At 73.7% G+C, this 57671-nt stretch carries 43 protein-coding genes and 1 pseudogene (1 of these 44 running past the window's edge); 29 read left to right on the top strand and 15 right to left on the bottom strand.

Annotated features, from left to right (window positions below):
• Both ACWEPF_RS28370 and ACWEPF_RS28365 read left to right on the top strand, forming a co-directional pair.
• Positions 1-319, top strand: partial view of an ammonium transporter gene (locus ACWEPF_RS28370; protein WP_452174765.1) — the 3' portion only. It extends 1004 nt beyond the left edge of the window; only the last 319 of its 1323 coding nucleotides appear in the window; its start codon lies beyond the left edge, outside the window; the stop codon is at positions 317-319.
• Positions 316-654, top strand: a complete 339-nt coding sequence (locus tag ACWEPF_RS28365; protein ID WP_345285908.1) for a P-II family nitrogen regulator — start codon at positions 316-318, stop codon at positions 652-654. Before ACWEPF_RS28370 ends, ACWEPF_RS28365 begins: the two co-directional genes overlap by 4 nt.
• 7 nt (positions 655-661) lie before the next feature.
• On the opposite strand, the gene ACWEPF_RS28360 is transcribed toward ACWEPF_RS28365, so the two are convergent.
• The 3 genes from ACWEPF_RS28360 to ACWEPF_RS28350 form a co-directional block, all read right to left on the bottom strand.
• Positions 662-1501, bottom strand: a complete 840-nt coding sequence (locus tag ACWEPF_RS28360; protein WP_452174764.1) for a hypothetical protein — start codon at positions 1499-1501, stop codon at positions 662-664.
• Between the two features lie 11 nt (positions 1502-1512).
• Entirely contained in the window at positions 1513-2010 is a 498-nt protein-coding gene (locus tag ACWEPF_RS28355; RefSeq protein WP_345285904.1) for a SigE family RNA polymerase sigma factor, read from the bottom strand.
• Positions 2011-2113: 103 nt separating this feature from the next.
• The gene (locus ACWEPF_RS28350) at positions 2114-2764 is read right to left on the bottom strand and encodes a TNT domain-containing protein (RefSeq protein ID WP_452174763.1); all 651 of its coding nucleotides are present in this window, start codon (positions 2762-2764) and stop codon (positions 2114-2116) included.
• Positions 2765-3035: 271 nt separating this feature from the next.
• Here ACWEPF_RS28350 and ACWEPF_RS28345 point away from each other — a divergent pair, with 271 nt between their 5' ends.
• Positions 3036-4802: a carbohydrate-binding module family 20 domain-containing protein gene (locus ACWEPF_RS28345; RefSeq protein WP_452174762.1), complete on the top strand. Its 1767-nt coding sequence runs from the start codon at positions 3036-3038 to the stop codon at positions 4800-4802.
• 77 nt (positions 4803-4879) lie between these two features.
• Here the strand turns inward: ACWEPF_RS28345 and ACWEPF_RS28340 are convergent, their stop codons facing one another.
• On the bottom strand, positions 4880-5623 hold the full coding sequence (locus ACWEPF_RS28340) for an SDR family oxidoreductase (RefSeq protein ID WP_345285902.1): 744 nt from the start codon (positions 5621-5623) through the stop codon (positions 4880-4882).
• Between the two features lie 208 nt (positions 5624-5831).
• Between ACWEPF_RS28340 and ACWEPF_RS28335 the strand changes: the two genes are divergently transcribed.
• From ACWEPF_RS28335 to ACWEPF_RS28320, 4 genes are all read left to right on the top strand, one after another.
• Positions 5832-7124, top strand: a complete 1293-nt coding sequence (locus ACWEPF_RS28335) for an ROK family protein (RefSeq protein WP_452174761.1) — start codon at positions 5832-5834, stop codon at positions 7122-7124.
• Positions 7125-7504: 380 nt separating this feature from the next.
• Entirely contained in the window at positions 7505-8530 is a 1026-nt protein-coding gene (locus ACWEPF_RS28330; protein ID WP_452174760.1) for an alpha/beta hydrolase, read from the top strand.
• Positions 8531-8702: 172 nt separating this feature from the next.
• Positions 8703-9431 (top strand): hemerythrin domain-containing protein, encoded by a 729-nt coding sequence (locus tag ACWEPF_RS28325; protein ID WP_345285896.1) that lies wholly within the window; start codon positions 8703-8705, stop codon positions 9429-9431.
• A gap of 285 nt (positions 9432-9716) precedes the next feature.
• On the top strand, positions 9717-10673 hold the full coding sequence (locus ACWEPF_RS28320; RefSeq protein ID WP_452174759.1) for a DUF1152 domain-containing protein: 957 nt from the start codon (positions 9717-9719) through the stop codon (positions 10671-10673).
• Between the two features lie 10 nt (positions 10674-10683).
• On the opposite strand, the gene ACWEPF_RS28315 is transcribed toward ACWEPF_RS28320, so the two are convergent.
• Positions 10684-11388 (bottom strand): SDR family oxidoreductase, encoded by a 705-nt coding sequence (locus tag ACWEPF_RS28315; RefSeq protein WP_452174758.1) that lies wholly within the window; start codon positions 11386-11388, stop codon positions 10684-10686.
• Between the two features lie 69 nt (positions 11389-11457).
• Here ACWEPF_RS28315 and ACWEPF_RS28310 point away from each other — a divergent pair, with 69 nt between their 5' ends.
• Positions 11458-12270, top strand: a complete 813-nt coding sequence (locus ACWEPF_RS28310; RefSeq protein WP_452174757.1) for a LysR family transcriptional regulator — start codon at positions 11458-11460, stop codon at positions 12268-12270.
• Here ACWEPF_RS28310 and ACWEPF_RS28305 read toward each other — a convergent pair.
• On the bottom strand, positions 12261-12815 hold the full coding sequence (locus tag ACWEPF_RS28305) for a DUF1697 domain-containing protein (protein WP_452174756.1): 555 nt from the start codon (positions 12813-12815) through the stop codon (positions 12261-12263). The two genes, ACWEPF_RS28310 and ACWEPF_RS28305, sit on opposite strands and share 10 nt — an antisense overlap.
• Positions 12816-12868: 53 nt before the next feature.
• Between ACWEPF_RS28305 and ACWEPF_RS28300 the strand changes: the two genes are divergently transcribed.
• The gene (locus tag ACWEPF_RS28300) at positions 12869-13339 is read left to right on the top strand and encodes a pyridoxamine 5'-phosphate oxidase family protein (RefSeq protein WP_449796854.1); all 471 of its coding nucleotides are present in this window, start codon (positions 12869-12871) and stop codon (positions 13337-13339) included.
• A gap of 149 nt (positions 13340-13488) precedes the next feature.
• Here the strand turns inward: ACWEPF_RS28300 and ACWEPF_RS28295 are convergent, their stop codons facing one another.
• On the bottom strand, positions 13489-13851 hold the full coding sequence (locus ACWEPF_RS28295; RefSeq protein ID WP_452174755.1) for an arsenate reductase family protein: 363 nt from the start codon (positions 13849-13851) through the stop codon (positions 13489-13491).
• 97 nt (positions 13852-13948) lie between these two features.
• On the opposite strand from ACWEPF_RS28295, the gene ACWEPF_RS28290 reads away from it, so the two are divergent.
• From ACWEPF_RS28290 to ACWEPF_RS28270, 5 genes are all read left to right on the top strand, one after another.
• The gene (locus ACWEPF_RS28290; RefSeq protein WP_345285882.1) at positions 13949-15166 is read left to right on the top strand and encodes a cytochrome P450; all 1218 of its coding nucleotides are present in this window, start codon (positions 13949-13951) and stop codon (positions 15164-15166) included.
• A gap of 79 nt (positions 15167-15245) precedes the next feature.
• The gene (locus ACWEPF_RS28285; protein ID WP_452174754.1) at positions 15246-16154 is read left to right on the top strand and encodes a MurR/RpiR family transcriptional regulator; all 909 of its coding nucleotides are present in this window, start codon (positions 15246-15248) and stop codon (positions 16152-16154) included.
• The gene (gene murQ / locus ACWEPF_RS28280; RefSeq protein WP_345285880.1) at positions 16154-17116 is read left to right on the top strand and encodes an N-acetylmuramic acid 6-phosphate etherase; all 963 of its coding nucleotides are present in this window, start codon (positions 16154-16156) and stop codon (positions 17114-17116) included. Before ACWEPF_RS28285 ends, murQ begins: the two co-directional genes overlap by 1 nt.
• A gap of 44 nt (positions 17117-17160) precedes the next feature.
• Positions 17161-18669, top strand: a complete 1509-nt coding sequence (locus ACWEPF_RS28275; protein WP_452174753.1) for a PTS transporter subunit EIIC — start codon at positions 17161-17163, stop codon at positions 18667-18669.
• 609 nt (positions 18670-19278) lie between these two features.
• Complete coding sequence (locus ACWEPF_RS28270; protein ID WP_452174752.1) at positions 19279-21723, top strand: tetratricopeptide repeat protein; 2445 nt, start codon at positions 19279-19281, stop codon at positions 21721-21723.
• Between the two features lie 7 nt (positions 21724-21730).
• Here the strand turns inward: ACWEPF_RS28270 and ACWEPF_RS28265 are convergent, their stop codons facing one another.
• Positions 21731-22600, bottom strand: a complete 870-nt coding sequence (locus ACWEPF_RS28265) for a serine/threonine-protein kinase (RefSeq protein WP_452174751.1) — start codon at positions 22598-22600, stop codon at positions 21731-21733.
• A gap of 224 nt (positions 22601-22824) precedes the next feature.
• On the opposite strand from ACWEPF_RS28265, the gene ACWEPF_RS28260 reads away from it, so the two are divergent.
• The 5 genes from ACWEPF_RS28260 (at position 22825) to ACWEPF_RS28240 (ending at position 31954) form a co-directional block, all read left to right on the top strand.
• On the top strand, positions 22825-24174 hold the full coding sequence (locus ACWEPF_RS28260; protein WP_452174750.1) for a PD-(D/E)XK nuclease family protein: 1350 nt from the start codon (positions 22825-22827) through the stop codon (positions 24172-24174).
• Positions 24171-25247, top strand: coding sequence for a pPIWI_RE_Y domain-containing protein (locus tag ACWEPF_RS28255; RefSeq protein WP_452174749.1), 1077 nt, complete (start codon positions 24171-24173; stop codon positions 25245-25247). Before ACWEPF_RS28260 ends, ACWEPF_RS28255 begins: the two co-directional genes overlap by 4 nt.
• The gene (locus ACWEPF_RS28250) at positions 25240-28836 is read left to right on the top strand and encodes a pPIWI_RE_Z domain-containing protein (protein ID WP_452174748.1); all 3597 of its coding nucleotides are present in this window, start codon (positions 25240-25242) and stop codon (positions 28834-28836) included. Before ACWEPF_RS28255 ends, ACWEPF_RS28250 begins: the two co-directional genes overlap by 8 nt.
• Positions 28833-31472 (top strand): pPIWI_RE module domain-containing protein, encoded by a 2640-nt coding sequence (locus ACWEPF_RS28245; RefSeq protein ID WP_452174747.1) that lies wholly within the window; start codon positions 28833-28835, stop codon positions 31470-31472. The genes ACWEPF_RS28250 and ACWEPF_RS28245 overlap by 4 nt, the downstream gene beginning before the upstream one ends.
• A 284-nt stretch (positions 31473-31756) precedes the next feature.
• Positions 31757-31954: a DUF6011 domain-containing protein gene (locus tag ACWEPF_RS28240; RefSeq protein ID WP_345285876.1), complete on the top strand. Its 198-nt coding sequence runs from the start codon at positions 31757-31759 to the stop codon at positions 31952-31954.
• A 15-nt stretch (positions 31955-31969) separates the two neighbouring features.
• Here ACWEPF_RS28240 and ACWEPF_RS28235 read toward each other — a convergent pair whose 3' ends face one another.
• The gene (locus tag ACWEPF_RS28235) at positions 31970-32620 is read right to left on the bottom strand and encodes an HAD family hydrolase (RefSeq protein ID WP_452174746.1); all 651 of its coding nucleotides are present in this window, start codon (positions 32618-32620) and stop codon (positions 31970-31972) included.
• 110 nt (positions 32621-32730) lie between these two features.
• Between ACWEPF_RS28235 and ACWEPF_RS28230 the strand changes: the two genes are divergently transcribed.
• Positions 32731-33006 (top strand): hypothetical protein, encoded by a 276-nt coding sequence (locus tag ACWEPF_RS28230; protein ID WP_452174745.1) that lies wholly within the window; start codon positions 32731-32733, stop codon positions 33004-33006.
• Here the strand turns inward: ACWEPF_RS28230 and ACWEPF_RS28225 are convergent.
• Positions 33003-34181, bottom strand: a complete 1179-nt coding sequence (locus tag ACWEPF_RS28225) for a low temperature requirement protein A (RefSeq protein ID WP_452174744.1) — start codon at positions 34179-34181, stop codon at positions 33003-33005. The genes ACWEPF_RS28230 and ACWEPF_RS28225 overlap by 4 nt on opposite strands.
• Before the next feature lie 158 nt (positions 34182-34339).
• On the opposite strand from ACWEPF_RS28225, the gene ACWEPF_RS28220 reads away from it, so the two are divergent.
• From ACWEPF_RS28220 to ACWEPF_RS28180, 9 genes are all read left to right on the top strand, one after another.
• Positions 34340-34837: a pyridoxamine 5'-phosphate oxidase family protein gene (locus ACWEPF_RS28220; protein ID WP_452174743.1), complete on the top strand. Its 498-nt coding sequence runs from the start codon at positions 34340-34342 to the stop codon at positions 34835-34837.
• A 271-nt stretch (positions 34838-35108) separates the two neighbouring features.
• Entirely contained in the window at positions 35109-35903 is a 795-nt protein-coding gene (locus ACWEPF_RS28215; RefSeq protein WP_452174742.1) for a hypothetical protein, read from the top strand.
• Positions 35904-36106: 203 nt separating this feature from the next.
• A complete protein-coding gene (locus ACWEPF_RS28210) occupies positions 36107-36760 on the top strand; it encodes a sigma-70 family RNA polymerase sigma factor (protein ID WP_452174741.1) in 654 nt (217 codons plus the stop codon).
• A 133-nt stretch (positions 36761-36893) separates the two neighbouring features.
• A complete protein-coding gene (locus tag ACWEPF_RS28205) occupies positions 36894-37124 on the top strand; it encodes a heavy-metal-associated domain-containing protein (RefSeq protein ID WP_345285864.1) in 231 nt (76 codons plus the stop codon).
• A 92-nt stretch (positions 37125-37216) separates the two neighbouring features.
• The gene (locus tag ACWEPF_RS28200; RefSeq protein WP_345285862.1) at positions 37217-37477 is read left to right on the top strand and encodes a hypothetical protein; all 261 of its coding nucleotides are present in this window, start codon (positions 37217-37219) and stop codon (positions 37475-37477) included.
• A gap of 137 nt (positions 37478-37614) precedes the next feature.
• Positions 37615-39876, top strand: coding sequence for a heavy metal translocating P-type ATPase (locus ACWEPF_RS28195; protein WP_452174766.1), 2262 nt, complete (start codon positions 37615-37617; stop codon positions 39874-39876).
• Between the two features lie 53 nt (positions 39877-39929).
• Positions 39930-41003: an ABC transporter substrate-binding protein gene (locus tag ACWEPF_RS28190; protein WP_452174740.1), complete on the top strand. Its 1074-nt coding sequence runs from the start codon at positions 39930-39932 to the stop codon at positions 41001-41003.
• Positions 41004-42068, top strand: a complete 1065-nt coding sequence (locus ACWEPF_RS28185) for a FecCD family ABC transporter permease (protein ID WP_449796841.1) — start codon at positions 41004-41006, stop codon at positions 42066-42068.
• On the top strand, positions 42065-42853 hold the full coding sequence (locus tag ACWEPF_RS28180; protein WP_452174739.1) for an ABC transporter ATP-binding protein: 789 nt from the start codon (positions 42065-42067) through the stop codon (positions 42851-42853). Before ACWEPF_RS28185 ends, ACWEPF_RS28180 begins: the two co-directional genes overlap by 4 nt.
• Positions 42854-42921: 68 nt before the next feature.
• Here the strand turns inward: ACWEPF_RS28180 and ACWEPF_RS28175 are convergent, their stop codons facing one another.
• The 5 genes and pseudogenes from ACWEPF_RS28175 to ACWEPF_RS28155 all read right to left on the bottom strand — a co-directional run.
• Positions 42922-43827: an L-tyrosine/L-tryptophan isonitrile synthase family protein gene (locus ACWEPF_RS28175; protein ID WP_452174738.1), complete on the bottom strand. Its 906-nt coding sequence runs from the start codon at positions 43825-43827 to the stop codon at positions 42922-42924.
• 32 nt (positions 43828-43859) lie between these two features.
• Complete coding sequence (locus ACWEPF_RS28170) at positions 43860-45077, bottom strand: cytochrome P450 family protein (RefSeq protein ID WP_452174737.1); 1218 nt, start codon at positions 45075-45077, stop codon at positions 43860-43862.
• A gap of 153 nt (positions 45078-45230) precedes the next feature.
• Positions 45231-55802: a WXG100-like domain-containing protein gene (locus tag ACWEPF_RS28165; RefSeq protein ID WP_452174736.1), complete on the bottom strand. Its 10572-nt coding sequence runs from the start codon at positions 55800-55802 to the stop codon at positions 45231-45233.
• Positions 55803-55808: 6 nt separating this feature from the next.
• Positions 55809-56729 (bottom strand): hypothetical protein, encoded by a 921-nt coding sequence (locus tag ACWEPF_RS28160; RefSeq protein ID WP_452174735.1) that lies wholly within the window; start codon positions 56727-56729, stop codon positions 55809-55811.
• 8 nt (positions 56730-56737) lie between these two features.
• Positions 56738-57671 (bottom strand): annotated as a pseudogene (locus ACWEPF_RS28155) (hypothetical protein); the annotation flags it as partial.

The raw sequence follows: 57671 nt of genomic DNA, 5'->3' as shown, positions 1-57671 counted from the left end.
GCTGATCGGCGTCTTCGCCTCCGCGGTGATGACCGGCGGCCCGACGGGCCTGCTGCACGGCGGCTTCGGGCAGCTGGGCAAGCAGCTGCTGGCCGTGCTGGTGGTCGGCGGCTACGCCTTCGCGGTGACGTACGGGATCGGCAAGGCGATCGACCGCGCCATCGGCTTCCGGGCCAGCGCCGAGCACGAACTCACCGGCCTGGACCTCGCCGTGCACGCCGAGACCGCGTACGATCACGGCGTCCTGGGCCACGGCAGCGCGACCGCCGCGACCCGGCCGGCCGCCACCCCCTCCGTCCTGAAGGCCCCTCAGTCATGAAGCTGATCACCGCCGTCGTCAAGCCCTTCAAGCTGGACGAGGTGAAGACCGCCCTGCAGTCGCACGGCGTGCACGGACTGACCGTCACCGAGGCCAGCGGCTACGGCCGCCAGCACGGTCACACCGAGGTCTACCGCGGCGCCGAGTACCGGATCGACCTGGTGCCCAAGGTGCGGATCGAGGTCGTGGTGGAGGACGAGGAGGCCGACCTGGTGGTGGACGCCATCGTCTCCGCCGCCCGCACCGGCAAGATCGGCGACGGCAAGGTCTGGGTCGTCCCGGTGGACGGCATCGTCCGCGTCCGGACCGGCGAGCGCGGCCCGGACGCGGTCTGAGGGTCCGTCAGCGGCGGCCGCTCGCTTCGGTGAGCCGCCGGGGCACCAGCTCCTGCCACTCCTGCGCGCCGGTCCAGGCCCAGAGCAGCTCGGTGGAGAACGGCACCGTGGACCGCGAGCCGACCGGGATGCCGTCGGAGCCCATGACGGCATTGCCGGTCACGATGGTGACGGCCATCCCGTCCAGCCGTTCGCGGCGGACGGTGAGCAGCCGGAGGCCGTCGTGGTAGTCGGCGTCCTCCACCAACTTCCGCTCCCCGGTGGGGAGCACCAGGCTGGTGCAGTCGGAGCCCCGGGCGCAGTCGAAGCGTTCGGCGGACGGCCGGGAGAGCGCGACCCGGACGTCGGCCCGGCCGCGGGTGTCCTGGTAGCGGACGCTGATCTCGTAGTAGCCGTCCACCGGGCGCCAGTTGGCCTTGGCCGGCCCGGTGCCCGGGGCGGACTCCGGCAGCAGGACGGCCGTCCCGGTGCTCGGCAGCATCCGGGACAGCACGGTGAACATCGCCTCCCGGGTGACCGGCACGGTCGACTCGGGGTCGGCCGCGGTCGGTGTCGGTGTCGGCGACGCTGACGCCGTCGCCGTCGGCTCCGTCAGGGGGCTGGCGGCCACGGTGGCCCGGGCGCCGCCCTCGTCGGGCCGCCAGAGGTTCGGGGTGGCCACCGTGACCAGGGCGGCCACGGCGAGCGCCGTGCCGGCGATCCGCAGCCGGCGGCGGCGCCGGAGCCTGATCCCGAGGCGTCGGCCCTCGGCCACCATGGTGGCGACCGGGGCGTCGATGAGGTGGACCGCGTCGAAGAGTTCGTCGAGTCCGGGGTCGTGCGGCATGTCGTCCGTGCTCCTGGTCATGAAGTGCTCCGTCACAGACTCAGCAGGAGTTCGCGGTCCGCCCCGAGGATGCCCCGGAGCTTGGCCAGCGAGCGGGTGGTGAGGGTCTTGACGGCGCCGGGCGAGCACCCGAGCAGCTCGGACACCGACTCCACGCTGTGGTCCTCCAGGTACCGGAGCACCACCACCGCCCGGTTGCGGGGCGGCAGTTGGGCCAGCGCGGCGACCAGGGTGACCCGCAGGTCGGACTCCTCGTTCCCGAGTGTCAGCTGCTCCGGCAGCTCGGCCGAGACCACCTCGGTGGAGCGCCGCAGGCGCCGCTGCGAGAGGTACATCCGCAGCAGCACCTTGCGTGCGTACGCGTCCAGCCCGGGCTCGTCCCGGCCGCGCCGCAGCCGCCCCCAGACGGTGAACATCTTGGCCAGGGTGATCTGCACCAGGTCCTGCGCCTGGTGCCAGTCCCCGCACATCAGGTACGCGATCTGGAACAGGCGCCTGCTCCTGGTACTCGCGAACTCCTCGAACTCCATGCCCCCGCCCGACCGTGGTTCCCGCTGACGTCATGGAACCTGACGCTTCGGAAGGGACAGAGGTATCACACGATGTTTCGCACGGGCTTTCGCGAGGCTTGCGTCAGGCGCGGGCGAGGTAGCCGTTGTCGATCAGCCAGAGCACGGTGAGCCGGGCGGGGGAGCCGGGCACGTGGCGGGACTCGAGCTGGAACTGCCAGCCGAGGCCGGGCTGGCCGAACCACGGGGCGATCGGACCGGCGTCCACCGTGAAGGACTTGGCGACCTTGTAGACGTGGTAGTTGCAGGGCTCGGCCGGGTTGCTGTCCAGCGACTGCGGGGGCAGGGCGCGGCTGGCGTACGAGAGGCCCTCGGGCGCCAGGTAGGAGCCGTACTCGCTGCCGTAGCGGTCGATCCGCTGGCCGGGGAGGAGGGTCTGCTGGACCTCCAGCGGGGTGCCGTCCGGGAGGGTGACGTAGCCGTCGGCGGGCGGGTACCGCCAGGAGCCGGCGCCGCCGTCGTAGTAGGTGTCCAGGAACTGCTGCTCGCCGAGGCCGCCGGTGCGCTGGTAGCCCCGGAGTTGGCGGCCGACCGCGCCGGTGGTGGGAAGCCGCTCCGGGCCGAGGCGCCGGTCGCCGTGGAAGTCCTCGGTGGAGCAGACGGAGGACGGGGCGGCGGTGACCGCGGTGACCGCGGTGGTGGCGGCGGCCGTGGCGGTGGCGGTGAACAGGGTCACGGTCATGCCGATGGCCAGCAGGGTCTGACGGATCCTCATGGGCGGGACGCCCTCCCTCGGGTGACGGAGCGGATGCGGACGGTGATCATCGAAGCGGCGGCCGGGGTTCCGCGTCAATGGGAGCGGGGAGATCTGGCCGAGACCCGATCGGGTGACCGATCCGTGTCCTCCGGGAGTCTTGACGCTCCTGGGCGGCGGCCATAAGTTCAGCGCGTTGCAAGTTTCCAGCAAGTTTCAACGAGCTTGCGCAAGAGGCTTCCCAGGCCTCCGAATCCCCCCAGGCTGCCCCACCCAGCCCCCTGGAGACACCGTGGTCACCACCTCCCCCCGCCGCGCCGTCGGCGCCCTCGGCGCGTCCGCCGCCCTGGTGCTCTCGCTCGGCACCGGACTCTCGCTCGCCCCCACCGCCCAGGCCACCCCGCCGGGCACCAAGGACGTCACCGCCACCCTCTTCGAGTGGCGCTTCGACTCCGTCGCCAAGGCCTGCACCGACACGCTCGGCCCCAAGGGCTACGGCTACGTCGAGGTCTCGCCGCCCCAGGAGCACATCCAGGGCGCGCAGTGGTGGACCTCCTACCAGCCGGTCAGCTACAAGATCGCCGGACGGCTGGGCGACCGCGCCCAGTTCCAGTCCATGGTGAACACCTGTCACGCCGCGGGCGTCAAGGTGATCGCCGACTCCGTGGTCAACCACATGTCGGCCGGCTCCGGCACCGGCACCGGCGGCACCACCTACACCAAGTACAACTACCCCGGTTTCTACCAGGACTGGGACTTCCACTCCTGCCGCACCGCGATCGGCAACAACTACGCCGACCGCTCCAACGTGCAGAACTGCGAGCTGGTCAACCTCTCCGACCTCAACACCGGCTCCGCGTACGTCCAGCAGACCATCGCCACCTACCTCAGCGACCTGCTCTCGCTCGGCGTGGACGGGTTCCGGATCGACGCCGCCAAGCACATCGCCGCCGCCGACCTGGCCGGCATCAAGGCGAAGATGAGCAACCCGAACGCCTACTGGGTGAGCGAGGTCATCTACGGCGCGGGTGAGGCCGTGCAGCCCGGCGAGTACACCGGCGTCGGCGACGTGGACGAGTTCCGCTCCGCGACCTGGCTGAAGAGCGCTTTCAACGGCGGCCGGATCTCCGACCTCTCCGGCTGGGGCAACGGCCTGCTGGCGAGCTCCCAGGCCCGCACCTTCGTCGACAACTGGGACACCGAGCGCAACGGCTCCACCCTCAACTACACCTACGGCTCCGCCTACACCCTGGCCAACGTCTTCCTGCTGGCCCACCCCTACGGCTCGCCGAACGTCTACTCCGGCTACGCCTTCACCGACCACGACGCCGGCCCGCCGAACGGCGGCACCGTCAACTCCTGCTACACCGACGGCTGGAACTGCACCCACGCCTGGCGGCAGGTGGCCAACATGGTCGGGTTCCGCAACGCGGTCGCGGGCACCGGCATCGTCAACTGGTGGTCCAACGGCAACAACGCCATCGGCTTCGGCCGCGGCGACAAGGGCTACGTCGCGATCAACCGCGAGGGCGGTGCGCTGACCCAGACCTTCCAGACCTCGCTCCCGGCCGGCACCTACTGCGACGTCCAGCACGGCGACTTCGCGTCCGGCAGCTGCTCCGGGACCAGCTACGCGGTCGGCTCCGACGGGAAGTTCACCGCCACCGTCGGCGCGGGCGACGCCGTCGCCCTGCACGTCGGCGCCCGGACCTCCGCCACCGCCACCCCGACCCCGACCGCCACCCCGACCCCTTCGCCCACGGCCGCCACCGCCGCCGCCTTCGCGGTGAACGCCACCACCGTCTACGGCCAGAACATCTACGTCGTCGGCAACGCCACCGCCCTCGGCGGCTGGGACACCTCCAAGGCCCTGCTGCTCTCCTCCGCCGCCTACCCGGTCTGGAAGCTCAACGTCCCGATGGCAGCGGGTACTTCCTTCGAGTACAAGTACATCCGCAAGGAGTCCAACGGCGCCGTCACCTGGGAGTCCGGCGCCAACCGCACCGCCACCGTCCCCACCAACGGCACCGTCACCCTGAACGACACCTGGCGCCCCTGACACCCTCCCCCGTACGGCCGGCCGCCCCACCCCCAGCGCACGGGGGAGGGGCGGCCGGTCCCGTTCCGGACGGTCCGTCAGCCGCGGCCGATGTAGGGCATGGTGGTGGCCATCACGGTGGCGAACTGGACGTTGGCCTCCAGGGGGAGGGCGGCCATGTGGCGGACGGTGCGGGCGACGTCGGCGACGGACATGGTGGGTTCGGGGGCGGTGCGGCCGTCCGCCTGGCGGACGCCGGTGGACATGGCGGCCGTCATGTCGGTGGCGGCGTTGCCGATGTCGATCTGGCCGCAGGCGATGCGGTGGGGGCGGCCCTCCAGGGAGAGGGACTTGGTGAGGCCGGTGACGGCGTGCTTCGTGGCGGTGTAGGCGACGGAGTACGGACGGGGGACGTGGGCGGAGATGGAGCCGTTGTTGATGATGCGTCCGCCCTGCGGGGTCTGGAGCTTCATCCGGCGGAAGGCGGCCTGGGCGCAGAGGAAGGCACCGGTGAGGTTGAGGTCGACCACCGCGCGCCAGTCGGCGACCGCGAGGTCCTCGACGGGGGTGGGGGTGCCGAAGCTGCCGGCGTTGTTGAAGAGCAGGTCGACCCGGCCGTACGCGGAGACGGCGGCGTCGAACAGCGCGTCCACCGCGGCCGGGTCGGTGACGTCGGTGGGCACGGCCAGCGCGGGGGAGGCGGCCTCGGCGGCGACGGCGTCGAGCGCGTCGGCCCGTCGTCCGGCGAGGACCAGCCGCCAGCCGTGGGCGGCGAGTTCGAGGGCCACCGCGCGGCCGACCCCGCTGCCCGCTCCGGTGACGACGGCGACCTGATGGTCCATGGCTGGGCTCCCGGGATCGGTGGGGTCGGTGAGTCGGTGAGGGGACTCGATGATCGCGTACGGAGGGCGGGCGAGTCACTGGTCGGAGCGTCCAGCGGCGCGCCGCAGGAGGGGGGCGGGGCTTGGCGGGACGTACGGGGAGGTGACGCGCGCCACAGGGGCCGCCGGGGGTGATCGCTAGAGTGTCCGGGAGGAGGCAGGGAGAACAGTGGAGAAGCAGGACGGCCGGCCCATGCCCGCGGGCCTGGTGACGTCGGGGCAGCGCGCCGAGTTGATGCGGCAGGGCAACGCCTCCTCGGTGCTGCGCGCGGTGCTGGCGTACGGGCCGGTCTCGCGGGCCGAGATCGCCCGGCACACCGGGATCTCCGCGCCGAGCGTGACCAAGCTGACCGCCGCCCTGATCGAGGCGCAGCTGCTCACCAAGCTGGCCCCGGTGGAGCCGACCCAGGGCCGCCCCCGGGTGCCGCTGGCGCTGGACGGCGACCACGTGGTGGCGCTCGGCCTGCACATCGGACTGCTGCGCACCACCTTCGGCCTGGTCGGCCCGGACGGCAGCGTGGTGGCCGAGCGCGAACTCCCGCACCACGAACTGCCGGACCTCTCCCCGGAGCGGATCGTCGGGCAGGCGGTCGCGGGCGTGGAGGCCTTCCTGAGGGACCGTCTCGGCGGCCGCCGCCTGGTCGGCACCGGCGTGACGGTCGGCGGCTGGGTGGACGGCGCGCGCGGCCTGGTGGTGGAGCACGGCCCGCTGGACTGGCACGGCGTCAGACTGCTGGAGCTGCTGGAGGGCCGGCTGCCCGGCCCGGTGGTGCTGGAGCAGACGGTGCGTGCGATCGCCCGGGCCGAGCTCTGGTTCGGCGCCGGCCGGGAGACCGACGACTTCGTGCTGGTGATGATCGGCAACGTGCTGGGCGCCGCGATCGTGGTGGACCGCACCGTGCACCGCGGTCCGGGCGCCGCGGCCGGGGCGATCGAGCACCTGCCCGCCACCGACGACCCGGACGCCCCGCGCTGCCCGGTCTGCGGGGCGAGCTGTCTGGTCGTCACCGCCTCGGACACCGCCCTGGTGGCCCGGGCCCGGGAGCTCGGGGTGCTGCCGAAGCGGCGGCGGGCGGACGGCCCGGACGGCGGCGATTCGCTGGCCCTGGAGCGGTTGATCGCACTGGCCCGCCCGGCCGGTTCGGGCAGCGGCGACGAGCGGGCGCAGGAGCTGCTGCGCACCCGGGCCCGCCGGGTGGGCCGCGCGGTGGCCGGGATCGTGGACCTGCTCAACCCGAGCAAGGTGGTGCTGGCGGGCGGCATCCTGGTGGCCGACGAGTACCTGGACGAGCTGCGCACCGAGGTCGGCCGCCGCAGCCACCGGGGCCTGGCGGTGGCCGACGACATCCTGCCGGCGGTGTTCGGCTCGCGGACGCTGGTGCGCTCCTCGGCGGTGCCGGTGCTGGAGCGGGTGATCACCGAGCCGTTCACCGCGCTCGGCCTGCTGCGCTCACAGCTCTGACCCGCCCCCGGGAGGGTGTGACCTTGCTCCCGCTTCCGCCGTGACCCCGGTCACGTCAACGCCGCCGACGGCGGGCCGAGTCGACGCCGCCACCGGGGCCGGGCCGTTCGAATGCGGTCGCATCCCCGCCGACCAGCGGGGGTGACCCCCGTCGAACGGCGGGAAGGCGGAGGTCGGGAGGGGAAGATCGCAACCGGTCCGCGCCGGGCCCGCGTCGTAGGATCACGGACGGCACACCTGCCCCGCCGGGAGCGGGTCGCCGACCAGGGTCGGCGTTCCGGGCACCTCCGCGGTGGCCGCAGGAGACGCCCGGCCCGGGCCCCGCACCGGGGACCTCGTCCGGAGACGCCCGGGCGATCGACCGCTCGGAGAAGAAGACCTTGTTCCTGAAGCCCGCCCGTTCCGTCCTGGCAGCCGTCGGCGTCCTCGGACTGTCCCTCGGCCTGGCCGCCTGCGGCAGCACCCCGGCGCCGTCCGCCCAGGACGGCAAGGCCGGTGGCAAGGGGGGTTCCTCGGGCAGTCCGAGCGCGGGTCAGAGCAGCACCCCGCCGCCGAAGCCGAGCAAGGTGCTGATGCCGACCGGTCCGGCGGCCGACCTGAAGAAGGTCCGGGACACCTCGGCCGGGCCGATCATGCTGACCACGCTGACCGGCGCCAAGTCCGGTGTCAGCGGCAAGGTCTGGGTCTGGCTGCCGCCGGAGTACCAGGACCCCAAGTTCGCCAAGACCGGCTTCCCGGTGCTCACCCTGTACGCCGGCGGGCAGAGCGCGGGCTACAACACCTGGACGGACAACCAGCTGCCGATCCAGGAGATCGGCGCGCAGCTCTCCAAGGAGGGCAAGGCGCACCCGTTCATCCTGGTGATGCCGGTGCAGAACCTCGACTCCAACGAGTCCAAGGCGCTGGAGTGCAGCGACATCCCGGGCCAGCCCAAGATGGGCACCTGGATGGCCCAGGACGTCCCCGACTTCGTGCGGGCCAACTTCCGCACCGTCAAGGGCCGGGACGGCTGGGGCCTGATGGGCGCCTCCACCGGCGCGTTCTGCAGCGCCAAGCTGGCGCTCCAGCACCCCGACGTGTTCAAGGCCGCCGTCCCGATCGACGGCTACTTCAACCCGGACTCCCCGCTCTGGAAGGGCCACGACACCGAGCGGCTGGCCAACAGCCCGGACCAGCTGGTCGCGGCCGGCAAGGCCGACGTGCGGCTGCTCGCCACGGCGGGCGGCGCCAACGCCTACGAGGTCAAGCTGGTGAAGAACTGGGTCGCCAAGGCGGCGGCGCCCGCCACCGTCGAGTACTACGAGCAGCCCGGCGGCAAGCACCTGACCTCGGATTTCAAGAAGATGATCCCGGTGACCCTGGAGTGGCTCTCCAAGAACCTTGCCGGGCCGCAGGGCGACGACTGAGCGCGGCGGGCGGGCCCGGGGGCGGCTGAGTCCCCGTCAGGTCGTTGACCTGCACGTCAATCAGACATTGATTCGACTCTGATGAGCTGTCATCACCCTGGAGACCATGCCGGGGCGCCGTCGAGTGCGGCGCCCGACCGGCCCGGTCTCAGCCAGTCGTGAAGAGAGTGCCATGCCCAGCCACCTGCTGCCCGTCGAATCCCCGAAGGTCCCCGCCCAGGCGGGCGGGCCGCGTGAGACGCAGCCCGCCGTCGAGGCGATCCCGTTCGCCGGGCTGCGCCTGGTGCACGCCGCTCTCCGCCGCGACCTGGCCCGGATCCCCAACGCCCTGCGGCTGCTGCAGCCCGACGACACCGCCACCGCCGAGGCGATCCAGCGGCACTGGGACTTCCTGACCGCCATGCTCACCTGCCACCACGAGCAGCAGGACACCCGGCTGTGGCCGCTGCTGCGCCGCTTCGCGCCCGAACTGCGGCTGCTGCTCAACTGGTTGGAGTCCGACCACCACAACCTCGACCACTCCTTCACCCGGGTCACCACCCTGGTGCGGATCGCCACCCGGGACCCCGCCAGCAGCTGGTCGGTGGCCTACGCGGTGGAGGAGCTGGCCGCCCGGCTGGAGACCCACCTGCGGATCGAGGAGCGGCAGCTGCTGCCTCGGATGGACGGGATCTTCCCGGCCGGCTCCCGGATGGGCACCCTGCCGGAACTGCTCGACCTGATCCGCGCCGCCGACGGCCCGGGCAGCTCGGACGCGCTGGCCTGGCTGCTGGAGGGCGTGGAGCCCGAGCAGGTGGACCGGCTGCTCGCCGACTGCGACGACACCACCGCCCGGCACTGGCCGCACTGGCGCGACACCTACGCCCGCTGCACCGACGAGCTGTGGGGCCCGCGCCCCTAGGGGGTGTCTCCTTGATGGGGCCGGGTCCGCGCCGCCGGGGCACGCGCCCTCCTTGCCCGCCAACGGGCAGGAGGGGCCCTTCGCCGGCTTCTCGTCGGTCGCCGATGCTCCGCATGGACTCTCCCCCAGCCTTCGGCCGGGAGGTGCCCCCTTCTCGGCGCCGCCGATGCACGCGCCCTCCTTGCCCGCCGACGGGCAGGAGGGGGCCTCCGACGACGCGGCCTGATCCGACCCCATCAAGGAGACACCCCCTAGTCCTGCGGCGCGGTGGCTTACGATGCGCGGATGTCGTTCGAGCCGTTGCTGATGAGCCGTCTGAAGGATGCCCGGCGGGTGCTGGTGGCCGGGGCCGGGGGTGGCTTCGACGTCTACGCCGGGCTGCCGCTCGCGCTGGAGCTGCGCGAGGCCGGGCACGAGGTGCACCTGGCGAGCCTCTCGTTCAGCCACCTCTACGGCCTGCCCGGCGAGGTCTGGCTGGCGCCCGAACTGGCCCGGATCACCCCGGACACCGCCTCGGCGGAACGGTACTTCCCCGAGCGCACGCTGGCCCGCTGGCTGCGGCTGCACGGACTCCCGGACACCGTCTGGGCCTTCGGCTCCGTCGGCGTCAAGCCGCTGCGCGCCGCGTACCGGGCCCTGGTGCGGCACCTGGAGATCGACGCGATCGTGCTGGTGGACGGCGGCACCGACATCCTGATGTGCGGCGACGAGGCCGGCCTCGGCACCCCCGAGGAGGACATGGCCAGCCTCGCCGCGGTGGCCGGGATGCCCGAGGTGGCGACCCGGCTGGTGGCCTGCCTGGGCTTCGGCGTCGACGCCTACCACGGCGTCAACCACTCCCTGGTGCTGGAGAACCTGGCCGCCCTGGACCGCGACGGCGGCTACCTCGGCGCCTTCTCCCTCACCCGGCAGAGCCGCTCCGGGCAGCTCTACCTGGACGCCGTCGAGCACGCCAGGGCCGCCTTCCCCGAGCACCCCAGCATCGTCCAGGGCTCGGTCGCGGCCGCCCTGCGCGGCGAGTTCGGCGACGTCCGCTTCACCGACCGCACCAACGGGACCGCGCTCTTCGTGAACCCGCTGATGTCGATGTACTTCACCGTCACGGTGGAGGCCCTGGCCGCCCGCAACCGCTACCTCGACCGGATCGAACGCACCGTGCTGATGCGTCAGATCAGCACCGTGATCGAGGAGTTCCGCGACGAGCTGCCCGCCCAGCGGCCGCCCCGGCAGTTCCCGCACTGAGGCCCGCGGCTCACCAGGGGACGGTCTCGCCCCGGTGGTCCACGAAGTGCAGCCCGGTGGCCGCGCGGTGGCGCTCGATCGTCCCCACCACGCCGGGCACGCTGTCGGCCACGCTCAGCGGGGCGTGCGGTCCGCCGAGCTCCGTGCGCACCCAGCCCGGGTCCATCAGCAGGAAGGTCCTGGAGTCCTCGGCGTTCCGGGCGGCGTGACAGCGCATCAACTGGTTGAGCGCGGACTTGGCGGCGCGGTAGAGGTCCTGCCCGCCCCGGGTGTTCAGCGAGACGCTGCCCTGGGAGGAGGACATCACGCCGATCGTCCCCTCCGGCCGGACCAGTGGGCCGAGGACGTCCACCACCCGCATCGGGCTCAGTGCGTTGACCACCATGACCTCGGTGAACATCTCCGTCGGCACCTCGCCGATCGGCAGGTCGCCGCGGGCGACGGCGGCGTTGACGAAGAGCAGGTCCAGGGAGCGGCCGGCCGCGGTCAGGCGGTCGCGCAGGGCGGCGAGTTGCCCCTGGTCGGTCATCTCCAGCTCCTCGATGGTGAGCCGCCCGCCGGCCGTCCCGGCGAGCTCGTGCAGGCCGGTGCGGTGCTCGCCGCGCACCGTGCCGATCACCTCCCAGCCGCGGCGGAGGTACTCGGCGGCGATCCCGAGGCCGATGGTGCGGGAGGCGCCGACGATCAGTGCGGTCTGCTGTGCTGTGTCGTTCATGGCCCCAGTCTCCGAACGGCCGGGGCGGTGCGTCCAATACCCTTTGGAGCCCGTTGATACCGTGCGGGTATGGATCTCGACCTGCGCAAGCTCCGGTACTTCCGTGCGGTCGTGGAGCACGGGGGGTTCGGCCGGGCGGCACGGGAGCTACACATCGCCCAGCCCGTGCTCAGCCGTCAGATCCGCGCGCTGGAGCATGAGTTGGGACAGCGACTGTTCGACCGGACCACCCGGAGCGTGGAACCGACCGCGGCCGGGCGGCAGTTGTACGAGGAGGCCCGGCGGATCGGTGCCACGGTGGACCGGGCCCTGCGCCGGGTCGCGGAGGCCGCCCGGGGGGAGCACCGGCTGGTGGTCGGCTTCTCGGCCGGCCTGCGGGTCTCGGAGGCGATCCGGGAGTTCACGGCGCGGTACCCGGAGGTGGCGGTCGACGTCCTGCCGCTGCCCTGGGCCGAACGCGACGCCCCGCTGCGCGACGGCCGCGCCCAGGTCGGCCACCTGCGCCGTCCGTTCGACGACACCGGTCTGCGGACCGTCCCGATCGGGGTGGAGAGCAAGGTCGCCTGCCTCCCCGCCGCGCACCGGCTGGCGGGCCGCCGGTCCCTCACCCTGGCCGACCTGGACGGTGAACCGGTGCTGGACGCGAAGGCCCGGCGGACCGCCTCGCTGGAGGAGAAGTTCGAACTCATCGCCTCGGGCCAGGGCGTCGCCCTGATCCCGGTCAGCGTCGCCGCCTCCTACGTCCGCCCCGAGCTGGTCGTCCTGCCGGTCACCGACCACCCGCCGGTCGAGACCTGCCTGGCCGCGCCGGCGGACGACCGCTCCGAGCTGGTGGCCGGCTTCCTGGAGATCGCCACCGCCGTCCTGCGCCGTCAGGCCTGATCCTTCCGGGCGGCCGCCAGGATCTTGACCGTGGTGTGGAAGAAGCGGGAAGTGCCCTGGCCTGCGTAGGACTTGGGGAAGGACTTGGCCGGATCTCCGGAAAGCCGCCCGTTCTTCAGGTGGAAGACGGTGAAGGCGGCACCCGGGGTGGCGGAGAGGATCTCCCAGCCGCCCTTGGGGTCCCGGACCGGGAACTCCAGGTCCGCCGGGAGCGGCTCGGAGAGGAAGACCACGCACAGCCGGACGTCCGGCGTCACCTCCACGGCGGCGAAGGGATCGGCCTCGACGACGGCCGCCACCTCGTCCACGGTGCGCAGCATCACCGGGACGGCGAAGCCCAGTTCGTCCTCCAGGTGCCGCTCGATCCGGCGGGTGAGGGCGGCGCGGTCGGTCCTCCCGGTGGTGAAGAAGACGTTCCCGCTCTGGATGTAGGTGCGGACGTCGGCCAGGCCCAGCTCGGCGAAGAGCGCGCGCAGCCGCTCCATCTTCACCGTCCGGCCGCCGACGTTGACCGCCCGGAGGAAGGCGACGTAGCTCTCTGTCATGCGGGCAGTGTCGCAGGCCGGAGCGTCCGCCGGGCGTTGGGACACTGTCGACCATGACGACCTGGCAGGATTTCGAGCAGGAGGCGCCCGACCTGGCGCCGGCGGTCCGGGCCCGCTTCGAGGCCAACCGGCACCACGTGCTGGCGACCCTCCGCAAGGACGGGGCGCCCCGGGTGAGCGGCACCGAAGTGCGGTTCGGCGGAGCCGATCTGACGATCGGTTCGATGTACGGCGCGGTGAAGGCCCTCGACCTCCAGCGGGACGGGCGCTTCGCCCTGCACAGCCACCCCGGCGACTCCAGCATGGCCGGCGGCGACGCCAAGGTCTCCGGCACCGCCCACGAGATCACCGACGAGGCCGAGCTCACCGCCTACCTCGCCGACCTCCCCGAGGCCGCCCCCGGCCCCTTCCACGCCTTCCGCCTCCACCCCACCTCCGTCGTCCTCACCGAGGTCGACGGCGACGAACTCCGCATCCGCATCTGGCAGCCGGGCAATCCCGTCCGGGAGATCCGCCGACGCTAGGCAGGCGGGCCGGCAGGGCAGCGACCCAGGGGCGCGAGGAACTGCGCGAGTCGGAAGGCGGCTCACCGGCAACTGAACCGCCGTCAGCCAGTTGCACGTGCTGCCGTTCCCCCGCGCGCAGTTCCTCGCGCCCCTGCGGGGCGCAACCGTCAGCCCTTGGGGACGACGGAGGCCAGGGTCTCCGGGGTGCGGGCGACCACCGCGTGGCCGTCGTCCGCGGTGATGATCGGCCGCTGGATCAGGATCGGGTGCTCCGCCATCGCCGCGATCCAGGCGGACCGGTCCGCCGGGGTGCGGCCCCACTGCTTCATGCCGAGCTCCTTGGCCACCGCCTCGTCGGTCCGGGTGATGTCCCACGGCTCCAGCGACAGCCGCTCCAGCACCTGCTCCAACTCGGCCGCGCTCGGCGGGTCCTCCAGGTACCGGCGGACGGTGTACTCCGCCCCGGCGGCGTCCAGCTCACTGATGGCGACGCGGCACTTGGTGCAGCGCGGGTTGATCCAGATCTCCATCCCCCCAACATACCGAGCGGCCCGCCGCGCCCCGGGAACTCGCCGACGCGGCCGCCGGTTGAGCCGTACAGACGGTCGAACCGGGGGAGGGACGTCCATGGACGGCGAACAGATCATCGGCGAACTGATGGGCCTGGAGGGGCGGGCCGATCCGTACCCGCTCTACCGGATGGCCCACGGCCTCGGGCCGGCCGCCGCCGCGGGCGAGAACGCGGTGCTGGTCTGCGGCCACCGCGAGGTCAACCAGGTGCTGCGCTCCACGGCCTTCCACGTGCCGGACGCGGTGCTGCGCGAGCGCTGGGAGGAGGGCTTCCTCGACCACAGCTCCAAGACCCTGTTCAGCCGCTCGATCCTGGAGACCAACGCCCCGCACCACAGCCGGATGCGCTCCCTGATCGCCTCGGTCTTCACGGCCCGCCGGGTGGCCGCCCTGGAGCCGGCCGTCCGGGCCGCGGTGACGGGGCTGCTGGACGAGCTGGCCGAGGCGGGGGCGGGCGGGGACCCGGTCGACTTCATGGACGCCTTCGCCTTCCGGCTGCCGGTGGGGGTGATCTGCGAGCTGCTGGGCGTGCCGGAGGAGGACCGCTACCGCTTCCGGCCGCTGGCCTCCGACCTGACGGCGGCACTGGAGCTGCTGGTCTCCGAGGAGGAGCTGACCGCCGCCGACCAGGCTGCGGACGAACTGTCCGGCTACTTCACCGAGTTGGCCGACCGTCGGGCCAAGGAGCCGACCGACGACCTGGTCAGCGCGCTGGTCCAGGTGGCCGCCGAGGACCCGGGCCGGATATCCGGGCGGGAGCTGCTGGCCAATCTGGTGCTGCTCCTGGTGGCCGGGTTCGAGACCACCACCAACCTGCTGGGCAACGGCCTGGCCCTGCTCTTCGACCACCCCGCCGAGCGCGAGGCGCTGCGCACCGGCGCCCTCGCCCCGGCATCCTTCGTGGACGAGGTGCTGCGCTTCGACTCGCCCGTGCAGCTCACCTCGCGGATCTCGCTCAGCGACGAGCTGACCGCTGGCGGCGTGCCCACCCCGTACGGGACGGCCCTCTTCCTGCTGATCGGCGCGGCCAACCGGGACCCGTCCCGCTACGCCGAGCCGGACCGCTTCGACCCGTACCGCACCGACAGCCAGCCGCTCAGCTTCGGCGCCGGCGCCCACTTCTGCCTCGGCGCCCAACTCGCCCGCCAGGAGGCCGCGCTGGCGATGCCCGAGCTGCTGCGCCGCTTCCCCCGGCTGGCCCCGGCCGGGCCGCGCACCCGCACCGACCGCCTGGTCCTGCGCGGCTACCGCACCCAGCCGGTCACCCTCGGCTGAGGCCCCGGGTCCAAGGTCCCGGGCGGGTTGGTGACCTTCGGACGGTGTGGGCGGGCGGGGATGAAAATATCCTTCAGGTGTGAGCGCATCGGAGAAGGAAACTTTCCCCCGCCCGCTGACGGCCCGGATCAGCGAGCGGCAGGCGGAGATGACCCCGGCCATGGGCCGGGTCGCCGCGGCCGTGGCGGCGGACCCGGCCGGGTGCGCCCGCCTCAGCGTCACCGAGCTGGCCGGCCGCACCGGCACCAGCGAGGCCACCGTGGTCCGCACCGCGCGCCTGCTCGGCTACCCCGGCTACCGCGACCTGCGGCTGGCGCTGGCCGAGGACGCGGCCCGGCGCCCGGCCGGCGGGCCGGCGGTGACCGGGGACATCACGGTGGACGACCCGCCCGCCGAGGTGATCGCCAAGCTGGCCCGCGACGGGCGCCGCACGCTGGCCGACACCGTGGAACTCCTCGATCCGGCGCGGCTGGAGCGGGCCGTGACGGCCGTGGCCGCCGCCCGCCGCACCGAGGTCTACGGCATCGGCGCCTCCGGTCTGGTGGCGCAGGACCTGATGCAGAAGCTCCAGCGGATCGGCCTGATCGCCCAGGCCCACCTGGACCCGCACCTCGCGCTCACCACCGCCGTGCAGCTGCGCCCGGGGGACGTGGCCATCGCCGTCTCCGACTCCGGCTCCACCCAGGACGTCGTGGAGCCGCTGCGCCGCGCCGCCGGGAACGGCGCCTTCACCATCGCGCTCACCGCCCGCCCCGACTCGCCGGTGGCCCTGGCCGCCGATCTGGTGCTGGCCACCAGCAGCGGCTACGAGACCTCGCTGCGGCCCGCCGCGATGGCCTCCCGGCTCAGCCAGCTCTTCGTCGTGGACTGCCTCTGCATCGGGGTCGTCCAGCGCACCTACGCCACCGCGGCCCCCGCCCTGGCCGCCACCTACCAGGCCCTGGCGCCCCGCCACGGCCACGCCTCCCCGAAGAAAGGCCGCCCCTGATGACCAGTCAGCCCGCCACCGCCGCCGGGACCGCCGCGACCCCTGCCCCGTACGCCGAACTCCGCGCCCAGCTGGAGACCTTGGCCACCGAGGCGTTCCGCCCCGAACTCGCCGAGATCGACCGGCTCTCCACCCTGGAGATCGTCACCCTGATGAACGGCGAGGACCGCACCGTCGCGGAGGCGGTGGCCCGCCGGCTTCCGGAGATCGCCGCGGCGATCGACGCCACCGCCGGACGGATGGCCCGGGGCGGCCGGCTGGTCTACGCGGGAGCCGGGACGGCCGGGCGGATGGGCGTCCTGGACGCCAGCGAGTGCCCGCCCACCTTCAACACCGGTCCCGGCCAGGTGGTCGGCCTGATCGCCGGCGGCCGCCAGGCCATGGTCACCGCCGTCGAGGGCGCCGAGGACAGCGTGGAGCTCGCCGAAGCCGACCTGGCCGCCCTGGAGTTGACCCCCGACGACGTGGTGGTCGGCATCTCGGCCTCCGGCCGCACCCCCTACGCGGTGGGCGCCGTCGCGTACGCCCGCCGCCTGGGCGCGCTCACCATCGGGCTCTCCTGCAACGCCGACTCCGCGCTCGGAGCGGCCGCCGAACACCCCGTCGAGGTGGAGGTCGGCCCCGAATTCCTCAGCGGCTCCACCCGGTTGAAGTCCGGTACGGCCCAGAAGCTGGTGCTCAACCTGCTCTCCACCGTGACCATGATCCGGCTCGGCAAGACCTACGGGAACCTGATGGTGGACGTGCGGGCCTCCAACGAGAAGCTCCGCGCCCGCTGCCGCCGGATCGTCGCCCAGGCCACCGGCGCCGACGACGCCACCGTCGAGGCCGCCCTGACCGCCACCGACGGCGAGGTCAAGAACGCCATCCTGGTGGTCCTCGCCGACGTCGACGGCCCCACCGCCGCCCGCCTCCTCGACGAACACCACGGCCACCTGCGCGCAGCGCTGCTCGCGGTCTGACCCCGACCCACCTCAACACCCCCTTTCAGCAAGGCAGAAGCACCATGACGGACGACAAGAACCGCGCCACCGCCGCCGCGATACTTCCGCTGGTCGGAGGCCCCGGCAACATCACCTCCATCGCCCACTGCATGACCCGACTGCGCCTGGGGCTGCGTGACCGCTCCCTGGTCCAGGAGGCCGAACTCAAGGCGCTCCCGGCCGTGATGGGTACCGTCGAGGACGACACCTACCAGATCGTGCTCGGCCCGGGCACCGTCGCCAAGGTCACCCCCGAGCTGCAGAAGCTCGTGGACGCCGCCCCCAAGGCGCAGAGCGCCGAGCAGCTCGCCGACCGGGGCGCCGAGATCAAGGCGGCGCAGAAGGCGAAGAACGCCACCCCGGTGAAGCTGATGCTCCGCCGGATCGCCAACATCTTCGTGCCGCTGATCCCCGCCCTGATCGGCTGCGGCATCGTGGCCGGCCTCAACGGCCTGTTGGCCAACCTCGGTTGGGCCCCGGCCCTGGTGCCCGCCCTGGGTGCGATCGCCTCCGGCTTCATGTCGCTGATCGCCGTCTTCGTCGGCTACAACACCGCCAAGGAGTTCGGCGGCACTCCGATCCTCGGCGGTGCGGTCGCCTCCGTCATCGTCTTCGCCGGCGTCGCCAAGGTCACCGTCTTCGGCGAGACGCTCTCGCCCGGCCAGGGCGGGGTGCTCGGGGCGCTGGGCGCGGCCCTGCTCGCCGTGTACATCGAGAAGTGGTGCCGCCGCTGGGTGCCCGAGGCACTGGACGTCCTGGTCACCCCGACCCTGACCGTGCTGCTCACCGGCCTGGTCACGCTCTACGGCCTGATGTTCCTGGCCGGTGAGGTCTCCACCGCCATCGGGTCGTTCGCCACCTGGCTGCTGGCCAGCGGCGGCGCCTTCGCCGGACTGGTCCTCGGCGGGCTCTTCCTCCCGCTGGTGATGCTCGGCCTGCACCAGGCGCTCATCCCGATCCACACCACCCTGATCGAGCAGCAGGGCTACACCGTGCTGCTCCCCATCCTGGCGATGGCCGGGGCGGGCCAGGTCGGCTGCGCGGTGGCGGTCTACCACCGCCTGCGCCGCAACCGCTCGATCCGCGCCACCATCAAGTCCGCCCTCCCGGCCGGCTTCCTGGGCGTCGGCGAGCCGCTGATCTACGGGGTCTCCCTCCCGCTCGGCCGCCCCTTCGTCACCGCCTGTGTCGGCGGCGCGGCCGGCGGCGCCTTCGTCGGACTCTTCAACCAGCTGGGCACCACGGTCGGTTCGACCGCCATCGGCCCCTCCGGCTGGGCGCTCTTCCCGCTCCTCCAGGGCGAGGGCAGCCTGGCCACCACCGTCGCCGTCTACGCCGGCGGGCTGCTCACCGGCTACCTGGTCGGCTTCCTCGCCACCTACTTCTTCGGCTTCACCCCGCAGATGCTCACCGAGCTCAACGCCGACCCCGAGGACACGGACGGCGAGCCGGACGCGGAGCCGGAGTCGGCGCCGGACGCGGTGCCCGCAGCGGCCGAGGCCCGGCCCGAATACACCCAGGGCACCGTCTGACCTCCGACTTCACTGGTCAGCAGCGGCGCGGCTCTGGCCGGGCCGCTGCTGACCTTTCAGGCGTTCGTGGTCGGGGCCTCCTCCTCGGTGGGGTGCGGCTGCGGGGCCGGCGCACCTGGCTTCGGGCGCTCGGTGCGGCGGCGCTTGCGGTGCGGAGGGTAGGTCATGGCGTGCTCCTCTTCCAGGCGTAATGACGATTCGCGGCCGATTGGTCAGGCCGACTGCGGTCAGTGTGGCAGCGCCGGCGGACATCGCGTCGACCGAAAACGTCAGGAGAACGTCAGGAGGCCCGAATTCGGAGATGGCATGATTCCTCTTGGGCGACCGGGGAAGTCGATAGGGCTCGGGTCAGGGGAGGTGTGCATTGTGGAGTTCCGTCTGTTGGGGCGCGTCGAGGTGAAGGACGGGGGAGTTCCGGTCGAACTGCCCCCGTTCGGAAGGGCGATTCTGGCTCTCGCTCTCCTCTCGGAAGGGTGCGAGGTCTCGCACGAGGCCATCGCGGATCATCTCTGGCCAGGGGGGAAATGGACCACGGGAAACCTCCGGGAGCACGTGCGTGAGCTGCGGAGGCGGCTTCCCCGGGTCATTCCGGCGAGGAATCGGAAGGGGATGTTCCGAGTCGAAGTAGTCGATTCCGATGTCGATGTGTTCAGGTACCGCCGCGCGGTGACAGGGCTGACCGGTGACGGTGACCAGGAGTCCCGGGCCGAGCTGCGCACGTGGCTCGAGGGCTGGGGGGAAGCGCCACTCGACGGTCTGCCGGAGACATTCGACAGGTGGCGGCGGAGCCTGGACGACGAGCACCGCGAGGGATGGGCGCGCTGGCTGCACGCGGAGCTGCGGGTGGGGGCGGCCGAGGAGGTGGCGGCACAGATGGGGTGGCTGCGTACGCGGTGGCCGTCGGACGAGTCACTGTTCGAAGTGGAGCTGCGGCTCATGGGAGAGGACCGGACCAGGATCAGGCAGGCGTACAGCGCGTGGCCCGACGTACCGAGCCAGCGGTTGGAGGCCGTCTATCGGGAGCTGACCGCAGTTCGGTCAGCGTCCTTGGTGCAGCGTCAGCTCCCCTTCGTGGCACCGGACCCGGTGGGAGTCCAGGAAGTCCACCGGCAGTTGGACGACCTGTTGCTGGTGCGGAAAGCACGGCTGGCAGTCCTGGTCGGTCCGGGTGGGGTCGGGAAGACCACAGCGGCGGCGAGCTGGGGCGGCCGGATCGAGGACCAGGAGTTCCCGGACGGAACGCTGTACGCCGACCTTCAGGGATTCACCGCGAACGGAGAGCCGCTCGACGCGGCCCAAGTGCTGCCCAGGTTCCTGCACGACCTTGGGGTCGACCCTGCCTCCCGCAGCTTGGAGGGCATGGTGGGAAGTTACCGGTCCGCTCTGGCGAGGAGGGCGGTACTCGTGGTCCTCGACAATGCGGTCAGTGCCGACCAGGTCCGTCCGCTGCTACCGGGCGGCCAATCCTGCGCGACGCTGGTGGTCAGCCGCCGGCGGCTCCGCGGGCTGGTCGCACAGCGGGCGCAGTTGGTCGAGGTCGCCCCGTTGACGCCGGGGCGGGCCGTCGAGCTGTTGGCCCGGCCGCTCGATCCCGGAGTGGTGCGCAGGAATGGGCCGTTGCTCGCGGAGCTCGCCGAGCGCTGCGACCGGCTGCCGCTGGCGCTCTCGGTGCTCGCCTCTGGCTTCCACGGGATCGGTGACCCCGGGCTTCAGGGGCTCGCGAGGTCGATGCGCGCACCCGGCCGACGGCTGGACTCGCTCGAGATCGCTGGCGAGTCGACTGGCGTGCGGGCGGCGCTCCAGAGCACCCATCGCCGACTTTCCCACCCAGCGCAGCAGTTGTACTGGAGACTCGGTGTGCATCCGGGGCCGTCAGCCGGGCTGCACGCGCTCACCGGGCTGACTCCGGAAGGTGAGCGGCCAGGCGTGGCCGCCGCAGCCCGGGAGCTCAAGGACCTGCACCTCCTCTCTTGCCCGAAGTACGACCGGTTCGAGCTGCACGATCTGGTCCGGGACCATGCCGTGGAGTTGGCCGGGCTGCGCACACCGGAGGAGCGCCGGAGTGTGCTGGAGCGGCTGCTGGAGCTGTCGTTGCAGCAGGTGTGGTGGTGCGACCGGCAGTTGGTACCGGGGCGGTCGCTGCCGATCGGTACGCCACCGGTCGGCCTCGAGCCCGTGGAGGTGCTGGGGGCCGGCAGGGCGATGGCCTGGTTCGACCGGGAGTACCCGGGCCTGCAGGAGCTCATCCGGCTGGCCCGGGAGGAGGGTCTGAGTCGGTACGCCTGGTTGCTGTCGATGGCGCTGGTCACCTACCAGTGGCGGCGGAACCGTCATGGGGACGCCGTGCAGAACCTGGAGCGGGTCGGGCAGATGGCCGACTCCGAGGCGACCCTGGCCGAACAGGCCACGACGATGCGGCTGTTGGCCGGCTCCCGGCGCGGCCTGGGAGAGGGGCAGTACAGCCTGGCGAAGACGAACCTGGCCCGGGCCATCAAGCTGAGCAAGGACGGCGGGGACGCCATCGGGGAGGCATTCGGCCTCAAGGCCATGGCCATTCTGCAGAGCGAGCACGGGGAGCTGCAGGAGGCGCTGACCAGCTTCGAGCGCACCGTGGCGACGTTCAACCAGTTGGGGAACCCGGTAGCGGAGGCCGGGGCGAGGAGCGGTCTGGGGTCCGTCTGGGGCCGACTGGGCCAGCCCGGGAAAGCTGTGGACTACCTGGAGAGCGCTGTGGCGCTGTTCAGTACGACCACGGACACCAACGGCCTGGCGGACGCCCTGGTCCAACTCGGACGGATCAGCGCCGAACAGGGTGATCACCGGGGCGCCGCCGAATGGTTCGCGGAAGCAGCCGAGCGGTACCAGGCCCTCAGCTACACCCGGAACGAGGCCCGGACCAGAGTGTTGCTCGGGGAGGCGCTGCTGGCGGCAGGTGACAGAGGAGGTGCTGTCGAGCCACTCCGCCGCGGGGAGGAGCTGTTCAGGCGGTTGGGGTTGGCGGAGCAGGCGAAGGAGATGGCCGAGCGGCTGGCCGCACTGGAAGGAGAGGGGTGAGGGATGCTCAGTCCCGGTACCAGGCGGTCGGGTCGGGCTTCGGGGCCTTCGGGTTGGCCGGCTCACCGCGCCGGGGCAGCAGCGGCTGGAGGTACTCGCGGACCAGGGCGGCGCCGTTCGGCCGCTCGGCTGGATCCCAGGCGGTCATGGCCAGACCGAGGGTGTACAGCTCCTCGTTCATGCTGGTCCGGAAGCCCTCGGGGTACTGGTGGGTCCCCCTGTTGGGGCGTTCGTCCAGGGTGTCGCCGTACGGGAGATCCAGGGTGCCCATCTTGAGCAGAACACAGCCGAGCGCGAAGACGTCTGCCTGTCCGGTCAGGGTGGTGGCGAGGTATTGCTCGGGAGCCGCGTAACCAGCTGTGCCACGAGGGTAGTCGCAGTGCCCCGAGAGTACGGCGATGCCTACATCGATCAGGAGCACTCGACCGTTGGGGCACACCATGACGTTGTCCGGCTTGATGTCTCGATGCACGTAGCCGCGACGGTGCAGTTCGGCGACCGTTGCGCACAGTTGGTCGAGCACGGCTGCCATGACGTCGCGGCTGAACGGGGCGGATTGCTTCACCAGGTGAGCCAGGGTCACGCCGTCGACCAAATCCATCACCAGGTAGCGAGCGCCATGGTGCTCGCCTTGCCAGTGGGTCCGAGGAACTCCCTCGATGCCAGTCAGTGCCTTCCCGACGTCGTACTCGCGCTCTAGCTCCCCGCCGAAGTACCGGTAGTCGTCGGTCGACTCAAAGGTCCGCGGGGCCTGGAGCTTGACCGCCACCGGGGCGCCGGTCAGCTCGTTCGTAGCTCGCGCGACATGCCCTTGATTTCCCCTGCCAAGCATTTCGTGCAGCCGATACCGGCCGCCGATCAGATCCCCAGCCCGCACAACCGCCCAATCGACGAAAGAAAGGTCCAGACAGTATGGCAGCCTGGCACAGCCTCGGCGGAGTCACGGGAGATCCCGCTGTCGTCAAGGTGTCCGTGGGAATGTTCGGCCCGGAGAAGTACCGGTGCCCGGCTGCGGACTCGATGAAGGCACGTGGCCTTTCCCCTACTGTGCGCCGCCACCGGAAAAGGGAACGGCTGAACGATTTCACCAATGGCCCGTTCATGGACGAGCTGGACCGGATCGAGCGGGGCAGCGGTTTCCGCAGGTCCTGGCTCCACGATGGGGTCCGGAACTGGACCGACCATGCCGTGGCCGGGTACCTGCGGACTTTCCCGCAGGGTGGAGAGCTGGTCCCGGCCCGTCAGCCATGGGTCTACGACCACGAGCTGCGGGAGCCGGACGAGCACGGGGTGCGTCGGGTCCGGATCACGGTATGGGGCCGGTGCTTCCGCTCGCCCGACGGCGCCGTGCGGGAGCTGCGGTGGCCGGTGAACCGCTCGGACTCCCGGGAAAAGAGCCGTGCTGAACTGGCCCTCGCTGCCCTGGTGGTGGCCGAGGGCGAAGCCTCCTCGCGTGCGGAGCGGGTGCGGATCGTGCGGTTCGGCATGGCCGATGGCAGCACCGAGGTCCTGTTCGACGGTGACCGGGACGCCGCTCTGGCGCTCTACCGCGAGCACGGCCGTCCAGCACTGGCGGCGCTGCTCGCGGCGGAGGAGTACCGCCCGGGGACAGCCTGCGTCGGATGTGTCTACTCGGCGGTCTGCCCGGCGCTGCCGAAGGCGCCGGGCCTGCTCGGAGTCCAGGACCGCGAGCGGCCGCGGCGAAGCTGGTCGGCGACCAACGGCCGGTCCTACGCGGCCTGTCCGGCCCAGTACTACCTGCGGGCGCGGATGCTCCCGGTCGACCGTTCGGTGGAGTACGCGGGGTCTCCCGAGCGCGGCCGTGCGGTGCACGCTTGGCTCGCCGCGCGCCACGGCCCCGACGGAAGCGAGCCGTGCGAGCCCGACGTCGTGGCGGACTGGGACGCGGGCGGGCACGAACTCGCCCTGGAGGAGCGCGAGGTGGCCACCGCCATGCTCCGCCAACACGCGAAGGTCTGTCCGCGTCGCACCGTCGGCGAATGGCGACCCAGGGTCGAGCCGAAGCTGGCCCATGAGGACACGGACGCCGATGTGGTGGTGCTGGCCGAGCCCGACCTGCTCTACCTGGACGGCGACTCCTGGGTGTGGCGGGAAACCAAGACCACGATCACCCGTCGCCGGGACCGGGATCCACTGCTGGCATATCCGCAGCTGGCCTTGGGCGTCGTGCTGCTGGCACGTGGCGAGCTCGGCGGCAGTCCGTTCCGGAGCCGAGTGGAACTGGAGACGCTCCGCCCGGATGGGGCGGACCTGGAGATCCTCGATCCGCTCACCCCGGAGGTCCTCGCGATGGCCGAGCGGGTGCTGAGGAGCGGCGTAGCACCGTGGCACGGCGACGACCGCTTCGAGGCGAAGCCGGGTGAGGGGTGCCGCCGCTGCGAGGTCGGGCGTTGGTGCTCGGCCCGCGACAGCGGGGCGGTGGCGCGGTGACTCCGGCAGAGGCGGCGCCCGACCTCGAGCTGCTCGGCGCGGTGGCCCGGTCGGTCCTGATGCTGGATGGCGGGGCCAGGATCGGCTCGTTCTCGCTGCCCTATCCGCCCGTGGTCCAGCTGACCCTGGACCGGATGGTGCTGCACTCGCTGCGGCAGGACCGGGAGCCGCCTTCCGGTGTTCCGGGTCTGCTCGACTGGTGTGCCCAGCGGCCGGTGGAGGAGTGGCCGTTGTCCCTGCGGCCGGGAGTCCTTCGGCCGGGCACCAGACTGCTGGACCCGGTGGTACGCCGACCGACCCGGAGTTGTTTCGAGCTGGCTTCGGCCTGGGCCGGTGGTCTACTGGAGCGCCGGGCCTTGGCGCGGTTGAACGAGACCGTGCGCGGCGGTCTCCTCGGGTTCGGCGAGTGTCGCGACTTCTTGACGGACCGTCCGGTGCTGACCGAGGTGGAGGTCCAGCGGCTGCGAATGGATCCGAGGGCGACGGCGGTCTGGCGGCGGGTGAGCCAGCTCTACGACCCCTTCACCCCAGGCCCGGGGGCCGGAGGCGAGGCGGTTCGATGCGTGAGCTGCCGGCTTCCCGCGCTGGCCGCGAAGAGGCGGCTGGTCTGGTGCGAGGGCGGCAGCTGCCCACTGGGAGGGCCGGTGGACACCTTCCCGGCCGCCGGCGCACGTGTGCTGACCGCCCAGCTGCGACTGTTGTTCGGCGGGGCGTCCGGCCGGACCGAGCGCCGGGTGCGGCGGACGCTGGCCCGGTTGAAGGTCAGGTCAGGGCCGGTCGACGACCGGCCCGGCTGGTACCGCGCCAGCCTGCCGACCGGGCGGACCGCCGTGTGGCGGATCCACGATCGGGTTCAGCCCACCGTGCTCGGAGCCTGGGCGTCGGCCGGGTGGACCGGGGCGCACGGGGCCGCCCTGGTGGTGGTGCCGGACCGGATGCTCCGCGAGCACGAGGGGGTCCGCGGGCTGATCGAGGGCCTGCTCCCGGCAGGCGTGGGGTTGCTGTCGGTCCGTGAGTTCCTGGAGTTGGTGACGGATCCGGCCGCCGGCCGGGAGGAGGAGGGACATGCGTAGTACGGTGGAGCCGTTCCGCGACGTGGTCGGGCAACTGCACGAGCGTGCGCCGGAACCGAAGCCGAAGCCGGAACGGCTGCGGACGCTCTGCGAGGTGGAGCTCGGCCTACATCTGCAGCAGCTGCTGCTGCCCGGTGATCCGGCGGAGGCGGCCTGGCCGTTGTTCAGCGGTCACCCGTACCTCGCGGCCCGGGAGCCCGAACTCGGTTCCAGGAGTGCCGACATGCTCCGCAAGGCCAGGTACTCGCTGTGGACCCTGGCCCGCCCGGCGGCCTGGGCTGAGGCGCTTCAGGAGTACCAGCGCTGGCCGGTCGCGCTGCGGGGGTTCGACGTCCCCGACCCGACCGCCCCGGCCCGTCGAATCGTCAACTTGACAGTGGCGGAGGACCGTTGGGGCCACTACGACCGGCTGCTGGCGCAGGCTCCGCCCTGGGAGGCCCGGGAGCTGCCGATGGCCGGCGCCGGCCCGCACGGCTTCGCCCTCGGTCGTTTCACCACCACCGTCCGGCTGGAGGAGGTGCCGGGGCCCCGGCCGAAAGCCCACGACCTGGCGATCCTCCCCGCGGGCGCGGGTGCGCCGTTGACCGTGGACAAGGCCGAACTGCTGGTGACCGCGGCCCGGATGGACGAGCTGGAGCACCGGGACTGGCACGGACGCCTGGACCGGATCTCCTTCTCCACACCCAGTGGTGACGGGTTCGAACCGGCCGGGAGGTTCACGGTGGCGGGTCTCCAGCACCTGCTGGGGATCGTGGGCGCGGGAAAGTCCACCCTGCGGGACGTCCTGACGGTGCATCTGGCGCGCCTCGGCCTCCGGGTGGCCGTGGTGGTCGGAGACGTGGCCGAACTGCTCAAGCTGGTCCGGCTCTACAACCTTCACCTCGGGCCGGAGCAGAAGTCGGCCGCGCCGGTGATCGGAGCGTCGAGCCGAGAGCAGCACGCCGAGCGGCTGCACCGCCGTCTGGCCGGGCGGGGCGATCGCAACCTGCTCGGACACCACGACCCGGCCTTCGACTACCTGAGCACCTCGTGCGCGGTGAACGCGCTGCGCGCGGAGCAGGCTGGCGACGGGCCGGAGGACGTGCCGGAGCTGCTCGCCTTCGCAGACGCGCCCTGCACCACCCTGCGGCCGCGTGCGTCCACCGCGGCGCGCTCCACGGACGGTGAGCGCTGGCAGGAGCGCCGACGGGCCTGTCCCTACTGGAGCCGCTGTCCGCGCCACCGCGGTGCCCGTGAGCTGGTGGACGCTGACGTGTGGGTCGCCACACCGGCCGGACTGGTCGACTCCCGGGTGCCGTGGGTCCAGAACGGCGAGCGGCTCCGTTACCTGGAGCTGGCCGCCCGGCGGAGCGATCTGGTGATCGTGGACGAGGTGGACCGGGTGCAGATCCAGCTCGACCAGATGTTCGCCCCCGCCGTGGTGCTGGCCGACGGTGTGGACGGAGACGACCTGGTGAGCGAGCTCAACGCCCACCGAGGGCGGGAGTTGACCGGAGGCGGCCGGATCCAGCTGTCCAACCGGGACGTGGAGAACTGGTCGGTGGCGGTCAGCACCGTGAACCTGGCTACCGACCGGCTGTACGCACGACTGGCAGGGGAGCCCCGGCTGCGGAAGCGGGTGAGCCCCGGCTACTTCAGCGCCAGGTACCTCCAGGAGGGGCTGCTGGCCATGCGGTACCCGACGGCCGTGGAGGAGTCCGGGGAGGGTGGTGGGCCCAAGGCCGCCTCGCCGCCCGACGAGGCGGTGGCCGCGTCCTGGGCCAAGGCCCGGGCGGACCTGAGCGAGCGCCTGAAGGTGTTCCGGGAGAACCCGTTCGGCGATCGTAGCCCGAGCAGGCCGGGTGACGTCCAACTCACCGGCCTGATGAACGAATTGCTCCAGACCACCTATCAGGCTAACACCCGGCCCAGGCTCGCCGAGTTCGTGGTCGAGCTGCTCGATCTGGAGCCCGTCCTACGACTGAAGCGGGCCGCCTACGAAGCCGAGCTCGCGCGGCGCGAGGCGGAGCGGGAGCTCCGGCGTGCGCAGGGACGGACGCCGAGGACCTGGCCCACCGAACCGAGGTCGGCTGAGGACTGGCTGGACGAGCAGGCCCTCCTGTTCGAGTTCACCCTGCTGCTGTGCGCCTTGGAACCCAGGCTGGCGCTGGTGAACGCGATGTGGCCGAGGGTCCAGGTGGCACTCAACCTGGGATTCAGCCTGATGTACCGTCGGCCACCGGACTACGGGCCGATCGTGCCCGAGGAGCCGATGGGCAACATGCTGGCGTTTCAGTTCCTGGTCCACGGACGGGAAGAAGGAGGGCTTCAGAACGGCCAGTTGAGGTTCTTCCGGTGCAGTGGGATGGGCCGGGAGCTGCTCCGTGTGCTCCCCGGTCTGCCGACGGTCGACAACCGGCCCGGCACCAACGTCCTGCTGATGTCTGGCAGCAGCTGGGCCGGCACCTCCAGCCGCTATCACGTACCGGTGCCGATCGGTGTGATCATTGAGCCCGACCGCAGCGAGCTCGACCGGATCGCCGAACTCAGCGAGTTCCGGATCGAGTTCGCCGAGATCGGCGGCCGCCCGGCCACCGTCTCCGGTAGCGACCAGGACCAGCGGACCGACCTGCTGTGCCGGATGGTCACCGCCGTGGGCGCCGAGGACGACGACGGGACCGGTAGCCGGCTGCGCCGGGAGCTCGCCGCACTGCCGGACGAAAGGCGCCACATCCTGCTCCTGGTGGGCAGCTACGAGGAGGCCCGCGAGGTGGCGGACACTCTGCACGGGCTCGGCCCGCGGTGGCGGGGAAGGGTGCTCAGACTCGCCTCGGACGACGACCACACGGTTCCGGACGAGCTGTCGATCGAGGGGGACGAGCACCACGCCGGAGTCCTCCGCCGCGGTGACGTCGAGACCCTGGCGGACACTCCGGCCGAGATCCTGGTGGCGCCGCTGCTCGCGGTCGAGCGCGGTCACAACATCCTCAACAAGGAGCAGCAGGCGGCGATCGGCACCGTCTACTTCCTGGTCCGGCCGAACCCGAGGCCGGACGACCTTGGCCTGGCGGTGCACGCGGTTAACGACTGGCAGGTGCGCGCAGTGGCGAGCGGTGACTTCGCGGAGCGGGTCGCCGGTGAGTCCTCGCTGGACCAGGGGGCCCGGGCCGCCCGGGCTGCGGCGCGCGCCGAGTGGCACCGGCTGCTCGCCCGGAGCCTGGCCTGGAGCAGGCTAGGTGCTGACCGCGAGCCGGTCACCTGGGACCTCATGGTGTTGATCTGGCAGGTGATCGGCCGGCTCCTGCGCGGGGCCGTGCCCGCCCGGGTCGTCTTCGTGGACGCCGCGTTCGCCCCCGGCCGCGCAGCCGTTCCGCCGGAGCCCGACACCCCGCGGACCAGCCTGCTGCACAGCATGCTGGACGTCCTCGATCCCTACTGCCTCGATGACCGCACGCCGGAGCCTGGCGGCCCGGCTCCGGAAGCGGTCGCACCGCTCGACCCCGCCGATCGCTACATCGTCCGGGCCCTCTACGGCCCGCTGCACGCCGCTCTCGGCCGCTGTCTGCGGCTCGGCGCTGACCGAAGGGAAGCCCCCGGTTGTACCCCGTGATCCGTACCACCGCCTACGAGCCGGCCCCGGCCACCGGGCCTTGGCGGGAACCGCACACCACCATCGCCTTCCCGGAGCCGCTCCGGGCCGGCCTCCAACAGCTGTACCGGCAGCGCCTGCGGCGCGGTGAGCAGCCGACCGGGCTGCCGATCCGTCAACTCAACGGACTGCTGCGGGTGGTGGCGCCCGGCGTGGTCGCGACCGGCCGTGGCGTCGGGTCGGGTACGGCGGACGCCTGGCTGTACGCCAGGGAGGCGGTCCCGGAGGAGGTGGTGCGGCCGGTGCTCAATGCCTGGGTGCTCGGATCGGTGGCCGGGCGCGACGACGAGCAGCAGCTGCGGGCGGTCGAACTCCTGGAGGGCATCGGTGGGTTGTCATGGCAGGAGGAGGACATCGAGCTGACCGCCTCGGCTCTGTCGCCCGGGGGAACCGCTCTGCCGGACCAGCGGCTCTACCACCTGCTGCCGGAGTGGATCGCCGCCCGACTCGCCGCCCGGCCGTTCCGCAGCCAGGGGGTGGACGTGCGGTTCCGGATCGTCAGCCGTGAGCAGGGTACCGAGCTGGTGAGCTGGCCGCCCCGGAAGTACGTGGTCGGGAAGCGTGCCTGGTACTACTCCGGCACGGTCGCGATCACCGTGCACACGGTGCCCTTCGCCGAGCGCTTCAGGGTGCACGTGTCGACCGGCATCCGGCGCTGGGTGTCGACCGACTCAGTCTGGCTCCCCCAGGGGCAGGGAGCGACGGTCCTGGTGGACGCACCGATCCCGTGGCAGCCGGAAACGGTCGAGCGGGTCCGGTTGGTCGACAGCTCGGTCCGGTACGACCGCCACCAGGGGAGGGTCGGCTGGCGGCGACACAGCGAGCTGGCCGACCTGCTGCCCGACCTCGACCTGCGCCGCAGCTATCCCAAGGCGGAGGAGCTGATCGGCGAGCCGGTGCCGTGGCTGCTCGGGCGTGACGGCGTGGCGGCCGGCGTGGTGTACGGCAACACGATGGCCTCTGGCGGCAAGGGGTACCTGCACAAGGTACGGACCGGATTGATGCCCTTGGAGCGTTCGCTCCTGGACGACTGGGTGGCCGAGGGCCTGGGCTGGGAGCTGCGCCGGGTGCCGGACCTGGTCCGGGCCGCGAAGGTCACCAAGCCCGTACTGCTCACGAAGGAGGCGAAGAAGGACGGGGCGGCCAGAGCCGCGGGCCGCCGTCAGCGGCTCCGAGGCGTTCTGGACGGGGAGCCGCTCCGGCTGGACCTGCTATGGCAGTCCGAGCAGGCCAAGGAGGAACTGACTGCCGCCCTCGAAGAGTTGTCCGGCATCCCGGCAGTCCGGCCCGGCGCTGCCGAGGAGTGGGAGTGCGAGACGGACGGCGTTCGACTGAGGATCCGGCTGATCGGCATCGGCGTTCTGGGGCAGCCGCTCCCGGCGCCGTCGGGCGACGGCGGTCGGGGGGCCGCCTGGGCCGAGGCGATGCGATGCCGTGCACGTGCCACGGCGGAGCTGCTGGGAGCACCCGCCGGCCGGGCCCTGGCCCTGGTGGAGCTGAGTGGCCCAGAGGCCTTCGGGCAGCCGGGGACCGATCCGAAGGACGCGATCAGGCTCGGTTGTGCGCAGGCCGGCCGGCTCAGCCAGTTCCTGGTGCCGCCCGAGGAAGGTGCCGCGGATCTGGGCATTCGGATCAGGAAGGCACTTCTCGACGGTCTGCGGCAGTTGGGGGCTGTGATCACCCCCGAGCACCAGGTCCCCGGTCTTCCGGACCGACTCCAGTACCTGGCACTTCGGGTGATCAGGTGTCAGGGCGACCGCCGGGGCCGGGCCCGCGAGCAGCGGCTGGTTGCCCTGCGGATCCGACCGGACGAGGAGGTGCACCCGGTTCGCGGGTGGGACGAGGGGACCAACTCCTGGGTTCCCTACTCCGAACTGCTGCTCCGGCTCGGCCGTGACACCTCCGCCGGGGCGGTGGTGACGGCGGAACGGATCAGGACGGTGCTGTACCAGACCCGCGACCGGCCGACGGTGCTGCTCGCCGAGGTAGGTAACCTGCGCCGGAGTTGGCCGGGTCTCGCGCACGGCACGCTGGTCCGTGACCTGGTCGCGCTGGACCAGGGGCGCCACCAGCGGGCTGCGGTCTACGGTCCGGATCTGCGGGTGGTGCTGGTACGGGACGACTGTGGACGGGAGGAGGTCCCCGAGTGGTACGCCCCGGCCGGGACCGGGATGGTGCCGGGGCTCACCACGGGCCTGTGGACCGCGCCGGGGACCGACCCCGACAACCGGGTGTTCGGCAGTACGGCGGACGTCCCGGCCACGGCTGCCGCGCGGCGGGACCTGCTGAAGCTGGTGCCCGACCCGGCGTGGCCGACCGCGCCGTCCAAGCGGGCCTGGAACCCGCAGTTCCTCGAACTCACCGTCCAGGCTTGCCTGTCCACGGCCGCGCTGGCGTCGGTGGGCCGGACGGACGTGCCTGCGGACCGCCCCGTCGAGTACGCCACGCTGGCCCATCAGCTGCGTTTCCACGACGACTACGATCCGCTCGGGCTACCGCTGCCGCTGCACCTGGCGGTCAAGGCCGAGGAGTACGTCCTCGCGCTGACCCGTCCGGACGCGGCGGGGGGAGCCGAGGTGGGAGGGGATCTCGGCTGAGTCGGGTGCGCGTCCGCGCGGCGGCCGGTGGCCCGTCCTCGGGCGGGCCGTCCGGGCGCTGGCGAGGGGTCACTCCCGGGCCGCCGCGGCGGCGGCCAGGAGGCCGCCGAGGCCGAGGGCGACCAGGAGGGCGATGAGGATCTTCCACGTCTTCGTCATGCCCTTCCCAACGGCCCGCCGGGCGCAGCGGAAACGTCTTGTCACCCGGGCAGCCGGTGGGCGACGGGGCGGGGAGGCGGCCCCCGGCGGTGGTCCGGGGACGGACGGTCCGTCAGACTGGCCCGATGCAGTCCGAGGAGTCCGCCCTGATCCCCGCGCCGGCCGGTGCCGCCGCCGAGCCGCCGGTGCTCCGCTGCCGCCGCTGCGGCCGTCCGCTGCACGACCCGGAGTCCCGCATCCTGCGCCTGGGCCCGGGCTGCCGCGGCCCCGAGGAGGGCACCAGGGTGGTGCCGGGGGAGCAGGACTCGCTGCCGGGGCTCTGAGGCGGGCGTCCGCGGTCAGAGCGAGGCGACCAGGGCCGGGAGGTCCCGCATGTCGGTGAAGACCGTGGTGCCCGGGCCCTCCAGCCAGGCGGCCGGGGTCAGACCGCCCGCGTAGCCGAGCGAGCGCATCCCCGCCGCCCGGGCGGCCTGCACGCCGTGGCGGCTGTCCTCGACCACCACGCAGGCGGCGGGGTCGACGCCGGAGCTCCGGGCCGCGTGCAGGAAGAGGTCGGGGGCGGGCTTGCCGTGGGCGACCTCGGTGGCGCTGAAGATCCGGCCCTCGAAGTACGGGTACAGGCCGGTGCGGCCGAGGGTGTGCCGCATCTTGGCGTGCTCCCCGCTGGAGGCCACGCAGCTCGGCAGGGTGAGCCCGGCGAGCGCCTCGGCGATCCCGTCCACCGGGAGCAGCCCGGTGTCGACCGCCGCCGCGTGCCGTGCGGCGAACAGCTTCCTCCACAGCGGCCCGGCCTCCGGCCCCAGCCGCTCGGCCCACTGCTCGGCGATCGAGGCGGAGGAGCGCCCGATGAAGCGCTCCACCACCTCCTGCTCGGTGAGCGGCCACCCGAGTTCGGCCCCGAGCTCGACGTTCACCCGGACGGCGATCCGCTCGCTGTCCACCAGGACGCCGTCGCAGTCGAAGACCACCAGTTCGATCGCTCTGTTCATCCGGGCAGGATAGGAGGGCTGCGGCGGACGGCCTGACGGCGGGTCAGCGAATGCCGGATCGGAGCCCGGTTCGTGTACGGTTCGCGTCTGCCCCCGCTACCCCCGCACACGTGAACGATGGACCAGCCGTGAACCCGTACGACCAGCCCGCCGCGCCCCGCAGCACCACCGACCGACTGCTGCGCGCGGGTGCCCTGGTGTTCCTGCCGCCGGTCGCCGCGATCTGGCTCTGGGACTCCCGCCGCCTGCACGTGGCGGCCAAGGTGGTGCTCACCGTCTGGTGCGTGCTGGCCTCGCTGTTCTGGATCGACGTGATCATCGGCCCCAACGACAAGAAGCCGGCCGCGAGCGCGCAGCCGTTCGTCACGGCGGGCGCACACCCCTAATCGCGCTGGTGGGTCCGGACGTGGCGCCGGGAGAGCTTGGCCAGCAGGAAGACCAGGCCGGCCGCGCAGGCCACCGCCGCCCAGCCCGGCAGCAGGATCGAGGCCGGCAGGAGCAGGCAGCCGGTGAGGGCCAGGCAGGGCAGGTACCAGCCGAGGACGCGGCGGATGCCGTCGCCGTAGCGCATCGAGATGGCGGCGTTGGCCGTGTAGAAGGCGAGCACCCCGCCGCAGAGCGCCCAGCGGGAGCCGGGCGGCAGCGCGTGGTCGGGCTCGGCGACGGCGGTGCCGAGGGCGGCGGCGATCACGGTGATGCCGGAGACCAGGACGAACGGCAGGTACATCACGGTGTCCCGCATGGCCCGGGTGGCGTGGCCGCTCTGAGCCCGGGTCAGGCCCTGCGCGGCGTTCTCGGTGCCCCAGGTGAAGAAGATCATGGCCAGCTCGGCGACCACCACGAAGGCGAGCAGCGCGGTGACCCCGGCCGCGAGCACGAAGTGCTCCTCCAGGGCCACCACCACCGTGAAGACGCTCTCGCCGAGCACGATCACCACGAACAGGCCGATCCGCTCCACCAGCAGCTCCACCGAGAGCCGGTCGTAGGGCCCGGTGCCGAGGCCGGTGCGGACCGCCAGCAGCACCACCTCCAGCACGATCGCCACGCCCCAGAGCACGAACCGCGCGGTGGAGGGCAGGGCCGCCGAGGCCGCCCAGAGCGCGGCGGGCACCAGGCAGTAGAGCACCGGCCGCCAGAGCGGCAGCGGGTTGTCGGTGGCCCGGGCGTGGCCCCACCAGATCAGGAAGAGCACCAGCCGCACCCAGGCGGCGCCCAGGGCGTAGGCCCAGGCCCGTTCGTGCAGGCCCTCGGGGGAGGCTGCCGCCATCAGTCCGAGGGCGGGCATCGCGGCCAGCAGCATGGCCTGGATGCGCGGGCTGCCGGAGCCGAACAGGTTGACGGTGACGGTCAGGTTGGCCCAGGCCCACCAGGCCGGGAAGAACAGCACCAGGAACTCCGCGAAGTCCCCCGGCCCCGGGTCCCCGTGCAGCCCGTGGGCCAGCACGCTGACCGTCACCACGAAGACCAGGTCGAAGAACAGCTCGAACCAGCCGGCCCGGGGCTCCTCGCCCTCCGCCGCCGTGTCCGCTCCCGGGGGCTGCGCCTGCGCCGCGTCGCTCACCCGACCACTGTGCGGCGGCCTCCGGCGGTGGCGGGGCGGGCGCGCCGGGGGCGGGGCCGGCGGTTGCCTCGGGCGGCTGAAGCCGACGGAGAGTCAGGTGCCGTGGTGGAATCCGGAATTCGGCGGCGCGGACGAGCCCGTGGCGGGAGGCTGTGACCATGACCACTGATACCACTGTGACCGCTGATGCTGCCGATGCCGCTGCTCCGACGGGTCCCCGTACGGGTGCGCAGCGCCGCAGCGACACCGAGCGCCGGCTGACCGCCGACGTGGACCTCTGGCTGGCCAGCGCCTCCCCGGACGGCGTCCCGTACCTGGTGCCGCTCTCCTTCGACTGGGACGGCACGGCCTTGCTGGTGGCGACCCCGGCCGGGAGTCCGACCGGGCGGAACCTCGCCGCCTCCGGCACCACCCGGCTGGCGCTCGGCCCGACCAGGGACGTCACGATGATCGAGGGTGCGGTCGAGCACCTGGAGATGGATGCCCTGCCGACGCCGGAGCGGGAACGCTTCGCCGCCCGCACCGGGTTCGACCCGGCCGCCTCGGCCACCCGGTACCGCTGGTTCCGGATCACCCCGCGCCGCATCCAGGCCTGGCGGGAGGCGGACGAGCTCTCGGGTCGCGAACTGATGCGCGACGGCGAGTGGCTGGTCTGACCACCTCTCGGGCGCCGTCCCGTGGCGCTTCTCACACCGGGGTCGGGGGCGGTCCGCCGGGCTGTCGACCGAGGGGCGTTCCCGCAGGTCGGGCGGCCCGTGCCGGGCGGACGCACAGCTGATGCCCACTCAGGAGTCGGACGGCGGGGGCCGCCGGTTCCCGAACGGCTGGGGTGACGCCCGTCACGTGCTCCGAACGGGCTGACGGAGCGTCGGTACCCCCGGGGCGAGGGCTCCGGACGGGGGTGAAGGGTGCGACGATGAGTCGGCCATGGAGTCGGGACGAGTCGTACGAGCGGGGCGGGCTGCGGTGTTCGCCGCCGCCTGCGTGCTGCTCGGCGCGGCCGGCCACGTGCTGATGTCCGGGGACACCGTCCCCGGGTGGGTGCTCGCCGCCGCCTTCGGGGCGGTTGGGGTGCTCGGCTGGCTGACGGCCCGTCGGGAACGCGGGCCGCTGCTGGTCACGGGGCTCACGGTCGGCGTGCAGGCCGCGCTGCACCTGCTCTTCTCGCTCGGCCAGGCCACCGACCGGGGGTCGGTGGCCGCCGGGGCCGACGGGACGGCCGTGCAGTGGGCGCGGCTGCTGCTCTGCAACGGCCACCCGCTCTCGCCCGGCGAGGCCGTCCGGCTGGTCGAGGACGCCGGGCTGGACCTGGACGCGCTCGGCCCGCCGGTCGACGGACTCGCCGCCCTGGTGGTCCCGGCCGCGACGGCGGGCACCCACGCCCACGCCGCCGGTCACCTCGCGGGTGGCCACCTGCACGCCGCGGCCGCCCCGGCCGCCCACCAGATGACCGGCGGGGGCTTCGGCATGCTCGCCGCCCACCTGGTGGCCGCCCTGCTGCTCGGCCTCTGGCTGGCGGCGGGGGAACGCGCGGTGTTCCGCCTCGGCCGGACCGTCGCGGCCTGGCTGTTCGCGCCCGTGCTGCTCCTGCTCCGGGCCTTCGCCCCGGCGACCCCGCCCCGTCCGCGCCGCCGCCCGGACCCGGCACCGCGCCTGCGGCTGCTGCTGCTCGTCCACGCGATCACCTCTCGGGGCCCGCCGCCCGGGACCGCCGTCCTCTGACGGCCCGTCACCCCGGGGCCGCCCCCGGCCGACGCCGCGCCTGTACGGGCCGTGGCGCCGCTGCCGCGTGCCCGTACGCCGCGCCCGTCGGTGCGCCTCCGCATCCGTGGACGTGCGCATCCGCGCAGCCGTGCACCCGTGCGCCCCCGGGCCGGTCCTGCGGCCGTCCGTGCCGCTCCCGACTCCGAGAAAGACCCACGGCGTTGAACCCTGTCCTGCCCACCTCCGCCCCGTCGCCCACGGCCCCGTCGCCGACCTTCCCGCGCGCGGCCGCCCGCCGCACCGGCCCCGACGACGCCACCGTCACCGCCTGGGCGCTGGCCGCCCGGGAGGGCGATCCGGCCGCCGTCGAACGGTTCGTCCGGGCCACCCGGATGGACGTCTGGCGGTACGTCGCCCACCTGAGCGGCGAACCCCAGGCCGCCGACGACCTCACCCAGGAGACCTTCCTCCGGGCACTGCGCAGCCTGCCCCGCTTCGAGGGCCGCTCCTCGGCGCGGACCTGGCTGCTCTCGATCGCCCGCCGGGCGGTGGTCGACCGCTTCCGGTTCGCCGCCGCCCGTCCCCGGCTGCTGGACACCGACGACTGGCAGGGCGCCGTCGAGCGGGCCCAGTACTGCGACCTGCCCGGCTTCGAGGAGGGCGTGGCGCTCTCCGAACTGCTGGCCGCGCTCCCCGCCGAGCGGCGGGAGGCCTTCGTGCTCACCGCCGTGCGCGGGCTCCCGTACGAGGAGGCGGCCCGGCTGACCGGCTGTCCGATCGGCACCGTCCGCTCGCGGGTGAACCGGGCCCGCGCCGCGCTGGTCCGCCAGCTCGCGGAGGCGGCCCGCGCGGACCTCGTCGGCTGCGCGGCCTGAGCGGTTCCCGGAACCACACGATGGGGGCACCGGGCGGCGTGTCCCGGTGCCCCCACCCCCGTGCGTGCGTTGTCGTTGACGACCACCGGACCGGTCCACCGACCGGGTCCCGAATCCTCTGGAGGCCACCGCCATGTCCACCACCGCTGCCGCCGTCACCACCGTCCTCGCCGTCGGGGGCATGAGCTGCGGCCACTGCGAACGGACCGTCAGCGCCGCGCTCGCCGCCCTCCCCGGCGTCAGCGACGTCACCGCGGAGGCCAAGGCCGAGCGGGTCACCGTCGCCTCGGCGGCCGAACTCGACGAGGCGGCGGTCCGGGCGGCCGTCGAGACGGCGGGCTTCGAGTACAGCGGCCGGGTCTGACGCCTCGTCGGCCCGCCCGTCCGGTCCGCCGCCCCGGTGAACGGGCCCGGCGGCGCGGGAACTCGGCCGGGCCCGGCCCCGACTGCTCCGGTGTGAACGCCAACGCCAACCCCACAGCGGTCGGGCCGGGTCTCCGGCCACGCTCCGCCCTCCTGGGCTTCGCCCTGCTCCTCGCCCTGGTCTTCACCGGGGCCCTCGCCGCCGGCCACGCGGCGGGCCCGCTCACCCCGGGGCCGCGCCCCGCCGGCGGCGGCCCGGGGCCGACGGACGGCGGGATGGACGGGATGCCCGGCATGGACGGAATGGACCACACGGCGGGCATGCCCGGCAGCGGGGCGGGGGCGGGCAGGTGAGCGCCGTTCCCCCGAGCGGCCTCTCGTCCGGTGCTCCGTCAGCCCGGGCCGCCGCTGCTCCGGTCGGCCTCTCGTCCGACGCTCCGTCGGCTCCGGCCGCCGGGCCCGAGACGGTGACCGACCTGCTCGTGGGCGGGATGACCTGCGGGGCCTGTGTCGGCCGGGTGGAGAAGCGCCTGGCCCGGCTGCCGGGCGTGACCGCCGCCGTCAACCTCGCCACCGGCCGGGCCCGCGTCGTCCACCCCGAAGGCCTTCCCCCGGCCGAGCTGGTCGCGGCGGTGGAGGCCGGCGGGTACACGGCCTCCGTGGTGGAGGCCGAGCGCGACCGCCGTCCCGAGGAGCCCTCGGCCGCCCCGCCAGAGGCCCGGGCCGAGCGGATCCGACTGACCGTCACGGCGGCCCTGGCGGTGCCCGTCCTGCTGCTGTCGATGGTGCCCTCGTGGCAGTTCCCGGCCTGGCAGTGGCTCTGCTTCGCGCTCGCGCTGCCGGTGGTCACCTGGGGCTCGGCCGGGTTCCACCGGAGGGCCTGGCAGGGGCTGCGGCACGCCACCGCCACCATGGACACCCTGGTGAGCCTGGGCGTGACCGCCTCCTTCGGCTGGTCCGTGTACGCGCTCGGGTGGGGCGGGGCGGGCGATCCCGCGATGCGGATGCCGTTCTCGCTGACCGCCGGGGCCGGCGGCGGCGCCGCCCACGTCTACCTCGAAGCCGCCGTCGGCGTCCCGCTGTTCGTGCTGGCCGGCCGGCTGCTGGAGGGGAGTGCCCGGCGGCGCGGAGGTGCCGCGCTGCGGGCCCTGGCGGCGCTGGGCGCCCGGGAGGTCAGCCTGCGCGGACCGGACGGCGGCGAGCGTACCGTGGCGGCCGAACTTCTGCTCCCGGGGCAGGAGTTCACGGTCCGTCCGGGCGAACGGGTGGCCACCGACGGGGTGGTGGTCGAGGGCGGATCCGCGCTCGACCTGAGCGTCCTGACGGGCGAGAGCGTTCCGGTCGAGGTGGGCCCCGGCGACCGGGCGCCCGGGGCGGCGCTGAACGTCGGCGGGCTCCTGGTGGTGCGGGCCACCGCCGTCGGGGCGGACACCCAACTGGCCCGGATCGCCGCCCTGGTGGCCGAGGCGCAGACCGGCAAGGCGAAGGCCCAGCGTCTGGCGGACGCGGTGGCCGAGGTGTTCGTGCCCGTGGTGCTGGCCCTCGCCGTCGGGGTGCTCGGCTTCTGGCTCGGCGCCGGGGCCGAGCCGCAGGCGGCGGTCACCGCCGCCGTCTCGGTGCTGGTGGTGGCCTGCCCGTGCGCGCTCGGCCTGGCCGTCCCGACGGCGCTGCTGGCCGCCACCGGGCGCGGGGCCGAACTGGGCGTCCTGGTGCGCGGACCCGAGGCGCTGGAGAGCCTGCGCCGGGTGGACACCGTGGTGCTGGACAAGACCGGCACCCTGACCACCGGCCGGATGACCGTGGGCGGCGTGGCGGTGGCGCCGGGCGTGGACCCGGAGCGCGTGCTGCGGCTGGCGGGGGCGCTCGGGCACGGGTCCGAACACCCGGTGGCCCGGGCCGTCGCGGAGGCGGCCCGGCGGAGCGGTGGCGAACTCCCGCCGGTGGAGGGCTTCCTGGCCACCGCCGGGCTCGGGGTCCGGGGCACGGTGGAGGGGCGTGAGGTCCGGATGGGCAGGCCGGACCGGGAGGTCGAGGACCCCGCCCTGACGGCCGCCCTGGCCGCGGCGGACGCCGAGGGCCGCACCTCCGTGCTGGTCGAGCTGGACGGCGTCCCGGCGGCGGTGCTCGCGGTCGGCGACGCGCTGCGGGCGGGCAGTTGGCGGGCGGTGCACCGGCTGCGCCGGCTGGGGCTGGACGTGGTCCTGCTGACCGGCGACCGGCCGGGACCGGCCCGCGCGGTCGCCGAGGAGCTGGGCATCCGCACGGTGCACGCCGCCGCCACCCCGGCCGGCAAGGCCGAGGTGATCGGGCGACTCCGCTCCGCCGGGAGGACGGTGGCGATGGTCGGCGACGGCGTCAACGACGCGGCCGCGCTCGCCACCGCCGACCTCGGCATCGCGCTGGCCTCCGGCACGGACGCGGCGATCGGAGCGGCCGGGCTGACCCTGGTCCGGGGCGACGTGGAGACCCTGGTGACCGCCGTCCGGCTGGCCCGGCGGACCCGCAGCGCGATCCGGGCCAACCTCCTCTGGGCCTTCGGCTACAACGCGGTGCTGCTGCCGCTCGCCGCCCTGGGCCTGCTCAACCCGATGCTCGCCGCCCTCGCGATGTCGGCCAGCTCGGTGCTGGTGGTCGCCAACAGCCTGCGCCTGCGCACCTGGAGGCCCGGCCGGGGCGGTGGCGGTGGCGGGCGGTCCGGCCGGGGCGACGGCGCGCGGTCCGGGAACTCGGGGCGGGCGCGGGCCGACCACTGATCCGGACCGTGCAGACCGGCCCGGTCCGTGACCCCGCGTCAGGAGAACCATCCATGCGTACCCGTGTCCTGCCCGGCGTGGCCGCCGCCGCGGCCCTGCTCATATCCGGGTGCTCGTCCGGAGGCGGCGCCCCCTCCCCGGCGCCGTCCACGGGGACCCCGGCCGCCACGGCGGGCTTCCCGGTCCCGGTCGCGGACTGCGCGGGCCGCGAGACGGTCATCGACGGCCCGCCCGCCCGGATCGTCACCAGCAACGCCGCCGCCCTGGAGATGCTGCTCGAACTCGGCGCGGGGGAGCGGGTGGTGGGCACCGGCTACCCGCCCGGCCAGGGCTACCTGCCCGGTGCGCTGGCCGAGCGGGGGGCGCGGGTGCCGGTCCTCGGGCAGCAGGGCATCGCCAAGGAGAAGCTGCTCGGCTCGGGCGCCGACCTGTACGTGGACACCTTCGGGCCGATGGCGATGGGCGGCGGGACGGGCGCGGCGCCGAGCGAGCAGGAGTTCGCCGCCGCCGGCATCAAGCACGTGTTCCTGCTCTCCACCGCCTGCGCGGCCCAGGGCAAGGCGCCTCGGACCGACCTGGCCGAGGTCCAGCGCGACGTGGAGCGCCTCGGTGCCGTCACCGGCACCGCCGACCGGGCCCGTCGGCTGACCGCCGCCATGGCCGAGAAGACCGGCCAGGTCACCGCCGCGCTCGCCGCCCTGCCGGCCGACCGGCGCCCCTCCTACTTCTTCTTCGACGTCGACGCCGGGACGAAGCAGCCGATGGCGGTCTGCAACCGTCAGGTGGCCAACGCGGTGATCACCCTGGCCGGTGCCCGCAACGTCTTCGCCGACTGCGACGCCTCGTTCCGCCCGGTCGGCTGGGAGGAGGTGGTCGCGCGCAACCCCGACTGGATCCAACTGGGCATCCGCAACAAGGGCGGTGAGGAGGAGAACCGCCGCGCCTACGAGGAGGCCGAGCAGTTCCTGCGCACCTTCCCCGCCACCCAGGGCCTGGCCGCCGTCCGCGAGGGCCGCTTCCTGCGGATCGGTTCCGAGGTCACCACCATCGCCGGTGTCCGCAACGCCGACACCGTCCAGCGGATCGCCCGCACGCTCCACCCCGACCTGGTCAAGGTCGGCCCTTAGATGGTGACTTCGGCCCCGGCCGCCACCCGGGAGGGGTTCCGCCCGCGCCCCTCCGCAGTGGCCGCGGCGCTGGTCCTCGCCCTGGCGGTGGTGCTCACCCTGGCCGTCGGGCTCGGCAGCGTGGACGTCCCGCCCGGCGAGGTCTGGTCGGTGACCGCGCGGCGGCTCACCGGCCGGGCACCGGTCCCCGGCTCCCGCGACCTGATCGTCTGGCAACTTCGTTTCCCGCGCGCCCTGTTGGCGGCGACGGTCGGGGCGGGGCTCGGGTTGGTCGGCGCCGCCGTCCAGGCGCTGGTCCGCAACCCGCTGGCCGACCCCTACCTGCTGGGGATCTCCTCCGGGGCCTCGCTCGGCGCGGTCGGCGCCATCGTCCTGGGCCTCGGGGCGGGAGGGGCGCTCGGCACCTACGGCGTCTCCGCCGCCGCCTTCGCGGGTGCGCTCGGGGCCTTCCTGCTGGTCTGGCTGGCGGCGCGCCGCGGCGGCGGCTTCGCCCCGCTGCGGCTGGTGCTCTGCGGCATCGCCGTCGGCCAGTTCCTCGCCGGGCTCTGCAGCTACCTGGTGCTCCAGGCGGGCGACGAGCAGCAGACCCGGGGCGTGCTGTTCTGGCTGATGGGCAGCCTGAGCGGCGCGAGCTGGGGCCAACTCCCGCTGCCGGTGGTGGCGGTGGCCCTGGGCGCGGTCGTGCTCCAGGGCCGGGCCCGCGCCCTCAACGCGCTCACCCTCGGCGACGAGACCGCCGCCGGTCTGGGCGTGGACGCCGACCGGGTGCGCCGCGAACTCTTCGTCACGGCCAGCCTGCTGACCGGAGTGCTGGTGGCGAGCGCCGGGGCGATCGGCTTCGTCGGCCTGCTGGTGCCGCACCTCTGCCGGTTGCTGGTCGGCGGTGAGCACCGCCGCCTGCTGCCGCTCTCCGCCCTCACCGGAGCCGTCCTGCTGACCGCCGTGGACACCCTGGCGCGGACCGCACTGGACGCGCAGGAGCTGCCGATCGGCGTGGTGACCGCGCTGCTCGGCGCACCCGTCCTGCTCTACCTGCTGGACCGACAGGCGGAGGCCGCCCGATGAGACTCGCCGTCGAGGACCTGCACCTCACCCTGGCCGGCCGCTCCGTCCTGGCCGGCGTCCACCTGATCGCCGAGTCGGGCCGGGTCACCGGGCTGGTCGGCCCCAACGGCAGCGGCAAGTCGACACTGCTGCGGGTCGTCTACCGCCACCTCGCCCCGAGGGCCGGACGGGTCCTGCTGGACGGCCGCGACCTGGCCGCCGTCAGCCGCTCGGAGTCCGCCCGTCATCTGGCCGCGCTGCCCCAGGAGCGCGGCGAGGGCTTCGAGCTGTCGGTGCGGCAGATCGTCGCGACCGGCCGCATCCCGTACCAGCGGGCCTTCGCCGCCGACAGCGCCGAGGACCGGGCGGTGGTCGCGCGTTCGCTGGAGCAGGTCGGCATGGCCGAGAAGGCCGGGCGGCGGTTCGCGGAGCTCTCCGGCGGCGAGCGCCAACGGGTGCTGCTGGCCCGGGCCCTGGCGCAGCAGCCGGACGTCCTGGTGCTCGACGAGCCGACCAACCACCTGGACATCCGCCACCAGGTCGAACTCCTCGCCCTGCTGCGCGCCCAGCGCACCACCTCCCTGGTCGCCCTGCACGACCTCAACGCCGCCGCCTCGGTCTGCGACCACCTCCACGTCCTCGCGGACGGGGCGGTGGTGGCCTCCGGGCCGCCGCGCTCGGTGCTCACCCCGGCCCTGCTGGCCGAGGTCTTCGGCGTCCGGGCCGCCGTCACCGAACACCCCCTCACCGGCGATCCCCTGATCGCCTTCGACCACCGCCGACCGGCGGTGCTTGCCCGCCCCTGACGGGGACGGGACGCACCGAGGGCCCGGTACCTGCTGGCGTCAGGTATCGGGCCCCCGGTGTTCACCGGCTACGCGGCGCTGTAGTGGCTGGGGCGGCCGTCCCGCAGGACCAGCCGGCCGCGCCGCTCCGCCTCGGCCCGGCGCACCAACTCCCAGCGCCCGTCGGCGCGGTACAGCGGTGTGGCGTGCCAGGGGGTGGCCCAGCCGTCCGCGGCCGTCAGCAGGTGGATGCCGAACTTGGCCGAGCCGGGCGGCTGCGGATGGATCGACAGCCGGACGGCCCGGGGGTGCTGCTCGGCTATCAGCTCGCCCCAGGCCCGGCTGCGCTGGATCACCCCGTAGGCGCGGCGGCGGCACTCGCGCTGCAGGGCGGAGCGGGTGCCGCTGAAGCGGCCGGCCGCGTCCTCCACCAGGAAGCGGGTGATCCCCCGGTAGAGGGCCAAGGCCTGCTCGTCCTCGCGGAGTTCGTCGCGGAGGCGGGCGACGGTCGGGGCGTGGCGCTCGTGCACCAGGGCCCGCTTCTGGTCGTGGGTGCGCTCGCCGTACACGTCCCGCAGGTCGAAGAGGGTGAGGCGGTGCAGGCCGTCCTGACGGATCATCGCGGCCAACTCGTCCGCGTAGGCGTCCACATGGGCGTCCGGCACGCCGATCAGGTCGCCGAAGACGTGTCCGTCGGAGCAGACCACCAGCCGGGCGCCGGGCGGGTGGACCGTCGAGACGCGCTCGCAGAGCCCGTGCAGGAAGGCCAGCGCGCGGCGCTCGCCCTCGTCGGGGAGGGGGCCGAGCACTTTCTCCGGGCTGGGGGACTTGCAGGGGAAGCCGGGGAGGGTGAAGGTGATCTCCTCCCCGGCGGCCACGAATCCCTCCAACTGGCGTATCTGCTCCGGGAAGTCCTCCGCGGTGAGCGGGCGCCCCCGCTGAGTGGACCGGCAGTGGGGGAGCAGCAGGGCAAGAACGTCGGCGACGCGTGACAAGAGGGTTCTCCGGTAGGTGCGGTGGTGCTGGATCAGGAGCGACGGTCGTACGCCACGGGCAGGCGGTCCACGCCCCGGGCCAGTACGGCGGGTATCCAGGCGAGCGCGTCGAGCTCGCCGTCCGACCGCAGCCCCTGGAGGCGGCCGGCCAGGGTGCCGAGGGCGATCTGGAGTTCGGCCCGGGCGAGGGCGGCTCCGGGGCAGAAGTGGATGCCGTGGCCGAAGGCCAGGTGCGGGTTGGGCGTCCGGTCCAGGTCGAGCCGGTCGGGGTCGGGGAAGCGCTCCGGGTCGCGGTTGGCGGCGGCGAGCGAGACGATCACCGAGTCCCCGGCGGGGACGCGGGTACCGTGCAGCTCGTCGTCGGCGGCCAGGAAGCGCCAGGTGGTCAGCTCGAACGCACTGTCGTAGCGCAGCAGTTCCTCCACCGCCCGGGGCAGCAGCTCCGGCTCGGCCCGCAGCCGGGCCAGTTGGCGGGGGTGGCGGAGCAGGGCCACCAGTGCCGTGCTGATCTGGTTGGTGACGGGCTCCTGGCCGGCCACCAGGAGCTGGAACACCATCGAGTCCAGCTCGGCCGGGGTCAGTTCACCCGCGTCGCATGCCGCCACCAGTCGCGTCAGCAGCCCGCTCTCCTCCTGCCGTCGGCAGCGGTCCACCACCTCGGCGATGTACCCCTCCAGCTCGCGCAGGCGGCGCTCGTAGGCCGGCCGGCGCGGGTCCTGCGGGCCGACCGGCTGCACCACCTTCCCCCAGTCCCGGTCGAAGCGCTCCGCCAACTCGCGCGGCAGCCCGATCACTTCGGCCAGTACCCGGAACGGGAACAGCGCCGCGAACCCGGCCACCAGGTCCGCCCCGCCCTGCTCAGGCAGCGCGTCCACCAGCCCGTCCGCGATCCGCTGGAACCTCGGCCGCAGGGCCTCAACCCGGCGGGGCGCGAAGGCCTCCCCCAGCAGCCCGCGCATCGCGGTGTGCCGGGGCGGGTCCTGGTGGAGCAGGTGCACCTGGAGGCGGGAGTGCTGCGGCTCCGGCATGATCGACGCGAGCTTCCGCCAACCCTCGTTCCCCAGACGGTGGTTCTTCCCCAACCGCCCGTCCCCGAGCGTCTCCACTGCGGCCCGGTACCCCGTCACCAGCCAGGCCGCCACCCCCGACGGGAACCGCACCGGATGCACCGGGCCGGCCGCGCGCAGCTCCCGGTACAGCGGGTACGGATCCCGCTTGAACCTCTCCCCGTACAGCGGCACCCGCTGCACCGGACACCCCGACGACGACCCCGCTGGACGTTCTCCACCCGACACGGCGCACAGGCCCTTCCCACCGACGACGGACGACCGGCGGGCCGCCCGCCAGAGCAGTCGGCCGCCGGCCGCCCGGAGTTCCCGGGCCTGGCACGTGTGTTCGGTGGGTCAGGCGCGGGGGTGGTCCGTGGTCTCGGTGATGAGGTGCTGGTGCCAGGGGGTGGGGGTGTGGGGCGTGGGGAGGAAGGTGGTGAGGAGCTGGTCGAGCTTGCCCTGGCGCCAGTCGCGGTCCTTGGCGGGGGTGGCGGCGTTGAGGGCGTTGAGGCGTTCCGCCGCGAGGGTGCCGGCGGTGTGGCGGGCGGCGGGGACGGCCTGCGCGACCTGGTTGAGGGTGGCGAAGGTGAGCGTGCCGGGGGCCGGGGTGCCGAGCGGGACGGCCGCCGGGTTGGTGCCGGAGAACGGGACGCGGGGGTCCAGGTGGCCCTGCTCGCGGAGGTTGATGAGGTCCACGAGGAGAGTGCTGCGCAGGCGTTGGAGCTCCTGGGCGACCTCGGCCCGCTTGGGGCCCCAGTTCTGGTTGAGGATGCCGGTCACGTCGGTGTCGAAGCGCTTGAGTTCGGCCTCGGCCATGCCGGTGTAGATCCGGGCCAGGTGCACCGCCTCCTGGGAGGGGGTCGGTGGGGTGAGGTCGAGGGGGCGCTGACGGACGGCGGTGACGGTGGAGGCGGCCTCGTTCGTCGGGTCGACGCTGGTCTCCTGGCTGACGACCTGCCAGCCGTCGGTGGGGCTCTTCCAGAGGAAGTTGGTGACCTCGTAGAAGGCGGACTGGGTGCCGCTCTCGTACTCCTCCGAGCCGAACCAGTCGGTGGGCTGCTGGGTGCGGCGGAAGTCCAGCGCGCTGGAGTTGTTGGTGGTGCTGGACTGGTAGTGCCAGGCCGTGAAGACGTCCGGGGTGGCCCCCGGGGTGACGGCGAGGGCGCAGCCGTTCATCACGGCGGTGAAGACGAACTCCGAGCCGGGGACGGTGGGATCGGGGTCGAGGGGCACGGGGGTCGAGCCCACGGTGTGGAGCTGTCCGCCGGGGGCGCCGGCCAGGTAGGGGATGTACGAGGCGGTCAGGTACGGCTGGTCGGCCGGGGGGTTGGCGAAGCGCTCGGCGAAGCGGGAGACGAACGGGTCGTCCGGGTGGGCCTCGACGTACTTCTCGACGGCCGGGGTGAGGATCAGCGCGTTGTTGCGGCGCGGGTCCGGGACCAGGGTGAACCAGTTGTCGGGCTGGGTGTTGGCCCAGGCCATGAACTGGCGCGCCTCCTGCTGGTCGAGTCCCGGTCGCCTGAGCTCCATCCCGAGTGCACCGTCGTAGGACAGGATGTGGTCCCGGAGGAAGTCGGCCGGGGCGTCGGTGAGTTGACGGTTCGCCTCGACCGGGTCGGGAAGGGTGAGTGGCTGCGGCGCGGCCACCGGGGGCGCGGTCTGGGGGGTCGTGTCCGAGGTGGAGTTGCCGAAGAGCGAGCTCAGGAACGGTGCGCCGAAGTCGGCCCGGAAGTTCCGGTCGGGGGTGAGACCGGGCAGGGTGGACTCGTCCGGTCCGGCGGCCGAGGCCCAGACCTTCCAGCCTGCGGTGCGTGGGTCCGGGAGCGAGCCGGGGGTGGCCTCCCAGGACTGCCGCGTGCTCGGGTCGACCCAACGGAGCGTCCCGTCCGCGCCGTTGACGAGCGCCACGGTGTGGCCGACCTCGCCCTCGCGGCCGACCAGCACGGTGGCGAAGGAGCCCGGACCGCCCCGGCCGACGTGGTCGATCAGGGAGTCCACGGCGGGTTGCCCCTCGCCGAACAGGTGCGGCAGGTCGTGGCGGCGGTTGAGCACCTGGGCGGCGTGCTGCTCCACCGCGCCGGTGTGGGTCTGTCCGGACGGGCGGGGGCGTCCGTAGTGGGTGTCGCGGTACGCCTCGACGGCTTCGAGGCAGCTCTGGAGGTCGTCGCCGAGCCGGAAGTCCGGCCCGGGGGAGACGGGTTGCCCGTGCGGGGTGATCAGGCCGAGGAGTTCGGGGGTCGGCTGCGGGAAGCGCCGGCCGTCGGTGAACTCGCGCAGCGCGGCGTGCTGTTCGGAGTCGGCCGGGCGGTAGCCGCGGTCGTGCAGGACGGCGTCGGTGTTCTCGTACGCGGGCGTGCGACGACGCTTGGCCGGGGGCTCGCCACGGTCCTGGGCGGGCGGCACGGAACGGCGGTCGGAGGCGGGCGGCGGAGGCGAGACGTGGCCGGCCACGGGCGGACGGTTCGTCGAACCGAAGCCGGAGGACGGGCCGTCGGCCTCGGACACGACCTCGGACGCCGGGGCGCGGACCGGGCCGAGCTGGAACGGGGCGGCGGGCGGCGGAGGGGAGGGCTGGTGGCCCTGGGTCGCGGTTGCGGCCTCGGTCTCGCTGTCGCTGTCGTCGTTGAGGACGAAGTCGTCGTCGAAGACGCTCGGACCGGCCTCGGCGTCGCTGTCGTCGTTGAGGACGAAGTCGTCGTCGAAGATGCTCGGGCCGTCGTGGTCGGCGGTGGCGACCGGGCCGTGCAGCGGGCTGTCGCCGCGCGGCGACTCGGGGGCGGTCGCCCAGGAGGCCTCGGAGTCGGAGTCGCTGTCGCGGGCCTCGGCCCGGGGAGCGGGCTCGCTGTCGCTGTCGTCGTTGAGGGTGAAGTCCTCATCGAAGATGCTGGGACCCTCGGCGGACGGGTGCAGTTGGAACGGCCGCTCCGGGCTCGGGGGTTGCGGAGTGGCGGCGCGCGGCGGTTCGGGGGTGGACGGGGTCGACTCCTGGCGGGGGGTCGGCACCGGGGTGGGCTCCACGACGGGGGCGGTCTCGGGTTCGACCGACGGGGGCGGGGAGCTGCGGAGGGTCTCGGTGGGCTGGTCGTTCAGGTGGACCAGGGCCACCAGCAGCTGGTTCTGCTGCCAGTCGTTCGCGCGGCCGGTGAGCTCGGAGGTGTACTGCTGGTACGGCGAGCCCTGCTGGGCAAAGCCGTTGAGCACGTCGGCGATCACCTGGGCCTGATCGCGGTCAGGGGCGGTGGACTCGGCCTGCAGGTCGGCCGCGTCCTTGAGCTCCTGGACGAAGCCGTTCTCCCGCTCGCGGATCGCGGCGGAGACCTCGGCCAGCCGCTGCCTGGCCTCCGGGACGGTGCCGAGCGGGATCCGGGAGAGGTCGTCCCCCCGCATCATCCGGCGCTCCTCGGCCGCCCGTCCCTCCGGGGAGAGGGCGCGGTCGAGCGCAGCCCGCTGATCGGGGGTCATGCCGGCCCCGAGCAGTTCGGCGAGCCGCTCGTGGTCGTCGCCGAGCCCCTCGGCGAAGGCCTCCAACTGGTCGCTCTTGAGCTCGAACGGGCGCCCCGAAGTGTCGTCGGTGGGACAGGTGTTGAGCCAGCCGTCGGCGATCTCCCGGTTGTAGACCGCCTTGCGCAGGCTGTCGTAGGCCGGGGCGAACTCGACCGCCGCGGTCCAGTCGTTGCCGGAGGCCAGTGCGTCGGTGACCTTCTGGAGCTGGTCGCGGACGGCGACCGCCGCGTGCGACCGCTCCAGGGCGTCGGCGCTCTTGGTGCCGCTCTCGGCCAGCTCGCGCAGCGCGCGCTGCTCGGCCGGGTCGGTCAGGCCGTCCGCCCGGTCCGCCAACAGGTCGGCGGCAGCGCGGAGTTCACGGACGGCCGTGTCGACCTCGGCCTTGGAGGCGTCGGGCTTCAGGGCGGCGTCCCAGGAGTCGTTGAGCCGCTCCTTGGCGTCGCCGGGCAGGTGGTCGCCGGCCCGGGAGCCGAGGTCCTGGGCGGCGGTGGAGGAGACCGCCTCGGGGTAGGGGGTCGTGCCGGTGACGGGGGAGAAGTAGGGGCGGCCGGTGAGCTGGCTGGTGCCGGTGGTGTTGGCGCCCTCCTGGACGGCGGGCAGGCTGCCGAGCTGGAAGACCTTCTCGAAGGAGTCCTGGCTGAGCGGGCCGGAGCGGAGCACCAGCACGTCGTCCGGGCCGAGGGTGTCCAGCACCTGGTTCATGCCGTCGGCGTCGAGGGTGGCGAGGTCGGCGCGCTTGAGCCAGGGGGCCTCGTACCGCGGGGCGTACGGGACGTCGTGGTTGCCGACCTGGAGCAGGACGGCCGGCTTGCCGAGCCCGGCCTGGTGGATACCCGCCGCGAGGTTGTCGGGGGCTGCCGCCTGGCGGTCCGGGGTGAGCCGGGCCAGGCCGTAGAGCGGCATCAGGTCCAGGGAGCCGGAGTTGATCCGGCCTGCCATCGACTGCAGGGCGGGGCTGTCGGGGAAGGAGTGCGGGTCGGGGGCCGGGACGTGCTGCTGGAACAGCGCGTTCTTCTTGTCGACCGTGCCCTCCAGCGGCAGCACGCCGAAGCCGCCGTCCTCGGTGCGGGAGAAGACCGCACGGGTGGACATGCCCCAGGCGTACGGCGCCAGCACCACGGCCTTGTCGGCGCCGGTGTAGTCGAGCAGCGCCTTGGAGTTGTCCCCGTCCGCGCCGATCTCGTCGCTGGCCGCGACCAGGGTGAGCCCGCCCTGCCCGACCGGGGCCGGCTGGTTGTCGCCGTGCGGGTCGAACTCGTCCGGCGCGTAGTGGACCTGGCCGCCGCCGAGGAGTTCGGCGTCGAGCATCCGGTCGAGGCGGGAGCGGACGTTGGTCGGGGCGACCAGGTCGATCTGCCCGTCGTAGCCGAGTTCGCGCAGCGAGCGGATCATGTTGACCGCCGCCGCCTGGTGGCCGGAGCCGGGGCCGGAGGCGACCACGACGGTGACCGGGGACTGCTCGGCCAGCGTCCGCGCCACCTGCTGGCGGGCCTCGACCTCCAGGTCGGTGGGCGGCACGCCTCCGCGCCGGTGGGTGATGATCTCCTTCAACTGGTCGGTGCTGCCCGGGTCCTGGGTGCCGAGCCGCCAGAGGGTGTGCTCGGGCACCTCGCGGCCGAGGTCCTTGAGCAGCTCCGGGCCGTGCTCGGCGCCGAGCAGGTCGCGGACGGCGTCCAGGTCGCCCGCGCGGACGTCCCGGATCTGCTGGGCGAGGGCGTCGGGGTCGGCGACGCCGTGGCGCGCGGCCAACTCGGCCGCCCGGTCGGCCGGATCGGGCAGGGTGCGGCCGGTGGAGGGCCAGCTGTGCTGCGGCGGCTCGCCCTCGGTGCGGGGCGCGGCGGCACGCGGGGGCGGCGACGGGAGGTCGGTGTCCTGGTCGGCGGGCACGCCGCGTTCGGCCGGATCCTGGTGCCCGGCGTCATGCGTCTGCGGCGGGAGGTCGCCGCCCTCGACCTGGGCGGTGAAGTCGCGCAGGCCCTGGTACATGTCGTTCTCGGCGTCCGTGGCGCGCACCGGGTTCGCGGGGGCGTCGTGGACGGCGGACGGGTCCGGGCCGTACAACCGCTCCAGCAGGGGGAGGAGTTCGGGCTCGTTGGCCCGCACCCAGTCCGCGCCGTTGTTGCGCGGCTGGCCGGTGTACGGGTCGGTGCCGTGGTTGGTGCCGAGGTAGGCGTTGCTGACCTGGGCGAAGTACTCGTACTCGTCGCGGGCGGCGTAGTTCTCCGCCTCGCGGCCGTCGGTGCCGCGGCGCGGGCCGTCGGACCACGGGGAGGGGCCGTCCTCACCGAACAGACGGGGGATCGCCTCGTTGTCCAGCTTGCTGTCGAAGGTGTCGCGGATCAGCTGCCGGTCCGCGTCGGTGATGCCGAACTTGTGGATGGTGTGGGCGAGTTCGTGGGTGGTGGTGGAGTAGCCGTCGGCGTAGTGCTGGTCCGGGCCGACGGAGGTGCGCTCGCCGAGCAGGTTCTCCTCGGTGACGGCGGCCCACTTGCCGCCGGAGCCGCGGACGTCGTCCCAGCCGCGGCCGCCGCCCGCCTCGCTGTCGGCCGTCCGGCCGCCGAGGTCGGCGAACGGGGCCAGGTCGGTCATCGCGGTGTCCTTGGGCACCACGACGATCCGGCTGCCCTCGGTGAGGAGCCGGGCAGCGGTGTCCGGATCCTGGAGCATCCGGGTGAGCTGCGCGGTCGCCTCGGCACGCGCGGAGGCGGGCCGGTCGGCGCCGCCGTCCACGTCCACCATCAGCTGCGCGGCGGTCCTCGCGAAGTCGCCGGGCGGCAGGGTGTCGCGCAGCGCCGAGACGAAGGCCGGGTCCTGGGCGAGGCCGCGCCGGTCCGAGGCGGGGAGCGCGGCGATCGCCGCCTCCCGGTCCCGGGGCGGGAGTTGGGGCAGGTCGCGGGTCAGGCCGGCGACGTCGGCGGGGCGGGTGACGGCGTAGTCGTCCCGGGGCGCGGCGGAGCGCGAGCCCTCCGGGGCGGGGGAGTCGAGCCCGCGGGAGGTGGCGGCGGGCGGCGGGGAGGCGTCCCGCATGCTGTCGTCGGACTTCTGGCTGTCGGCCTTCACGGGTGCGGGTTCCGGGTCCGGCGTGGTCCGCATCCGGTCCTCCGAGCCCTGGCTCTCGGAGCGGTCGTTGCCCGAGGTGTCGGTGTCGGTGGTGGTGCCGTCGGTCCGGCTGGTGCCGGACGGGCCGGCCGTGGGCTGGGCGGGATCGGGCGTCGGCGGCGGGTTGAAGTGTTCGCCGAGGAGGCGACGACCGTCCACGAAGGAGGTGTGGTCGCTGCTCTTGTAGCCGTACTGGGTCGGGTTGTAGCTGGAGTCCTCGTAGTGCTCGGCCAGGGCCTTGAGCACGTTCCGGGCCTCGGTCGGGGTCAGCTTCTTGGGACGGCCGAGGAGGTCGCCGAGCTGCTTCTCGATGTCGGCGCGCTTCTTGTCCTTCGCGCCGTCGACGGGGGCGGGGACCTTGTCCTTGAAGTCGTCCAACTTCTGCGCGAACTGCTGCTGTTCGGCCTTCCGGCTCTCGACCAGGGCCTGGACGAAGGCCTGCTGATCGGGCGTGCCACCGTGGGCCAACTGACCGGTTTCCAGAGACGGGTAGAGCACCTCGGCCACGTACGGGCGGCTCTGCCAGAGTCCGCTCTGCTTGTCGTTGATGTGGCCCTTGGACTTGTCGGCGGTGATGTCCAGCCAGCCGAGCTCCTGCTTGACGCCACCCTCGGTCTTGACGATCACCAGGTCGGGGCGGGTCGAGCCGTGCGTCACCTGGGTCTCGATGGTGTAGCCGGCGTCCAGCTTGACGTCGTCCTTGATCATCTGAGTGACCATCGACTCGACCGCGTAGCCGAACTGCCGGGGCAGCAGCTTCTCGATCCGCTGGCGGTCCTCGGTCGAGGTCGCGGGGTCCGCCCACTTGGTGTAGCTGTCGGTCCAACGCTCGGTGTGGCCGTCGAGGTTGGGCACCGAATCGGGGTTGGCCAGGGCCACTGCGGCGGCCTTCTCCACCTGGGCGTCGATGGCCTCGGCGAGCTTGACCACCACGGCGCGGTCCGCCTGGTTGAGCGTGCTGCCGTCGATGGTGACGGCGAGCACGCCGAAGCTCGGCGCGTCGCCGTCGAAGACCGAGGGGTCGGCGCGCGGGGTGACCGAGTCGCCGTCGGTGTCCGAGGTGGCGGCCCAGACGTGCTTGTCGCCGCCGGCCCAGTCCCCGGGCAGGGAGCCCGGCCGGGCCTCGCGGACCTCGCCGGTGCTCGGGTCGGCCCAGCGCAGCGTGCCGTCCGCGCCGTGAACCAGCGCCACCACGTGGCCGGTGGTGCCGGGGCCGTCGGAGAACAGGACGGTGGAGAAGCTGCCGGGCCCGGCCTTGCGGACCTGGTCGATCACCGTGTCCACGCCGTGCTGCCCGGTGCCGAGCGGCACGGGGGTGCCGTGACGCTTGGTCAGCGTCCAGGCGGAGTTGTTCTCCGGGACGGAGGCGTGCGGCAGGCCGGAGGGGCGCGGGTTGCCGTAGTGGGTGTCGCGGAGCGCCTCGACCGCCTCCAGGCAGCTGAAGAGGTCGCCGCCGTCCATGGTGGCGGTGTGCGGGTTGACGTGATCGAGCAGCTCGGGGGTCAGGTCCGGGTGTGGGGTGGAGCCGTGCTGGTTCAGGTGGTCCGCGAGGGCCTGGTACTGCTCCCGGGTGGCCGGCTCGTAGCCGCGGTCGCGGAGCGGGCCGGCGGTGTTCTCGTACGCGGGCGTGCGCTGCCGCTTCGGCCCCTCGGGACGGCCCTGGGGCAGGGCGTCGTCCTCGCGGCCGCGCTTGGTGCCGCGCGGCTCGGGGGCGGGGGTCGGCGTCGTGTCGGTGGCGGGGCGGGGGGTGAACCGGGGCCCGTCGGTGGGGCGTTGGTCCTGCGGACGGTCGGTGCGGGGTGCGGTGTCCCGGCCCGGGCCGGACGGTCGGCCCACCGGGCCGAGGCCGCCACGGTTGGGTGTGGGCGCGGGCGCGGGCGCGGGCGTGGGCGTGCCGGCGGCCGGGGGCGGCGGGGAGACATGGGACGCCGGCGGGACCTGGGCGGGGGGCTGCTGCTGTGGGGCGGCCGGGTCGGTGGACGGCGGCAGGAAGGTGTCCGAACGGTCCGCGGTGGGCGTCGCCGACGGGCGCGGGGCGGTGATCGGGCCGCCCGCGATGCGGGTGCCCTCGGGCAAGGGGGTGTGCGGAGCGGTGCCGTCCGGGGTGGCGTCGCCGCGCGCGGGAGCCACGGGCGCGGGGGACGCGACCGGCTCCGGGCGGGGCTGGGCGTGCGGCTGCGGCTGGGCCTCCGGCTGGGGCTGGGCCTGCTGCTGACGCGGCGTCGGGTCCGGAGTCTCGGCGGCGTGCGGCTGGGCCTCCGGCCGGGGCTGGGGGTCCTGCTGCGGGCGGGGCGTCGGCTCCGGGGCCGTGGTGTGCGGCTGCGGCTGCGGCTGCGGGTCGGCCTGGGCCTGGGGCTGCTGCTGACGCGGCGTCGGGTCGGACTCCGGGCGCGGCTGCGCCTGCGGCACGGTGTTCGGCTCGGAGTCGGCCCGGACGGGGGTGGGGCGGGCCTCGGCCTCGGGGCGGGACGGCGGGGCCTCGTGCGTTGCGGGCTGCTGACGGACCGGGTCGGAAGGGTCTGCCTGCTGGTGCGGCACGGTCGGCTCGGGCCGGACGGCGGCCGGGGTCTCGATCGGGGTCTCGGTCGGCCGGGGCCGGCTGACCGGGGTCTCCTGGGTGTGCTCGGCGGGCGGGGCCTGGTGCGGGACGGAGTTCTCCGGACGGGCCGCCGGAGGGGTGTCCTGCTGCGGGCGGACGGTTTCGGCGACCGGCGTGTGGTCGACCGGCGGGCGGAAGGTCGGCTCCGGGCGGGCGGAGGTGGCCTCGGGCTCGGGACGGACCGTCGCCGCGGGCGCGTCGGCCTGACGCGGAGTCGGCGAGGCCTCGCCCTGCGGCGCGCGGTCGGGCGCGGGGGTGTGCTGTGGGGCGGGGTCGGCGGCCCGGGGGGCCGGCTCGGCCTGACGGGGCGTCGGGTCCGGGTGAGCCGTGGCCGCCGAGGTGTCGGCGCGGGGCGGGGTCGGGGCCGGTGCGTCGGTGTGCGCGGTGGCGGACTGCGGTCGCGTGGCGCCGCCGTTGTCGGGGGTGGGGCTGTGGTTGGACGGACCGGAGGGCGTACCGCCGGAGGGGGTGGAGTCACCACCGCGCGAGGCGGCGCCCGCACCACCGGAGTGGGAGCCGACCGAGGCCGAACCACCTGTGCTGGTGGGTGTGTTGGTGTCGTGGGAGCCGGAACCACCCCGGTCCGAGCCGAACGGCGAGAGGGTGCGGCCGCCGCCGGTGGACGAGCCCGCGGTGCCGCCGGTGTCCGTGGCGGCGCCGCTCGGGCCGCGGTACGCCTCGGCGCCGCCGGTCGAGCCGGTCCCGTCCGCGCTGCCGTGCGTGCCGGCCGAACCGGACGAGGAGGAACCGCCGCCGGGCCGTCCGCCGAAGGTCGGCGGGGCGTCGGCACCGGGCAGGGTGCCGCCGGTCGGGACGTTCGGGATGTCGCCGCCGCCGAACTTGCCCTTGAGTGCCGAAGCCCCGTGCTGGAGACCGACGTTGGAGCCGCCGCTCAGGCCGGAGCCGAGCAGGCTGCCGCCGTCCACCGTCCCGGTGGTGGCGAGTTGGGCCGCGACGTCCCCGCCGACGCCGGAGACCGCGCCGCTGGCCATCTTGCCGCCGACGCTGTTCGCCGCGTTGCCGAACCCGGCCTTGCCGGCGCCCGCGCCGATGCCCTTGCCGATCATGCCACCGGCGGCACCGCCGACCGCGCCACCGATGGCGCTCTGGCCGAGCTCCTTGGTGTCCAGGCCCTTGCGGTTGCCCTCGGCGATCTGGATGGTCTGCGCGAGCAGGTTGATGGCGACTTCCTGGGCGGCCTCCTTGGCCGCGAACTCCAGGGCCTCCTTGAGCAGCTTCTTGAGGATCTGCTGGACCACGACGCGGCTGACCGCGACCGCCGCCGGGATGGTGGCCAGCGAGGCCCCGGCGGTGAACGGGGCGGAGGCCTCGGCGGTCGCGATCTCGAAGGCCAGGATGCCCAGTTGGGCGACGATCTGGATCTTGGCTGACTCGGTCGAGTTGGCCATGTTGTCCAGCATCTCGGCCATGCCCTCGCAGGACTTGACCATGCTGGGGAAGAACCCGGGATCCTCCTCCGTGCCCTTGCCCACCGAGAACTTGGCCCAGTGCGTGGACAGCCCCTCGGCCGCCTTGCCCTGTTGGCCGTCGAGCGCCCGCTTGATGGTCGAGTCCACCGACGTGCCGACGTCCGCCAGGGTCTTCCCGGCTTCGCGCCAACGGTCGGCCATCTCGCGCATCAAGTCCTCCTCGCCTTCCGGCCAGCGGGTGCCGGCCAGCAGGAGAAGGACCCACTGAAGGGGTTCGGGCAGCTCAACCGCCATGTTCTATCAGGGCCTTCCGGTGTGGTGGGGACGTCCCTTGGCGATGTCCCGCATGGCGAGGTCGGGGTGGAACAGGGCGGTCTCGGGCAGCTCGGCCTCCATCGAGGTGAGGCCGGTCTTCAGGCCCTCCTCGGCGTTGTCGTAGCTCTCGGCCATCACCTTGAGGCCGTCCGCGATGTACTTGAGGGCGGCGGGCAGGTTGCCCAACCCGGTCAACACCTTGCCGCTGTAGGTGAGGTAGCCCTTCTCGCCGTTGGCGAACTTCTCGCCCGAGTCGTCGTTGCCCCACGGGGCGCGGGCGCTCATCCCCGACATGTAGGCGGTCAACCCTCGGGTCAGCTCGGTGAGTTGGTCCGATGCCGAAAGCACCGGGCCCGCCGCCGCGCGGTACTTCTCGGGGTCGACGTTGAAACCCTGCCCGGCATCGGGCCCGCCGGACGGAGCGGCGGACTGTGCCACCCGCTTGACCTGCTCGGCAGGCTGGGCGGCGACCCGGGCCCGCAGGGGCTCGGCCGCCTGCATCGGCTCCAGCGGTGCCAGCCGGTCCGTGGCGTGCGTCGGCTCCAGCGGCGTCAACCGGTCCGTGGCCCGCAGGGGCTCGGTGACCCGGGTGGGCTCGGCCATCTGCATGGGTTCCAACCGGGCAGTGGTCTGCACCGGTTCGGCCATCTGCATGGGTTCCAACCGGGCGGTGGCCTGCACGGGCTCGGCCATCTGCATGGGTTCCAACCGGGCGGTGGCCTGCACGGGCTCGGCCATCTGCATGGGTTCCAACCGGGCGGTGGCCTGCACGGGTTCGGCCATCTGCATCGGCTGGAGCCGCGCCTGGAGGGGCTCGGCGGGCTGGACGGCATCCGCCGCGACCCGGGCGGCCACCGGTTCGGTGGCCGCCACCGCCTCGGTGCGCCTCAGTTCCTGTTCTTCCATATCGCTCCTCAGCGTCCCTGGCCGGTGGCCGCGCCGGACGCGCCGGCCGGGGCGGCGGGTGTCTCACCGCTGCCCTCGGGGAAGCCCCCCGAGGTGGCGAGCCGGGCGAGTGCCGCCCGCATGAACGGCGTCGGCACCTGGAAGCCGCCCTCCTCGCGGAGCGGTGGCGGACCGTCAGCCGGAGCGGCGGGCGCCGCTGCTGCCGCCGGTTCGAGGGTGGGCGCGTCCTCGTCGGTGCGACCGCGCCGCTCGGCCACCGACCGGGCACGCTCCAGGTACGCGTCGTCGGAGGAACCCGTGGCGCCGGCTGCGGGCGTGGCCGTGGTCTCGCCGCCCGAGGCCGAGGCCGAGCCCGAACCCGAGCTCGAACCGCCCGACTCCGACGTCGCGTTGAGCGTGGCCGCAGCCTCCGGCCCCAGCACGGCGGCGCTCAGCTGGCTCATGAAGTCGCCACCCGCCGCCGGAACCTCCTGCCCGACGCTCGCCACGGCGGTGTGCACGGGCTCGGGGGCCGGGGCCATGCCCGACTCCTCGACCCAGCGCTGCCGCATCCGCTGCCAGTGCCGGTCCTGCGGGTCGTGGTGGACGGCCTGGCCGAGGATCCCGGCATCGCGCAGCGCCACCGGCTCCTCCTCGTCCTCCTCCACGCCGAAGCGGGTCGGTCGGACGAATCGCGAGCCGGACTTGCCCGCGCCGGAACCACCGTGCCCGGCCCCCATCCCGGGCATGCCGGGCATGCCGCCACCGGCCATGCCGCGCGCGGACGTTCCGGCCGCGCCGGCCGCGCCGGACGCACCGACGCCGCCCGCACCGAGGCCGGTGCCGGAGGTGCCGCCGATGCCGCGGCCGCCGACGCCGCCCGCGGCACCCCGACCGCTCAGTCCCGCAGCACCCCGACCGACACCAGGTGCGAGCGCCCGCCCATCGCGAAGCTGAGCCTCA

This window comes from Kitasatospora sp. NPDC004289, from assembly GCF_053602875.1.
The sequence above is the reverse complement of the archived record's forward strand: the minus strand, read 5'-3'. Positions and strand labels throughout refer to the sequence as shown.

Coding starts and splice junctions, on each gene's coding strand:
- ACWEPF_RS28165 (WP_452174736.1), bottom strand. CDS start 55,802: ATGGCGGTTGAGCTGCCCGAACCCCTTCAGTGGGTCCTTCTCCTGCTG.
- ACWEPF_RS28305 (WP_452174756.1), bottom strand. CDS start 12,815: ATGACAGAGAGCTACGTCGCCTTCCTCCGGGCGGTCAACGTCGGCGGC.
- ACWEPF_RS28250 (WP_452174748.1), top strand. CDS start 25,240: ATGCGTAGTACGGTGGAGCCGTTCCGCGACGTGGTCGGGCAACTGCAC.
- ACWEPF_RS28365 (WP_345285908.1), top strand. CDS start 316: ATGAAGCTGATCACCGCCGTCGTCAAGCCCTTCAAGCTGGACGAGGTG.
- ACWEPF_RS28340 (WP_345285902.1), bottom strand. CDS start 5,623: ATGGACCATCAGGTCGCCGTCGTCACCGGAGCGGGCAGCGGGGTCGGC.
- ACWEPF_RS28260 (WP_452174750.1), top strand. CDS start 22,825: ATGGACGAGCTGGACCGGATCGAGCGGGGCAGCGGTTTCCGCAGGTCC.
- ACWEPF_RS28205 (WP_345285864.1), top strand. CDS start 36,894: ATGTCCACCACCGCTGCCGCCGTCACCACCGTCCTCGCCGTCGGGGGC.
- ACWEPF_RS28190 (WP_452174740.1), top strand. CDS start 39,930: ATGCGTACCCGTGTCCTGCCCGGCGTGGCCGCCGCCGCGGCCCTGCTC.
- ACWEPF_RS28220 (WP_452174743.1), top strand. CDS start 34,340: ATGACCACTGATACCACTGTGACCGCTGATGCTGCCGATGCCGCTGCT.
- ACWEPF_RS28325 (WP_345285896.1), top strand. CDS start 8,703: ATGCCCAGCCACCTGCTGCCCGTCGAATCCCCGAAGGTCCCCGCCCAG.
- ACWEPF_RS28360 (WP_452174764.1), bottom strand. CDS start 1,501: ATGACCAGGAGCACGGACGACATGCCGCACGACCCCGGACTCGACGAA.
- ACWEPF_RS28215 (WP_452174742.1), top strand. CDS start 35,109: ATGGAGTCGGGACGAGTCGTACGAGCGGGGCGGGCTGCGGTGTTCGCC.
- ACWEPF_RS28320 (WP_452174759.1), top strand. CDS start 9,717: ATGTCGTTCGAGCCGTTGCTGATGAGCCGTCTGAAGGATGCCCGGCGG.
- ACWEPF_RS28295 (WP_452174755.1), bottom strand. CDS start 13,851: ATGGAGATCTGGATCAACCCGCGCTGCACCAAGTGCCGCGTCGCCATC.
- ACWEPF_RS28235 (WP_452174746.1), bottom strand. CDS start 32,620: ATGAACAGAGCGATCGAACTGGTGGTCTTCGACTGCGACGGCGTCCTG.
- ACWEPF_RS28240 (WP_345285876.1), top strand. CDS start 31,757: ATGCAGTCCGAGGAGTCCGCCCTGATCCCCGCGCCGGCCGGTGCCGCC.
- ACWEPF_RS28270 (WP_452174752.1), top strand. CDS start 19,279: ATGTTCCGAGTCGAAGTAGTCGATTCCGATGTCGATGTGTTCAGGTAC.
- ACWEPF_RS28355 (WP_345285904.1), bottom strand. CDS start 2,010: ATGGAGTTCGAGGAGTTCGCGAGTACCAGGAGCAGGCGCCTGTTCCAG.
- ACWEPF_RS28290 (WP_345285882.1), top strand. CDS start 13,949: ATGGACGGCGAACAGATCATCGGCGAACTGATGGGCCTGGAGGGGCGG.
- ACWEPF_RS28300 (WP_449796854.1), top strand. CDS start 12,869: ATGACGACCTGGCAGGATTTCGAGCAGGAGGCGCCCGACCTGGCGCCG.
- ACWEPF_RS28350 (WP_452174763.1), bottom strand. CDS start 2,764: ATGAGGATCCGTCAGACCCTGCTGGCCATCGGCATGACCGTGACCCTG.
- ACWEPF_RS28315 (WP_452174758.1), bottom strand. CDS start 11,388: ATGAACGACACAGCACAGCAGACCGCACTGATCGTCGGCGCCTCCCGC.
- ACWEPF_RS28310 (WP_452174757.1), top strand. CDS start 11,458: ATGGATCTCGACCTGCGCAAGCTCCGGTACTTCCGTGCGGTCGTGGAG.
- ACWEPF_RS28185 (WP_449796841.1), top strand. CDS start 41,004: ATGGTGACTTCGGCCCCGGCCGCCACCCGGGAGGGGTTCCGCCCGCGC.
- ACWEPF_RS28160 (WP_452174735.1), bottom strand. CDS start 56,729: ATGGAAGAACAGGAACTGAGGCGCACCGAGGCGGTGGCGGCCACCGAA.
- ACWEPF_RS28275 (WP_452174753.1), top strand. CDS start 17,161: ATGACGGACGACAAGAACCGCGCCACCGCCGCCGCGATACTTCCGCTG.
- murQ (WP_345285880.1), top strand. CDS start 16,154: ATGACCAGTCAGCCCGCCACCGCCGCCGGGACCGCCGCGACCCCTGCC.
- ACWEPF_RS28195 (WP_452174766.1), top strand. CDS start 37,615: ATGACCTGCGGGGCCTGTGTCGGCCGGGTGGAGAAGCGCCTGGCCCGG.
- ACWEPF_RS28180 (WP_452174739.1), top strand. CDS start 42,065: ATGAGACTCGCCGTCGAGGACCTGCACCTCACCCTGGCCGGCCGCTCC.